This window comes from Streptomyces sp. NPDC001851 (assembly GCF_040297165.1).
Lineage (GTDB): Bacteria > Actinomycetota > Actinomycetes > Streptomycetales > Streptomycetaceae > Streptomyces.
Window position 1 is genome coordinate 170,807 of the sequence record NZ_JBEOYR010000008.1, and the last position, 54,580, is coordinate 225,386.

Here is a 54,580-nt window from a genome sequence, read left to right on the forward strand (position 1 = left end):
TCGAAGTGCTCCACGTCCCGCGCCCGCACATGCAGCAGCGCGTCGGCGCCGCCGGTGACCGTCATCGCCGCCGCGATCTCCGGATGGTTGCGCACGACCTCCGCCAGCCGCCGGGGCGGGGCCGCGCCCTCGCAGTAGACCTCGACGTACGCCTCGGTGCGCCAGCCGAGCGCCGAGGGCTTCACCGTGGCCGTGAACCCGGTGATCACCCCGGTCTCGCGCAGCCGGTCCACGCGCCGCTTGACCGCCGTCGCGGACAGCCCGATGTCCGCGCCGATCTCGGCGAAGCTGGTCCGGGCGTTCGCCATCAGCGCGGTGATGATCTTGCGGTCGAGGTCGTCGAACGAGGCCGTCCTGCTGTTCATGCGGGCACTGTAGGCCAGACCCGCGGGGCGGGAGACCTCACGACCGGGTGACGACCATGGCGAGCGTCAGCAGACCCAGCACCACCCAGCCGAACCACAGCCAGCCGTTGCTGCCGAGGGCGACCGTGTAGGCGGTCACGACGACGAGCCCGCCGACCGTGACAACCCCCATCACCTTGGTGGAACCGTTCGTGGAACCGGGCATCGCGGCACCCTCCTCATGGTCGGTCCCCGACCATGGTGCCCCCGATCCCGCCCGGAGGGGACGGCTCCGGCCAGGGCCCTAACCTTCGCGGGCGTTCAGCGAGGCCAGATAGGCGTTGTACGCCTCCAGCTCCTTGTCGCCGTCCCGGTCGGCGGCCCGGTCCTTGCGCTTGGCCTGCCGCTGCTCGGAGCGGTACCACTGGAACAGCAGCGCGATCAGCACCAGCACGGACGGGATCTCGCTGAACGCCCAGGCGATACCGCCGGCCGCGTTCTGGTCGGACAGCGCGTCGATGCCGAGCGAGGCCGGCGGATGCCGGAAGGTGTCCACCATCGGCGTCGACGCCATCATCAGCGCGATACCGAAGAAGGCGTGGAACGGCATGCCGGCGAACAGCTCCAGCATCCGCATCAGATGCCCCGGCCGGTGCGGGCCGGGGTCCACCCCGATGATCGGCCAGAAGAAGACGACCCCGACCGCGAGGAAGTGCACCATCATCGCGACGTGCCCGGTCTTGGAGCCCATCAGGAAGTCGAAGATCGGGGTGAAGTAGAGCGCGTAGAGGCTGGCGATGAACAGCGGGATCGTGAACGCCGGGTGGGTGATGACCCGCATGTAGCGGCTGTGCAGCAGCGCCAGCAGCAGCTCGCGCGGGCCCTTGCGGCCCCGGCCGGTGGCCGGCAGCGCACGCAGCGCCAGGGTGACCGGCGCGCCGAGCAGGATCAGGATCGGCGACAGCATGCTGATGATCATGTGCTGCACCATGTGCACGCTGAACATGACCATGCCGTAGTCGTTCAGCCTGGTGCACATCACCAGGCCGACGGTGAGCACACCGACGACGTACGCCACCGTACGGCCGACGGGCCACGCGTCGCCGCGCCGCCGCAGCCGCACGACACCCCAGCCGTACAGACCCAGCCCGAGCAGGCAGGCCACGAGGAAGAAGGGGTCCGCCGACCACTGGAGCCCCCGCCCCAGCGTGAACGGCGGCAGATCCATCATCATGCCGTGCCCGCTGTGATCCATCCGGCGGCTCCTGATTCGTGGGGGTTGTGCGGCTTCTGTCCGCACTCAGGGTACGGCTGACCCCGGTCACGTCTGTGACCGGGGTCAGCCGCAACACCCTCAGGGACGCGGGAACCGTGCGACAGGCCGCGCACGACCCGCACCCGGCGGATCAGCGGAACCTCAGAGAACGCACTCCGCCTCGTCGTAGCGCCCGGAGGGAACCGTCTTCAGGGTCTCCACGGCCTCCGCCAGCGGCACCATGACGATGTCGGTCCCGCGCAGAGCCGTCATCATCCCGAACTCACCGCGGTGCACCGCTTCGACCGCGTGCCAGCCGAAACGGGTCGCCAGCACCCGGTCATAGGCGGTCGGCGTACCACCCCGCTGCACATGCCCGAGGATCACCGGCCGCGCCTCCTTGCCGAGCCGGTGCTCCAGCTCGACGGACAGCTGCCGGGCGATCCCGGCGAAGCGCTCGTGGCCGTAGATGTCCTTGCCGCCCTCGTCGAAGTCCATCGTGCCGGCCTTCGGCTTGGCCCCCTCCGCCGCGACCACGATCGCGAACCGCTTGCCCGCGTCGAACCGCTCGCCGACCTTCGCCGCCAGCTCCTCGACGTCGAAGGGCCGTTCCGGGACGACGATGGCGTGGGCGCCGGCCGCCATGCCGGAGTGCAGCGCGATCCAGCCGGTGTGCCGGCCCATGACCTCCACGACCAGCACCCGCTGATGGGACTCGGCGGTGGTCTTCAGCCGGTCCAGCGCCTCCGTCGCCACCCCGACGGCCGTGTCGAAGCCGAAGGTGACGTCCGTGACGGCGATGTCGTTGTCGATGGTCTTCGGCACGCCGACGATCGGCAGTCCGCTGTCGTACATCAGCCGGGCCGCCTTCAGCGTGCCCTCGCCGCCGATCGGGATGATCGCGTCCAGGCCGAGCTCCTCGACATGGCCCTTCGCCCGCTCGACGCCGTCCCGCAGATGCGAGGGCTGCACCCGGGAGGAGCCGAGGATGGTGCCGCCGCGGGCCAGGATGCCGCCCACGGCGTCGAGGTCGAGCTTGAGGTAGTCGCACTCCAGGAGGCCCTTCCAGCCGTCCCGGAAACCGATGACCTCGTCGCCGTGGTCGGCGACGGCACGGTGCACGACGGACCGGATGACGGCGTTCAGGCCGGGGCAGTCGCCGCCGGACGTGAGGACACCAATGCGCATAGCCCGAATACCTTCTCAACGTGGGCCGGGTAACCGGACCACGTTGTCCGGCGGATTCCCGGCCACCCTACCGGCGTGAGGGGGTGGCTCCGTAGCGGGCGTCCGCCTGCTGGACGCGCCCGCACATGTGAGCGGACGGCCTGTCAGGCGGGCCCACCACGAGCCTGCCGGTGCACGCTGAAATACCGCTGGAGCGCCGCTTACGCAGGCTGCTGCGCGGCCGCGATGCGCTCGTTGCGGAGCGCCTCGTACCAGCGGTCGTCGACCGGCGGCAGCGCGTTGACGTCGAGCGCCAGCTTCAGCAGCAGGTCGGCGATCTGCGGGTTGCGGGCGAGGACGGGGCCGTGCATGTACGTACCGAAGACGGTGCCGTTGTACGCGCCCTCCGTGCCGTCCCCGGTGCCGTTGCCCTTGCCGACCTTCACACGGGCGAAGGGCCGGGCGGACGGGCCGACGTGGGTCACACCCTGGTGGTTCTCGAAGCCGGTCAGCTGCTCCAGCCCGAGCTGCGGGTCGATGTCGGCGAGCACGTCACCGACGCACCGCTCGCCCTCGCCGCGCACCGAGACCACGTCGAGCAGGCCGAGGCCCGGCTCGCGCTGGCCGAGGTCGTTGATGAACTCGTGGCCGAGGATCTGGTAGCCGGCGCAGACGGAGAAGACGATCGCGCCGTTCTGCACCGCCTGCTGCAGATGCCCGTCACGGCGCAGCCGCTCGGCCGCGAGCCGCTGCGGACGGTCCTCACCGCCGCCGATCAGATAGATGTCGCCGGAGGTCGGGATCGGCTGGTCGCTGCGCACGTCGAGCCGGGCCACGTCCAGGCCGCGCTGCCGGGCCCGGCGCTCCACGACGAGGGCGTTGCCCTGGTCGCCGTAGGTGCTCAGCAGGTCCGGGTAGATCCATACCAGCCGCAGTTGGTTGTCGCTCATGAGGTGATCGCCCTTCGAAGATCAGTTGCCGACGCGGCGGCGCAGGTCCTGGAACGCGGTGTAGTTCGCGATGACCTCGACACGGCCCGGCGGGCACATCTGCACGGCCTGGTCGAGGTCCTCGCAGACCTGGAAGTGCTGGTTCGCGACCTCCAGGCGGACGGCGAGGTCCAGCTTCCGGTCACCGATGACGAAGATCGGGTGGCCGGTCAGCCGGGTGTAGTCGACGTCCCACAGCCAGGAGGTGTCGGTGCCGTCGGCTCCGCGCGCGTTCACGGACAGGATCACCGGGGCGGGCGGCGGGTCGATCAGCGAGAACGTCTCCAGCCAGCCGGCCGGGTTCTTGGCCAGCAGCAGCCGCAGATCACGGTTCTGGAACTGCACGACGTCATAGCGTCCGGCCACGGCCTGCACCTGGTACATCCGTTCCAGGGCGACCTGCGGCGGCACCCCGAAGACGGCCGCGACGGCGGCGGAGCTGGCCGCGTTCGCCTTGTTGGCGCGGCCCGGCAGCTGCAGGTGGATCGGCCAGGCGGACCCGTGCGGATCCAGCACGTGATCACCGGACAGCGCCCAGGTCGGCGTGGGCCGCCGGAACCCGCACTCACCGCAGAACCAGTCGTCCCCGGGGCGCTGCATCACGCCACCGCAGGACGGGCAGGACCAGGCGTCGTCCTTCCACATCTGGCCCGCCGCGACCCAGACCACGTTCGGGGAGGAGGAAGCGGCCCAGACCACCAGCGGGTCGTCGCAGTTGGCGACGACGACGGCCTTGGAGCCGGCGAGGCCCTCGCGCCAGTTCTCGGCGAGCATCCGGGTCTCGGCGGCGCGGTCGAGCTGGTCGCGGGAGAGGTTGAGCAGGGCGATGCACTTGGGGCTGGTGTCCCTGGCCACACCGGCCAGGTACTTCTCGTCGACCTCGATGACACCGAACTTCGCGTCCGAGCCGCCCGCCAGCGCGGAGGTGATGCCGGCCGGCATGTTGGCGCCGAGGGCGTTCGACACGACCGGGCCCGCGGCGCGCAGCGCCTCGGCGATCAGCCGGGTCGTCGTCGTCTTGCCGTTGGTGGCGGACACCAGGACGACGTCCAGGTTCTGGGCGAGCCGTCCGAGCAGATCGGGGTCGAGTTTCAGCGCGACCCGGCCGCCGATCACCGACCCGCTGCCGCGCCCCGCGGCGCGTGATGCCGCAGCGACCGCCTTGCCCGCGGTCACGGCCAGCTTGGCCCGCGGCGAGAGCGGGTCCGAGTTGCCTGCCATCTGTTCTCGATCCTCCTTGCGTACGCGCCGCGCCTGGGGCCATCCGGCAACGTGGTGTGGACCTGAAGCCTATCGAGATCCATTCGCCCACCCGAATCCCGGCCCACGCCGGGCGGCGGGCGTGAGCTGAAGGAACCGTACCCTTGCCGCTATGCGACACGGCACGATCCCGGGCGCCCGCGGGCGAGTCCGGCCCCTTTCCCTGCTCGGAGACGCACCGCTGCGCGGGCAATGCCGGGAAGTCACCGACTTCGGCCCCGATCTGGCGGCGCTCGTGGAGGACTTGTTCGCCACGATGTACGCGGCGCAGGGGGTGGGCCTGGCGGCGAATCAGGTCGGGGTGCCTTTGCGGGTCTTCGTCTACGACTGCCCGGATGATGACGATGTGCGCCACCTCGGGCATGTGGTGAACCCGCGGCTGGTGGAGACGGACGGCGTGGTGATCCGGGGCCCGGAGGGCTGCCTGTCCCTGCCGGGTCTGGAGGCGGGGACCGAGCGCTACGACCATGCGGTGGTCGAGGGGTTCACGGTGACCGGGGAGCCGGTCACCGTGCACGGCACGGGCTTCTTCGCGCGGTGTCTGCAGCACGAGTGCGACCACTTGGAGGGCCGGGTGTACGCGGACCACCTGACGGGTTGGCGCAAGCGCAGACTGCTGAGGCAGATCTCCAGAGCTTCCTGGCACCGGTGAGGGGACCGACCTGAAGGGGGACGGGGGACTGTGCGCTCAGCCCCCACGCACCCGGGGACGAGACGCGACCCTCAGAACCCCGGACCGCCCATTCTGTCCCCCGCGGCCGCAAGGCGCCCCCACAGCAGATCAGCGAGAGACCGCACCAACGCGGCCCGGGAACAGGGGCGTTCACCCAGCCACCAGTCCCCGGCCGCATGCATCATCCCGACGATCCCATGCCCCCACACCCGGGCGAGCTGCTGACTCTCCGGGCCGAGATCCACCCGCTCCTCGATGACCTGGGCCAGCTCCTCGCCCATCCGCCGAAGCAGCGGAGCCGAATGCTTGCCGACGTCGAAGCCCTGGTCGCCCCCGGCGCTGCCCTCCGCCGGATGCATCAGGAACCGGTACACCTGAGGCCGTGCCTCGATCGCGGCGAGATACGTGTCCAGCGTGGACTCCACGCGCTCGCGCCTCTCGGCGGGAGCGTCCAGCGCCGCCCGCAGCGAATCGAGCAGCGCGTCCGTGTGCCGCTTGGCCAGAGCCGCGTAAAGGCCGCCCTTGTCGCCGAAGTGGCGATAGAGGATCGGCTTGGTGATCCCCGCTTCCGCCGCGATCGCGTTCATCGACGCCTGCGGGCCGTCGCGCAGCACCACCCGGTCGGCGGCCTCCAGCAGCTCGCGCCGACGGCGGTCGGCGGACCGCTGCTGGTCGGTCCGCTGTGTGGTGTCCATGTGCTCTCCCCACCCGTGCTGATTCGGTGACGCCTGCGCAAACTAACACTGACTGTGCCCCTGACATCGAACGGGATGCCGGGCCGTCATCGGCGGTTGACTTTTCCTACCCGCCGGTAACAGACTCGGGTTACCGCTAGTAACATCGCACCGCCGCCGCTGGAGGGGACATGGCCGAGTTCACCATGGAGCTGAACGACGAACAGAAGGAAGTCCGGGACTGGCTCCATGGCTTCGCCGCCGACGTGATCCGCCCCGCGGCCGCCGAGTGGGACGAGCGCGAGGAGACTCCCTGGCCGGTCATCCAGGAGGCGGCGAAGGTCGGCATCTACTCCCTCGACTTCTACGCCCAGCAGTACTTCGACCCCACCGGCCTCGGCATCCCGATGGCCATGGAGGAGCTGTTCTGGGGCGATGCGGGCATCGCCCTCTCCATTGTGGGCACCGGCCTCGCCGCCGTGGGCGTGCTCGCCAACGGAACCGAGGAACAGATCGGCACCTGGATCCCGCAGATGTACGGCGACCAGAACGACGTCAAGGTCGCCGCGTTCTGCTCCTCCGAGCCCGACGCCGGCTCCGACGTCGCCTCCCTGCGCACCCGTGCCGTCTACGACGAGGCCAGGGACGAGTGGGTGATCAACGGCACGAAGACCTGGGCGACCAACGGCGGCATCGCCAACGTCCACGTCGTCGTCGCCAGCGTCGACCCGGAGCTGGGCTCCAAGGGCCACGCCTCCTTCATCGTCCCGCCGGGCACGCCGGGCCTGGCCCAGGGCCAGAAGTTCAAGAAGCACGGCATCCGCGCCTCGCACACGGCCGAGGTCATCCTCGACAACGTCCGCGTCCCCGGCTCCTGCCTGCTCGGCGGCAAGGAGAAGCTGGACGAGCGGCTCGCGCGGGCCCGCGAGAAGGCGGCGAAGGGCGGCGAGCGCGTGAAGAACGCGGCGATGGCGACCTTCGAGGCCTCCCGCCCGGCCGTCGGCGCCATGGCGGTCGGCACCGCCCGTGCCGCGTACGAGGTCGCCCTCGACTACGCGAAGACCCGGGAGCAGTTCGGTCGGCCGATCATCGACAACCAGGGTGTCGCGTTCCAGCTCGCGGACATGCGGACGCAGATCGACGCCGCCCGGCTGCTGGTGTGGCGTGCGTCGTGGATGGCGGTCAACGGAAAGCCGTTCACCGCGGCCGAGGGCTCCATGTCCAAGCTCTTCGCCAGCGAGACGGCAAAGAAGGTCACGGCCCAGGCCATCCAGATCCTCGGCGGCAACGGCTACACCAGGGAGTACCCGGTCGAGCGGATGCACCGGGACTCGGCCATCTATACGATCTTCGAAGGCACGAGCGAGATCCAGCGGCTGGTGATCGCCCGCACCCTCGCGGGCATGCCCATCCGCTAACGGTGCCTGAGCGGCGTCAGCTGCTCGATGTCGTACTTCGCTCTCAGCGCCTCGATCGCCTCCTGGTCCGGCGGGCCCCCGTCGCCCAGGATCTCCAGCAGCTCCTCGAAATAGCGCTCGTGGTCCGGTGGGGGCGAGGCCTGGAAGAACATCTTCGCGGGGGTGTCCGTCGGGTTCGCGAACGCGTGCGGGCACCCCGGGGGCACGACGATGACCGTGCCCGGAGTCGCCCGGACCACCCGGCCGCCCGAACTGGACTCCCACCTCTGCCAGTTGTCCGGTGTGCGGATGCGCGGCTCGAAGGCGAGCACGTCCAGCTCGCCTTCGAGGACGTAGAACAGCTCCTCGCTGCGCGTGTGCACATGGGCGCCCACGTCGAAGCCCGGCGGCACCTCCACCTCGAAGGTGGACGCGATCCGCGAGTGGGTGCCGGTGACCTTGAAGGTCACCCGCTGTGCCGGTGTCGCCACGACCCGGCCGTGGCCCGGCGGCACGAGCAGTCCCTCGGTCTGCGTCATCGGTGGCTCACCAGGTCACCGGCAGGGCTTCGGGACCCCGGATCAGCGCGCCCTTCCTGAAGGGCACCTGCTCCGGCGGTACCGCGAGCTTCAGCCCCGGAACCCGGTCCAGCAGGGCGTTCACCAGCAGTTCCGACTCCAGCCGGGCGAGCTGGCCGCCGGGGCAGTAGTGCGGGCCGAAACCGAACGACACATGCGGGTTCGGGCTGCGGGAGAAGTCGATGGTCTCCGGGGCGGGGAAGACGTCCGGGTCGCGGTTGGCGGCCAGGTAGGAGACATAGACGGCGTCGCCCGCGCGGATGCGGTGGCCCTTGATCTCCACGTCCTCCAGGGCGATCCGGGACAGCCCGACCGCGTTGCGGTGCGGGATGTAGCGCAGGAGCTCGTCGATGGCCTGCGGCCGGATCCGCGGCTCGCCGCGCAGCCGTTCGAGCAGGTCGGGGCGGGTCAGCAGCAGGTAGAACATCTGCCCGCTGTTGTTGGTGACCGCCTCGCCGCCGATCTGCAGGAGGACGGCGAGACCGACGGCCTCCTCCAGGGCGACCTCGCCCCGGCCCAGCGCGGCGCCGAGCAGGGAGGTGACGTCCTCGGCCGTGCTGTTCTCGCGCAGCGCGATGAGGTCGGAGAAGTAGGCGCTCATCTCCCGCTTGGCCTTCTCGCTGACCTCCTTGCCGTGCGAGGAGGACAGGATGAGCTGGGTCCAGTTGTGCATGGTGTGCCGGTCGCCGGGCGGGACGCCCATCAGCTCGCAGATCACCCCGATCGGGAAGGGGCTGAGCACCGCGCTGGTGAGATCGGCGGGCGGCCCGTCCTGCAGGAGTTCGTCGACCAGCTCGTCCAGCATGGCCCGGGCCTTCTCCCGTACCCGCTCCACACCCTTCGCGGTGAACGCGGCGGCCACCGCGCGGCGCAGCCGGGTGTGGTCGGGCGGGTCGAGGAAGCCGACCGCGCCGCGGTCCGGGATGAAGTGCGGGGCGAGCCGTGTGACCGGCTGCGCCATGACCGCCTCGCGGCTGAAGCGCGGGTCGTTGGTGACCATGCGCACGTCGTCGTGCCGGGTCACCAGCCAGGCCCAGCCCTCGCCGTTGGGCAGCTGGACGCGGGTGACCGGACCCTCGCGCATCAGCTCGGCCAGCACCGGGTCGAAGTCCGTCCCGGTCAGGTCGAGTGCCGGCCACTGGCGGATCGGGGGCAGGGGCTCGGCGAGCATCGTCTCGGTGAGCGTCGTCTCCTCGGTCATCGCGGGTCACTGTCCACGTCGACCCAGCGGCCGACCGTCATCTCGGCCGTGATGCCGGGACCGAACCCGGCGAGCAGACCGCGCGCCCTGTCCTCGGCGCCGCCCTCGTCGAACATCCGGCGCAGCGCGTCCAGGACGACGGCGCTGGCTATGTTGCCGTACTCGGTGAGCGTCGCCCGGCTGAACCGGAACGCGTGCGGCTCGACCTCCAGGAACTTGCTGAGGTCGTCGAGTATGCGGGGGCCGCCCGCGTGGATGATGTAGAAGTCCAGGTCGGACGCGTCCCAGCCGTGCATGCCGGCCAGGTCCTTCAGCGCCGGGGCGAGCGGCTCCATGGTGGTGGGCACCCGCTTGTCCAGCAGGAAGTGGAAGCCGGTGGCCCGGACGTCGTACGCGATCCAGTCCTCCGTCTTCGGGATCAGGTAGGAGCCGTTGCGCTCCAGACGCACGCCCTTGCCGCCGTTTCCGCGGACCACGGCCGCGGCGATGCCGTCGCCGAACAGGCCGTTGGAGAGCAGCGAGCCGACGCCGAGGTCGGTGGGCTGGTAGCACAGCGAGCAGAACTCGCAGGCCACGATGAGCGCGTTGGCGTTCGGGTAGGCCGAGCAGAAGTCGTGCGCCCGGTTGATCGCCGCCCCGCCGGCCGCGCAGCCCAGCTGGGCTATGGGCAGCTGGCGGGTGGTGGAGTCGAAGTCCATCTCGTTGATCAGCCACGCCGTCAGCGAGGGCATCATGAAGCCCGTGCACGACACGTAGATGATCACGTCGATGTCGCTGGTGAGCAGCTCCGCGTCGTCCAGCGCCCGCTGGATCACCGCGGGGACCCGGGCCTTGGCCTCGGCCTCGTAGAGCTTGTTGCGCTCCTCGAAACCCGGGTGCTTCAACGTCTCCTCGATGGGCTGCACGATGTGCCGGGTCTTGACGCCCGTGTTCTCGATGAGGCGCAGTGCGAGTGCCAGTTGAGGGTGGTCCGCGTGGCGGGAGCGCGCCAGCTCCAGCGTCTCCTCCATCGTGATCACGTGCTCCGGGACCGACACCGAGGGTCTGCACAAAGTCGCCATGAACCGTCCCTGCTTTCCGCTTTCGGCGGGCCTTCGCCCACCGGCCAGAAGGTGGTTCACCTCTGTGGGTGCTACGCCCACCGTCACCCAGGAGGACGACAATCTCGCGTTGGGTTACTCCGAATCGGGGACCCGGGGAGAGGCTCGAAGGGCGAATTCCACCGCCGGACGAGGGGAAATTCGATGGCGACTGTTACGGCGGGGGAGCGGTGGGGCAGCCCGCGCAGCGGTCTACGGCGCCCCGCTGCTGTGCGCGATGCACGCGACGTCGATGCGATCCGCCAGCTTGGCCAGCTCGATGGTCAGAGCGGCCACCGTATCCTCGTCCAGCCCCGGCTCCCCGCCCTCGACCAGATGCAGCCACCGGGCGCCCACGGTCCGCAGCAGCTTGCTCACGTCGGCCGCAGCCACCTGCAGGGCCCCGCGGTCGTCCACGATCAGAGGCAGAGTCACTTCGCCGTTCACAAACCGGATGCTAGCCGCGCAGCGCTCACGCACCCTGCCAAACCGTGGTGATGTTGCAGAACTCGCGGATTCCGTGCCCGGACAGCTCACGCCCGAACCCGGACCGCTTGACCCCGCCGAACGGGAACGCCGGATGGGAGGCGGTCATCCCGTTGACGAACACGGACCCGGCCTCCAGGTCGCGGCTGAACCGCTCCACCTCGCTCTCGTCCCGCGTCCACACATTGGAACTCAGCCCGAAGGGCGAGTCGTTGGCGATGAGCAGCGCCTCGTCCACGTCGCCCGCCCGGTACAGCGTGGCCACCGGTCCGAACGCCTCCTCGCGGTGGATGCGCATCTCCCGGGTGATCCCGGCCAGCACGGTCGGCGGGTAGTACCAGCCCGGCCCGTCCGGCCGCTCGCCGCCGCACAGCACGGCGGCGCCGCTCCGCTTCGCGTCGTCGACCAGCTCCTCCAGATCGCCGCGCCCCCGCTCACTGGAGAGCGGCCCGACCTCGGTGTCCTCCTCCAGCGGGTCGCCGACCTTGAGCGCCTTCATACCGGCGACGAACTTCTCGGCGAAGGTGTCGTAGACGTCGGTGTGCACGATGAACCGCTTGGCGGCGATGCAGGACTGCCCGTTGTTCTGCACGCGCGCCGTCACCGCCACCTCGGCCGCCCGGTCCAGGTCGGCGGAGGGCATCACGACGTACGGATCGCTGCCGCCCAGCTCCAGCACCGTCTTCTTGATCATCTCGCCGGCGGTGGAGGCGACCGCCCGGCCCGCGGGCTCGCTGCCCGTCAGCGTCGCCGCCTTGACCCGTTCGTCGCGCAGGATGTCGTCCACCGCCCCGGACTCGACCAGCAGCGTCTGGAAACAGCCCTCCGTGAAGCCCGCCCGGTGGAACAGGTCCTCCAGGTACAGGGCCGTCTGCGGGACGTTCGAGGCGTGCTTGAGCAGGCCCACGTTGCCCGCCATCAGCGCCGGCGCGGCGAACCGGACCACCTGCCACAGCGGGAAGTTCCACGGCATCACCGCGAGGACCGGGCCCAACGGGCGGTAGCGCACCCGCACCCGGGAGGCGCCCGCGTCGCGCACGTCCGGCTCGGCGGGCTCCTCGTCGGCCAGCAGCCCCTCGGCGCGCTCGGCGTACCAGCGCATCGCCTTGGCGCACTTCGCGGCCTCCGCCCGTGCCTGTTTGATCGGCTTGCCCATCTCGGTGGTCATGACCCGGGCGATCTCCTGCTGATCCTCCTCCAGCAGGCCGGCGGCCCCGTTCATCAGCCGGGCGCGGTCGGCGAACGTGGTCGTCCGGTACGTGCGGAACGTGGCCTCGGCGAGCTGGAGCCGGCGTTCCAGCTCCTCCTCGCCCATGGGCTCGTACGTCTTGAGCGTCTCGCCGTTCGCCGGGTTCACCGTCGCGATGGGCATGGCTGACCTCCCTGGGAGCGGGCTTGCTTCGACCTTCGCGCGCGGCCGGGCAGGCCGCAACGCGAAAGACCCCTGTTCAGCCCGAGTGCTCCGCCAGCCGGTCGAGAAACGCGGTCTGCGCCGCGATGATCAGCTCACGGGCCCGGTCCAGGCCGAGCCACTCCACCCGGTCCAGCTCCGGGAACTCCCGCACCCGGCCGGACCTCGGCGGCCACTCCATGCTGAAGGTGCCGGGGCTGAAGCCCGTCAGATCCGGGTCCGCCGCTACGGCCCACGCGGTGACGATCTTGCCGTTCTGCTGCACGACCTCGCCCAGCGGTACGGCCGTCCCGTCGGGCGGCGCCAGCCCCAGCTCCTCCCGGAACTCCCGCCGGGCCGCCTCCCAGGCGGGCTCTTCCGGTTCGTACTCGCCCTTGGGCACGGTCCAGGCGCCCGCGTCCTTCTTCGCCCAGAACGGGCCTCCCATATGGCCCAGCAACACCTCAAGTCCCTCACCGGTGTGCCGGAACAACAGCAGCCCCGCGCTGCGCCTCGTCGCACGCACCGTCACGGCTCGACCTCCGGGTGGGCCGCCAGCAGGGCCTCCACGGTATCGGCCTCCTCGGGGCGTTTGTCCTCGCGGTAGCGGACCACGCGGGCGAAGCGGAGGGTGACGCCGGCCGGGTAGCGGGAGGAGCGCTGCAGGCCGTCGTAGGCGATCTCCACGACGAGTCCGGGACGGACGCGTACCACCCAGCCGTTGTCCTCGACCGCCAGCTCCTGCAGCCGCTCGGTCTGCCAGGCGAGCATCGCGTCGGTCATGCCCTTGAAGGTCTTGCCGAGCATGGCGAAGCCGCCGTCCGGGGTGCGGGCGCCGAGGTGGAGGTTGGACAGCTTGCCGGTGCGGCGGCCGTGCCCCCACTCGGCGGCCAGCACCACCAGGTCGAGGGTGTGGACGGGCTTGACCTTCAGCCAGGCGGCGCCGCGCCGGCCCGCGCTGTACGGCGCGTCCAGCGCCTTGACCACCACGCCCTCGTGACCGCGGGCCAGCGTCTCGGCGAGGAACCGTTCCGCCTCCGCGATGTCCTGCGGCCCCGAGGCGACCGTCCGGCGCACCCGCATCGGCTCCGGCACCAGCCGGGCCAGCTCCGCGTGCCGCTCGGCGAAGGGCAGGTCCAGCAGATCGGTGCCGTCGACCGACAGGGCGTCGAAGAAGACAGGGGAGACCGGGACCTGGCCGGCCGCCTTCGCCACGTCCGTGCGGGAGCCGACCCGGCCCGCCGTCTCCTGGAAGGACCGGGGCCGCCCGGCGGCGTCGAAGGAGATCACCTCGCCGTCCAGGATGAACCGGCCGCCCCGCAACTCCCGCGCCGCGGCCGTCACTTCGGGCAGCCGGTCGGTGATGTCGTCCAGGGTGCGGGTGTGCACGCGGACCGTGTCGCCGTCCCGGTGGATCTGCACCCGGATGCCGTCCAGCTTCTCCTCCACCGCGCAGGCGCCCAGCTTCTCCACCGCCTCGGCGACCGAGGAGGCGCTGTGTGCCAGCATCGGCAGGACGGGCCGGCCGACCGTGAGCCGGAACCGGTCCAGCGCCCCGGGCCCCTCGGCGAGCAGGGCCTGGGCGACCGTCTGCAGCGACCCGGCGAGCATCACCGCCCGCCGTACGGCGGCCGGGTCGGCGTCGGTCGCCCGGGCGAGGCCCTCCACCGCGACGGCGTCCAGCGCGCCCTGCCGTACCTCGCCGGTGAGCAGACCGAGCAGGAAACGCTGCTCCTCCTCGGTGGCGGCGCCCATCAGCTGGCCGACGAGCCGGGTCCGCTCCGCCAGCGCGCCCGGACCGGACACCTTGCCCAGCTCGCCGAGCAGCGCGTCGACCTCGCGGACCGTGAGGGTGGGCTCGGCGGCCGGCGGCACCGGGCGGCCGAGCACCTTCCAGCCGACGCCGATCCGCCCCTGTGGCAGCCGTCCGGCGAGGTACGGGATGACGATCGGCACGTCGTCCGCCTCCGCCTCCCGGAACAGCTCGGCGAGCAGGGCCGTCTTGCGGGACCGGGCCGCCGTCGCGGCGATGTCCCGGGAGACCTGGGCGAGCCGGATCAGCAGCATGTCCTCAGGGTGCACCGATGAAGCGGGGTCTACACCCGGACGGCGGCGGCCAGGTCGGCGAAGAGCAACGCGGCGTTGATCGCCGCGCCCGCCCGGTGCCCCCGGCTCGCCGCGTCGATCACCTGCTCGGTGGAGCCGCAGGCGCGGAACGGGGTCTCGCGCGGCTCGGCGCCCAGCCGCACGAGCAGGTCGTTGTCCGGGACGGCGCGCGGGGCGGCGCAGAGCACTTCGCGGTCGTGCACCGCGCCTCCCCCCAGCGGGTGTCCCGGGCCGGCCGGACCCCGGTGACCCGGCGGCGGCCGGCCGGCGCAGGTCGTCGTCCGTCAGCTGCGACTCGCTCACCTCGCGCAGCAAAGAACCCGCGTCCTTCGGCCACCGGGTCACCATCGGCGCCTGGTGCACGCTCAGCGGCGAGGCCACGAGTACGCCGGTCGGCGGATCGCGGACCTTCCAGCCGCACGCCGTACCGGGCGATCCCCTCGCGCCCGACCGCCAGGAACCCGGCCGGCGGCATGCCGTCGCGGGACAGATACCCGTGCAGGTGCGCGGACGGCACGTCGCGCGGTTCGCCCGCGTCGACCACCGGCGTGCGGCGCCGTCCCCGGCCTCCGGCCGGCCGCTGCGTTATTGACAAACGTGTTTGCCGAACCTGCAATACCGGCATGACTACCGACGACGTCCTCTCCGCGGTGGGACCGCGACTGCGGCGTATCCGCAAGGACCGGGAGGTGACGCTGACCGCGCTGTCCGAGGCCACCGGCATCTCCGTGAGCACCCTCTCCCGGCTGGAGTCCGGCCTGCGCAAGCCCAGCCTCGAACTGCTGCTGCCGATCGCCCGGGCCCACAAGGTGCCCCTGGACGAACTGATCGGCGCGCCGCCGGTGGGGGATCCGCGGGTGCGGGCCAGGCCGATCGTGCGGGGCGGGCGCACCCACTGGCCGCTCACCCGCCAGCCCGGCGGCCTCCAGGCCTTCAAGGTGCTGGAACCGCAACGCGATCAGGAGCCCGAGCCGCGCACCCATGAGGGCTACGAGTGGCTGTATGTGCTGTCGGGGCGGTTGCGGCTGGTCCTCGGCGAGCACGATGTGGTGCTCTCGGCGGGGGAGGCCGCCGAGTTCGACACGCGCGTGCCGCACTGGTTCGGATCGACGGGCGAGGGGCCGGTGGAGTTCCTCAGCCTGTTCGGGCCGCAGGGTGAGCGGATGCACGTACGGGCGCGGCCGGCGGCCCGGAAGTGACCCACGCGACGCGCGCCGGGATCCGGCCAACGGTTCCCCGATGGGCAAGCGACCGCTTAGTATGCGGTCCGACCCGGTCAGACGAAGCAGTCCCGTGGAGGCCCCGCATGCAGGCATGGCAAGTGCACGAGAACGGTGAGCCGAGCGAGGTGATGCGCCTGGCCGAGGTGGAGCCCCCCACGCCCGGCGACGGCCAGGTGCTGCTGCGCGTACGCGCCGCCAACATCAACTTCCCGGACGCGCTGCTGTGCCGCGGCCAGTACCAGGTGCGCCCGCCGCTGCCCTTCACGCCCGGCGTGGAGATCTGCGGCGAGACCGAGGACGGCCGCCGCGTGATCGCCAACCCCGCGCTGCCGTACGGCGGTTTCGCCGAGTACGCCCTCGCCGACGCCCGTGCCCTGCTGCCCGCGCCCGAGTCGCTGGACGACGCCGAGGCCGCCGCGCTGCACATCGGCTACCAGACGGGCTGGTTCGGCCTGCACCGCCGGGCGCGTCTGGAGGCGGGCGAGACCCTGCTCGTACACGCCGCCGCCGGCGGTGTCGGCAGCGCCGCCGTCCAGCTCGGCAAGGCGGCCGGAGCCACCGTGATCGGTGTCGTGGGCGGCGCGGACAAGGCAGCCGTGGCCCGTGAGCTGGGCTGTGACGTGGTCGTCGACCGCCGTACCGAGGACGTGATCGCGGCCGTGAAGGAGGCCACCGGCGGCCGGGGCGCCGACGTGATCTACGACCCCGTCGGCGGCGAGGCCTACGCCCAGTCCGCCAAGCTCGTCGCCTTCGAGGGCCGGATCGTCGTCGTCGGCTTCGCCAGCGGCACGATCCCGAGCCCGGCGCTCAACCACGCCCTCGTGAAGAACTACTCGATCCTGGGCCTCCACTGGGGCCTGTACAACACCAAGAACCCGAAGCTGGTCCTGCAGTGCCACGAGCAGCTCACCGGCCTGGCCGCCCGGGGCGCGATCAAGCCCCTGGTGAGCGAGCGGGTGCCGCTGAGCGAGGCCGCCGTGGCCGTGCAGAAGGTGGCGGACGGCCGTTCCACCGGCCGGATCGCCGTGGTGACGGAGGAGGCAGCATGACCGACGCCGAAGAACTGCGCCGCCGCACACGGGAGTTGCTGGCCGCGCATCCCCCTGCGAGCACCGCCCCCCTGGACTTCCTGCGCGCCCGCTTCGACGCCGGCCTCGCCTGGGTCCACTACCCGGAGGGCCTCGGCGGCCTGGGCGCCCCGCGCGCCCTGCAGGCCGTCGTGGACGCCGAACTGGAGGCCGCGGGCGCCCCCGACAACGACCCCCGGCGCATCGGCATCGGCCTCGGCATGGCCGCACCGACGATCCTCAAGTACGGGACGGACGAGCAGAAGCAGCGCTTCCTGCGGCCCCTGTGGACCGGGGAGGAGGTCTGGTGCCAGCTGTTCAGCGAGCCCGGCGCCGGCTCCGACCTCGCCGCGCTCGGCACCCGGGCCGTACGGGAGGGCGACGACTGGGTCGTCAACGGGCAGAAGGTGTGGACGTCCAGCGCCCACATCGCCCGCTGGGCCATCCTCATCGCCCGCACCGACCCGGACGTGCCCAAGCACGCCGGCATCACCTACTTCGTGTGCGACATGACCGACCCGGGCGTCGAGGTCCGGCCGCTGCGCCAGATCACCGGCGAGGCCGAGTTCAACGAGGTCTTCCTCACCGACGTCCGCATCCCCGACGCCCGCCGCCTCGGCGCGGTCGGCGACGGCTGGCGGGTCGCCCAGACCACGCTGATGAACGAGCGCGTCTCCATCGGCGGCATGGCCCTGCCCCGCGAGGGCGGCATGATCGGCCCGGTGGCCACGACCTGGCGCGAACGCCCCGAACTGCGCACCCACGAGCTGCACCAGCGGCTGCTGAAGCTGTGGGTCGAGGCCGAGGTCTCCCGGCTCACCGCCGAACGCCTGCGCCAGCAGCTCGTCGCCGGCCAGCCCGGCTACGAGGGCTCCGGCATGAAGCTCGCCTTCGCCCGCCTCAACCAGGAGATCAGCGGCCTGGAGGTCGAACTGCGCGGCGAGGAGGGCCTGTTGTACGACGACTGGACCATGCGCCGACCCGAGCTGGTCGACTTCACCGGCCGTGACGCCGGCTACCGCTATCTGCGCTCCAAGGGCAACAGCATCGAGGGCGGGACCAGCGAGGTCCTGCTGAACATCGTCGCCGAACGGGTCCTCGGCCTGCCCGCCGAGCCGCGCACCGACAAGGACGTCGCATGGAAGGACCTGGCCCGATGACGGATCTTCTCTACTCCGAGGAGGAAGAGGCGCTGCGCGCCGCCGTCCGCGACCTGCTCACGGACCACTGCGCACCGGCGGACGTCATCGCCCGCGCCGAGTCGGACACCCCGCACGACCTCGCCCTGTGGAAGTCCCTCACCGAGGGCATGGGCCTGGCCGGGCTGCTGGTGCCCGAGGAGCAGGGCGGCCAGGGCGCCTCGTCCCGTGAAGTCGCCGTCGTACTGGAGGAGCTGGGCCGCGCGGTCGCCCCGGTGCCCTATCTCACCAGCGCGGTCGTCGCCACCGAGGCCCTGCTGGCCTGCGGCGACGAGGTGCTGCTGGGGCAGCTGGCCTCCGGCCGGACCATCGGCGCCCTCGCGGTCGGGCTGCACACGCCGCCGGGTGCCGTGTTCAAGACCGTACGACGGGAGAACGCCGCCCTGCACGGCGAGTTGACCGGCGTCGCCGACGCGGCCGTGGCCGACGTCCTGCTCGTCCCGGCCGACGACGGCGGCCTGTACGCCGTCCCGGCCGACGCCGTGACGATCACCCCGCAGATCTCCCTGGACCTGACCCGGCCGCTGGCGACGGTATGCCTGGAGGGCGTCCCCGGCCGCCGCATCGGCGACGCGGAACCCGCCGTACGACGGGCTCTGCGCGCCGCCGCCGGACTGCTCGCCTCCGAGCAACTCGGCGTCGCCGACTGGGCGTTGACCGAGACGGTCCGCTATCTCAAGGAGCGCAAGCAGTTCAACCGGCCGGTCGGCGGGTTCCAGGCGCTCAAGCACCGGCTCGCCCAGCTGTGGCTGGAGGTCGTCAACCTGCGGGCCGCCGCGCGGGCCTCGGCCGCTGCGTTGGCCTCCGGCGAGGAGGTGGAGGTGTCGGTCGCCGTCGCCCAGGCGTACGCCGCGCCCGTGGCCGTGCATGCCGTGGAGGAGGCGCTGCAGTTGCACGGCGGGATCGGTATGACCTGGGAGCACCCGATCCACCTGTACCTCAAGCGGGCCAAGGCCGACTCGATCGCCTACGGCACGGCGGGAGCCCACCGGGAGGCGCTGGCCGGGCTGGTGGATCTCCAGGGACCCTGACCGTCCCACGCCGGGTGCAGGGCGACATCACACGTTTGGGGGACACGTCAGCCGCCCGGGCAAACCCTCCGCTACGCCACACTTGCGGCCGAACGCCGCTCAAGGGGCGTGGCGGAGGAGGTTCCCGATGGCCGTTTCCATCTCTGTGGTGCTGTTGCTCCTGATCCTGGCCGTGATCTTCATTCGCAACTGCGCGTTGAAGATGTCCCACGCCGTGGTGTGCATACTGCTCGGCTTCTTCCTGGCCGGCACGAGCATGGCGCCCACCATCCACAGCGGACTCATGACGACCGCCGAGCTGGTCAGCAGCCTGCGGCCCTGAACAGGCCCGGTCAGGGGGCCGAGAAGACGCCGATCCCGTTGGCGACGGGGCGTTCGGTGCCCGTGCTCGGATGGTTGCGCACCGTCACGGCGCCCGCTCCGGCGTCGCGGGTGACCAGCTCCGTCGAACCGCCGCCGTCGAGGTTGAACGCGTCGGACGCGCCCAGCAGACGCATGGTGTCGGCCTCCTCCGCGATCGTCAGGCCGGTCCGGTAGGCGGCGGCCCCGTCCAGCGCCAGGATCAGCAGCTGCCGCCCGCCGCCCCTGAAGCCCACGACCGTTCGCACCGTCGAGGTGACGTCGTCCAGACCGGACAGCGCCTCGCCGTGCCGCAGGACGGGGAACCCGCCGATCGCGAACGCGTACGGCACCCCCGACGAGGCCGCCACCAGGGTGTGCCGCACGGTCACCGCGTCACCGGGCGACAGCTTGCGCAGCTGCCGTGCCCCCTCCTCGCGGCCCACGAGGACCGTGGTGTCCGCCGGGATCGCCCCGCTGCCCGGTGTGTCGGAGGCGGAGACCACCCGGCCGCCCCGGACCCTCACCTCGTAGGTGTCGGTGCTGCACGGCGCAGACCGCTCGACGTCGCTGCCGCACACGGCGCGCATCCGGGAGGCGCTGCCCCAGCGGGAGGTGAAGGCGCCGACGGAGTTCTCCGCGAGCGCGTACTGGTTGAGGCCCTTCAGCCGGAACGTGCCCTCCGGCGTGGCGACGCGGCCGACGAGGGTGAGGCGGTCCAGCCGGGCCCGCCGGTCGGTGCCGACGCCGAAGACGTCCCGGGTGCTCGTCCCCGGTGGCAGCGTGGGCCCGAACCGCTGCCCGTCCGGCACCGCAGCCTTCAGCACCCGCCCGTCCGCGACCGCCGGTCCGACGCTCGCGCCGGTGGCCTGCACGCCCGGATGCTGGGTCTCGGTGATGTGGAAGAAGTCACCGTTGACCCCCGCGACCGCCCCGGCCGAGTCCGCCATCCCGGAGACGGTGGCCCGGGCCGCCACCGCACCCGGGTGCAGCAGGTCCACGCGGACGTGCGGATCGGCCAGGTCGACCGTGAGCAGATGGGCGTGTGCCGTGCCCGCGGCCGCGTCGATGTCGAACTGCCGGTAGGTGACGCCCGGAGCGATCCGCTCGCCGGCCGCAACGGCACCGGCCGGTGCCGCCCCCGCCAGGGCCGCACCGGCCAGCACACCGAACGCCATGACCACCGTGAGAACCGCTCTGTTCGCTGCCGAACACCTGCGACGTCTGATCACCGTGCCCCCTGATCCCTCGTCAACCGCCCGTGCCGTACGGGCCTTGGCATACGGGTCGCGTGACGCGTTCCGTACGGGCCCTACGGGGCAGTGGACCAGAGCACGGCGTCCGCCGGGCCGACTAGGCGTCGACTACGCGAGAACGGGTGAGAAAACGCACCCCCTCGGGTGCTTCCAGAGAGAAGCCGCTGCCCCGTCCGGGGACGACGTCCACGATCAGCCGGGTGTGGCTCCAGGCCTCGTACTGACTCCGGGACATCCAGAAGGTGACGGGCTCGGTGATCCCGTCCACCGCCAGTTCCGCGAGCAGCACGTCCGAGTCGCCGGTACGGAACTCGCCGTCCGGGTAGCACATGGGCGCGCTGCCGTCGCAGCAGCCGCCGGACTGGTGGAACATCAGCGGGCCGTGCTGAGCGTGCAGCAGCCGCACCAGGTCCGCGGCCCTCGGGGTGAGTTCGACGCGGGGGACTGCCTCATCCATGGGTCACCGTCCTGGAGAGCGGGGGCGCGGGGCGTCGGACCCCGTCCAGTCTCACGGTTCGTCACCGGCCCGTCCAGCACGCGTCGTAGGTCTCCTTCGCTCGCGAGCACGGCCTCTGGGCGGCCGGCGCGGAGCGCCGTGCGTGTGTGATGATGTGCTGATGTTCGCCTTCCCCGGTCTGCCCGAGCCGCGCCTCGTGCTCGCCGGCGAGTATCCGCTGTGGGACGAGGCGCTGGCGGCCGTCAACCGCGATCTGGCGGTGACCGTCCCCGAACAGCGTCCGCTGCGCCTGATCGCCTACCCCGAGTCCGAGGACCTGGACGAGCACGTTCATGTGGCTCTCTCCACCGGCGAGGCGCATGACAGCTGCTTGATCCCGGCGGAGTCCGTCGCCGAGGCCTTGGTGGCCGTCGCCGACGCGGCCCAGGGGACCCTGACGGAGCATCTGTGGCGGGCGTGGCCCCTGTGCACCCTCCATGACCTCGGCCTGCACCCGCGCGAGGTCGACGGACGGCCGTCCTGGTGGTGTGCGGGCGGCTCCCGCCGGGGCGACCCGGCCCACGTCCGCGCGGCGATCGGCGAACTCGGCACGCTCCAGCGCCCCGTGAGGCCCCACCGCAAACGCCCCGAGAACCGCGGACTCCGCTGAGCCGCTCCGGCGGCCTGGAGGGCGAGGGGCGCGCTGCGGACGGCCAGGACGTTCGGCGCGGTTCGGCCCACGGCCGCCGGCGGGCGCTCTCAGCGGCGCTCGCGGCGCGCGCGGCGGGCCCGGCGTGCCTCGAACAGGAGGGGCAGCATCGACAGGACGACGACCACGGCCACCAGCGGCAGCAGATAGTCGTCGACGTGCGGGACCGAGGCCCCCAGGGTGTAACCGGCGAGGACGAGCAGCTGCGACCACAGCACCCCGCCCACGGTCTGCCAGAGCGTGAAGCGCCGCACGGGCACGCCGAGCACCCCGGCCACCGGATGCAGCACCGTCCGCAGCAACGGCACGAACCGGCCGATGACCAGCGCCTTCCCATAGCCGTACCGCGCCAGCAGCCGTTCGGCCCGCACCGCCGCCGCCTTCACCCGCCGGCTGGAGGTACGGGCCAGCAGAGCCCGTCCGCCGTGCCGTCCGATCAGATACCCGACCTGCCCGCCGGCCACCGCACCGACGGCCGCGCACAGCAGCACCTGCCACAGCGCCAGCCGAGGCGCCTGCTGCGCGGTGCCGGCGCACAGCACTCCGGCCGGGAACAGCAGGGTGTCACCGGGCAGGAAGAAGCCGACGACCAGCAGACCGGACTCCGCGAAGATCACCACCAGGACGCCGAGCGCGCCGAAGGCGGCCAGCACCGAGGCGCTGTTCATCGGGTTGACGGCTGTCACCTGGCCGAGCCTCCCGCCCTTCTCGCAGGGCTGTCCGCTCACCAGCATCACCCGGCCACCGGGAAAACGCCCGCTCCGCCCCGAGGCGGCGTACTCGGAGGACCGGCGGCCGCCGATGCCGGGGGAGCCGGACGCAGCCACGGGCCCCCGGGGTAGCGTCCACGGGGACACCCGAGCGAAGGGATCACGGGCATGTCGTACGCCAAGGCCGCGGACGGGACACGCATCGCCTACCAGCTCCGGGGGACCGGCGCCCCGCTGGTTCTGCTCGCCGGCCAGGCCAACAACCACCACTGGTGGGACGGCGTCCGCGACGACTTCCACGGCACCCGGAGCACCCTCACCGTCGACTACCGCGGCACCGGCGACAGCGACAAGCCGGACGTGCCGTACAGCACCAGGCTGCTCGCCGACGACGTGCGCGCGGTCCTCGACGCGCTCGGGATCGAGCGGGCCGACGTGTACGGCACGTCGATGGGGGGCCGCGTCGCGCAGTGGCTGGCCCTCGACCAGCCGCACCGGGTGCGGTCCCTCGTCCTCGGGTGCACCTCGCCCGGAGGCACGAACGCGGTCGAGCGCGACGACGCCGTGCGCAGGGCGCTGGCCACCCCGGATCCGGACGCCCGGCGCGAGGCGCTGCTCGACCTGATGTACACCCCCGCCTGGCGTGCCGCCCACCCCGGCCCCTACCGCACCCTCGGCGACCCCGCGATGCCGGCCTTCGCCCGCAGGCGGCACCTGGTGGCCAGCGACGGTCACGACACCTGGGACGCCCTGCCGCGGATCTCCTGCCCCACCCTCGTCGTGCACGGCGGCGAAGACCTGCTCAACCCCACCGCGAACGCCGCGCTGCTGGCGCGGCGCATCCCCGGGGCGCGGCTCGAACTGCTGGCGGGGGCACGGCACGGGTACTTCGAGGAGTTCCGGGCGGTCGCCGGACCCCTCGTGTCGGACTTCATCGGCTGAAGTGCCCCTCGGCCCGGGTCGGGATCCCGGGAATGTCACGCATGGCGCGCAGCGGCGAGCACGCGACGAACAGCGCCGCGCTCCACAGGCCGAAGGCGCAGACCCACAGGGTCGGCCGGAGCCCGGCGCCGACGCCGGGCAACTTGCCGAAGAGGGAGCCGAGCGGCACGGTCCCGTAGGCGATCCACAGGTAGACCGGGCTCACCCGGCTCAGCAGTCCGGCGGGCAGACCCGCTGCCGATAGGCGAGCGAGGCGCTGTTGCAGAGCGTGGAGTTGGCGAACGCCCCCGCCAGCAGTCCGCCGACCGCCGACCGCCGCGCAGGAGAACACCAGGCCGAGCGCCCGCCCCGGCGGTGCCCCGAGTTTTGGGACATGTTTTACACGGCGCATGCAACTGTTGCCCGTGCTCTCGCGGTCTGACAGGTGAGTCGGGCCCGTCAGGGCGGAAGCAGCGAGAGAGCGGGGCAGGTCGTGGGACGGCGCAAGGGCGGCATAGGGATCGCACTCGTCACCGGTGCGATGCTGGTGGGCGCGAGTGCCTGTGGTGGGGGTGGCAGCGGCAAGGCGGGCGGGGACGACGCGAAGGCGTCGGGCAAGCCGAGTGCGAGCGCCTCCCCGTCACCGACGAAGCCCGCGGGTCCGCCGATGCTGCTGGAGACGATCACCCCGCAGACCGGTGCCACGGTCGGCGTGGCCATGCCGATCTCGGTGGTCTTCACCAACCCGGTGTCGGCGAAGGCACGCGCCACGGTGGAGAAGCACCTGAAGGTGAGCGCCTCGCAGCCGGTGGCCGGCGCCTGGCACTGGTTCGGCGACCGGCGCGCCGACTGGCGGCCGAAGAAGTACTGGCCCTCCGGTACCAAGGTGAAGATCGACGCCGACATGAACGGCGTCAGCAACGGCAACGGACGCTACGGCGTGCGCAACTACACGCACACCTTCACCATCGGCGACGACGTGCGCGCGGATGTCTCGGTGACCGGCCACACCATGAAGGTGAGCAAGAACGGCAAGCTGCTGCGCACCCTGTCGATCAACGCGGGCAGCGCCCAGTATCCGACCTGGAACGGCACGATGGCCGTCATCGACAAGCAGGAGAAGGTCCACATGACCTCCTGCAGCGTCGGCATCAGCTGCGACAAGGGCAGCCCCAACTACTACGACCTGACGCTGCCCTGGGACGTCCACCTGACCCAGTCCGGCACGTATGTGCACTACTCGACCGGCGACCCCAACCCGGGCAGTGGCAGCGCCCGCGGCTCGCACGGCTGCGTTCACCTGTCCATGTCGGACGCCAAGTGGTTCTACGGCCAGATCAAGCAGGGCGACCCCGTCACCATCACCGGCTCGCCCCGCGCCAAGGCCTCGGCCGACAACGGCTACGCCGCCTTCAACCTGGAATGGGACCAGTGGCTCGCGGGCAGCGCGTCCGGGGAGGGCACGACCGCGACGCTGTGAGGCAGGCCCGGGAGCCCGTCGGGCAGGCGCGGCCGGTTCGGCCGCGCCCACCTCACGCACCCTAGAAGAAGCCGAGTTTCCTGGGAGAGTAGCTGCAGAGAATGTTCTTCGTCTGCTGGTAGTGCTCCAGCATCATCTTGTGCGTCTCGCGGCCGATCCCGGACTGCTTGTAGCCTCCGAACGCCGCGTGCGCCGGGTAGGCGTGGTAGCAGTTGGTCCATACGCGGCCCGCCTGGATCGCACGGCCGGCACGGTAGGCGGTGGTGGCGTCCCGGGTCCAGACGCCCGCGCCGAGGCCGTACAGTGTGTCGTTGGCGATCTCTATGGCGTCGTCGAAGTCGTCGAAGGAGGTCACCGAGACGACCGGGCCGAAGATCTCCTCCTGGAAGATCCGCATGCGGTTGTCGCCCTCGAAGATGGTCGGCTGGACGTAGTAGCCGCCCTTCAGTTCGCCGTCGTACTCGACGCGTTCGCCGCCGGTGAGCACCTTCGCGCCCTCCTGCCGGCCGATGTCCAGGTAGGAGAGGATCTTCTCCAGCTGGTCGTTGGAGGCCTGGGCACCGATCATCGTGTCGGTGTCGAGCGGGTGCCCCGGCCTGATCTGCCGCGTCCGTTCGACCGCGGCCTGCACGAACTCCGCGTAGTGGCCGCGCTGGACCAGTGCCCGGGAAGGGCAGGTGCAGACCTCGCCCTGGTTGAGCGCGAACATGGTGAAGCCTTCGAGGGCCTTGTCGCGGAAGTCGTCGTCGCGCGCCCACACGTCGTCGAAGAAGATGTTCGGCGACTTGCCCCCGAGTTCCAGGGTGACCGGCTTGATGTTCTCGGAGGCGTACTGCATGATCAGCCGCCCGGTCGTGGTCTCCCCGGTGAACGCGACCTTCGCCACGCGCGGGCTGGACGCCAGCGGCTTGCCCGCCTCCACCCCGAAGCCGTTGACGATGTTCAGCACACCGGGCGGCAGCAGATCCGCGATCAGGCCGACCCAGTAGTGGATGGAGGCCGGGGTCTGCTCGGCGGGCTTGAGGACGACCGCGTTGCCCGCGGCGAGCGCCGGCGCGAGCTTCCACGCCGCCATCAGGATCGGGAAGTTCCACGGGATGATCTGCGCGACGACCCCGAGCGGCTCGTGGAAGTGGTACGCCACCGTGTCGTCGTCGATCTCGCTGAGCGAACCCTCCTGCGCCCGGATCGCCCCCGCGAAGTAGCGGAAGTGGTCGATCGCCAGCGGGATGTCGGCCGCCAGCGTCTCCCGCACCGGCTTGCCGTTCTCCCAGCTCTCGGCGACCGCGAGGGATTCGAGGTTGGCCTGCATGCGGTCGGCGATCTTCAGCAGGATGTCGCTGCGGTCCGCGACCGACGTACGGCCCCACCCCGGCGCGGCCTCGTGTGCCGCGTCCAGCGCCCGCTCGACGTCCTCCGCCGTGCCGCGCGCGATCTCGGTGAACGGCTGTCCGTTGACCGGCGAGGGGTTCTCGAAGTACTGCCCGCGCGCCGGCGGCACGTACGCGCCTCCGATGAAGTGGTCGTAGCGCGCCTGGTAGGAGACGATCGCGCCTTCGGCGCCCGGCGCCGCGTAACGGGTCATGCTGGTCTGCCTCCTGGTGCAGCGCTGCCCGCCGTCGGGCAGCTGTCGGCGTGAGGCTAGGCGGGCGGACGTTGCAAGTACGTTGCGCCGCTGGTCCCTCCCGGTGCCCGCCCGGCGGGTGCCGCCAGCTCGGCCTCCAGCGCGGCGAGCCGGGCCCGCACCGGCGGCGTGGGCCGCACCGCGGCGAGCGCCCGCCACACCTCCAGGTCGTCCTCGCCCCAGCAGGCGTGCGCCCAGTCCGCCAGCAGGTCAGGGTCGCCGAGCGCGATCAGTGCCGTCCGCAGCCCTCCGGCGAGACGGTCCCGCAGCCGTACGATCGCCGGTGCTTGTGAAGCGGGCAGCAGCGGACCGCTGTACGCCTCCGCCGCCGCCGTGACCGCGCCCGCCTCCAGCCACCGCTCCACCGCGGTGACGTCCGAGTCGACCGCGGCGGCGAGCCGGTACGGCCGCGAGGCGAGCAGGCCGGGACCCAACAGCCGGCGCAGCCGGGCGAGTTCGGCACGCAGGGTCACCGGGGTCACCGACTCGTCCGCGTACAGCGCGCACAGCAGCTCCTCACCGGTCAGCCCCTCGGGGTGCCGGGCGAGCAGCACCAGGATCTCGCTGTGCCGGCGGCTGAGCCGGATCCGCCGGCCGTCCAGGACGAGTTCGGCCTCGTCCCGGCCCAGTGCGCCGAGCAGCGGCGTGTCCGCGGTGCTCGGCGGCGGTGCGAGCAGCGCGAGCTGCGCCTCCGCGGCCCGCGCCACCGCCTGCACGAAGCCCAGGCTGTGCGGGTGCGCCAGCCCGTCCCCGCCGGTGATGTCCACGGCGCCCAGGACCCGGCCGGTGCGCGGATCGTGCACCGGGGCCGCCGCGCAGGTCCACGGCTGGACCCGCCGTATGAAGTGCTCCGCGGCGAACACCTGCACCGGCCGGCCCACGGCGACCGCGGTCCCCGGCGCGTTGGTGCCGACCGCGCTCTCCGACCAGCGTGCGCCCGGCACGAAGTTCATCCCGTCCGCCCGGCGCCGGGTCGCCCGGTGCCCCTCGACCCACAGCAGCCTGACCTGCGCGTCGCACACCGCCAGCAGGTGCTCCCCGTCGGCGGCGAACGTACCCATCAGCTCCCGGACCAGCGGCATCACCCTGGCCAGCGGGTGCTCCGCCCGGTACGCGCCGAGGTCGGCGCCGGTCAGTTCCACGCCGGCGGTGCCGTCCGGTGCGACACCGGCCCGCGCGCTGCGCCGCCACGACTCCGCCACGACCGATCGCACCGGGCGCGGCACCCTCCCCACCGCGGTGAACGTCTCGTGCGCCCTGCGCAGCACACGGACCCGCTCAGCGGGGTCGGCCCCCGGCTCCAGGGCCACCCACGGATCGGTCAACTCCGCCTCCCGGCACGCTGAATCGGTGATGTCGGTCCTGACGCCGCTCCTTTCGTCCATCGTCTTGCGGCTAGGCGAAGTTGACCAGTCTCAGGTAGCGGACCCAGTCCCAGCCGGGGCCCGGGTCGGTGTGGTCGGTGCCGGGCACCTGGTAGTGGCCGATGATGTGCTCCCGGTCCTTCGGAATGCCGTACTTGGTGCAGATCGCCGCCGTGAGCTTCGCCGACTGCTCGTACAGGGCGTTGGTGAAGTAGGCCGGCTGGTCCACCCACCCCTCGTGTTCGATGCCGATGCTGCGGGTGTTGTAGTCCCAGTCTCCCGCGTGCCAGGCGATGTCGGCCTCGTGCACGCACTGGGCGATGTGGCCGTCCGCCGAGCGGACCAGATAGTGCGCGGACACCTTCTTCTGCGGGTTGCCGAAGATGGTCAGGGTGTTGGCGTACGTCTCCTGTGTGACGTGGATGATCACACGGTCGATGGCGTAGTCACCGGGGCGGTGGGAGGCGGTGTAGTTGGAGGTGCTCGCCGGCCGCCACTCGGCGGGCGGGTAGTCGACGGCCGCGGGCTCCGCACCGGCGCGGAGGTCGGGGAGCAGTGCGCAGGGGACGGCGGCGAGCGCCGCGCCCTTCAACAGCCGGCGTCTGCTCAGGCGTCGCTGTGCCTGTCTCACTGGTGGTTCCGGAACTCTCGGCGGTGTGGGGCCGGCCGGGTCCATGTCCATCGGCGGTGCCTTTCAAGGGTGTGGGGGCTTCGGAGAGGGGTGGAGGGCGGCGTGGGGCCATCCGAGGACGTCGTCGGTGTCAGCCGCGCAGTGCTCGGGCGGTCTCCCGCAGCCGGGTGTGCATGCCGCGGTACGTCTCGCGTGCCGGCAGCCATTCCTTGCGGAGCTTGGCCACGCACGTGTAGTTCGTGTCGCACACGTTGGCCAACGGCGATTCGACGGCCTGGGTCGCGAATTGGTACGCGTCCGGCTCACTGAATCCGTAGTCGCGCACCAGCCAGTGCACCAGGTCCAGCTGCGATATCCGGAAGGCGTCCTCCAGCGGTCGCGCCGAGCCGGTCGAGATGATGTGAGTGTCCGACTCCAGCCGGGGCCACGGGGTGGCGACGTCCTTGAGGAGCTCCACGACCACCACGGTGTTCATCGCGCACTCCACGGCCACGCCGCAGGTCTCCCCCTCGCCCTGCCGGGCGTGCCCGTCGCCGAGGCTGAGCAGGGCACCCTCGACGTTGACGCCCAGGTAGCAGGTGACGCCGGCCCGCATCTCGGGGGTGTCCATGTTCCCGCCGTGGGCGTCCCGGACCAGGGCGGAGCGCACCTCCAGATTGGCCGGCGCCACGCCCACCGTGCCATGCATGGGGTCCAGGGGCAGCTCGGCCTCGATGTCGCTGTCCTGCGCCTGGAAGAGGGCGGTGCGCCTCGTGCGGTCCAGCTGCCAGATCCAGACACGCTCCGGCAGCGGGGGCTGCAGCGTGGCCGTGGTGTGGGTCGAGGTGAGCGCGCCGAAGAGCGGGACCGTCGTCGACGCCGCCCAGTCGCGGGCCGGTTCGATCGAAACGAAGTGCACGGCCACGGTGTCGCCGGGCTCGGCGCCCTCGATGTGGAAGGGGCCGGTCTGCGGATTGAGGAACGGGAACTCGCAGACCTCGGAGACGAGGTCCTTCTCCGAACGTACCCGTCCGGCGAAGCAGTCCTCCGTGTACAGGTCGAGAACGGTGCCGGGCGCGATCCGCGCCAGGGGCGGCGCACCACCGAACGTCCAGGCGTAGGCGTCCGGTTCCGGACGCACGGTGAGGATCCGGGGGTCGGTCATCGTGGCGGTGGTCCCTTCTGACGAGAGTGGCCGTGGGACGGGGTGTGCGCCGGTGTGGCGCGGGCGCCGTGCGGGAGGTGACGGCAGGTCAGCGGAGCGCGGACCCGTTCTGCCGGTGGCCGGCCGGGTCGTACGCGTCGAGGTGCACCCGCGCGGTCTCGGCTATGCGTTCGGGGTGACGCCGCATCAGCAGCAGCAGCACCACCACGCCCGCCGCCATCCAGGCCCCGACGACCGGGCCCGCGTAGGACACGGGGGCGGTCAGTTCGGTGACGAAGTCGAAGACCGGCAGGCCGGCGGCCGTCAGCAGGGCGGGTATGAAGGCCGCGATGCCGAGCACCGGGAACAGCAGGTGCCGTACCGGCTTCCGGACCGCCCGACCGGCGCGCAGGAAGAAGCCGGCGCAGGCGAGGTTCACGACGATGTAGACGCCGACGACGACCGTGACGATCACCGTGGCGAGCAGCAGGAACCCGGTCACGGGGTCGTAGCCGAAACCGAGCCCCAGCACCGCCCCGACCGCCACGAGCGTCTGCAGCGCTGTACCGGCCACGGGGGAGCGGCGCCGGGGGTGGAGCGTGGCGAGCAGGCGGGGCAGGACCCGGATCCGGGCCAGGGCGAAGGCCGTACGGGTCGAGACGTTGGCGCACGCGTTGGCGTTGGCGATCGTGGAGTTGATCACCGCCAGGAACACCAGGACCCAGAAGAACCCGAAGGAGGCCCGGGCGACGCCGTCCCAGGAGGCCGCGCCCGAGGCGCCGAACCCCGCGAAGCGGTCCGGGCCGAAGTAGACGGTCATCGCGTAGGTCGTGATCACGTAGAACAGACCGATCCCGAGGGCCGCCCCGAGGACCGCGCGGTGCATCGTCCGCCGGGGGTCGCGTGTCTCCTCGGCGAGCGGCGCCGCCGCCTCGAACCCCGCGAACGCCAGCACCGTGTACACGGAACCGGCGAACACGCCGCCGAGCCCGGCGTGACCGTCGGCGGTGTGCGAAGTGCCGAACACCGACAGGGTGTTGGCGTTGCCCGCCTTGCCGAGGAGCAGCACCGCGAACACCAGGAAGACCAGGATCTCGAAGACACCGAGGACGGTGCCGAAGCGGGCCGAGGCGCGGACGCCGAGGTAACCGGCGACGGCGATCACGCCGGCCCCCGCCAGAGACCACGGCCACCACAGATCCGCCGGATACGAGGACCACTCCTCGTGCAGCGTGCCCGCCGCTGTGAAGCCCAGCTGCAGCAGGAGCAGCGGGGGGACCAGCATCTCCACGAAGACGTACCCCCAGCCGACGAGAAACCCGATGGCCGGGTGCAGTCCCCGCGCCGCATACGTGGCCACCGACCCGGCCGCGGGCAGCTCCCGGGCCAGCTCGGCAACGCAGGACGCGGTGAACAGACAGGCCACCAGGGCGATCAGCACCGCCAGCGGCAGGCTGCCGCCCGCGAAGGCGGCGCCAGCCGGAATCGACGCGGCCACCGCGGCGGCCGGCGCCATCGCCGTGACGCTCTGGAACAGCACCTCGCGCAACCCGATGGCGTCGCGCCGCAGCGCCCCGGCCGTGTCCTCGTGCATGCGTGTCCCCCGATACGTGTCAGCCCAGTGCCACCCGATGTGTGTGAAGTACCGTCAATCGCTCGGCACCGCCCCAGGACCTTGACGAGCCGTCGGCTGGGCGCTGCTGCCTCGCGTGAATCACGGTACGGCGCAGGCCGGTTGGGCAGAAGAGTGCGCGCCGGTTCCGTGGAGAAGCCCCCACTTGTGGAAAACCGGGCCACCCGATCGGGTGAACGGCGGCGGTCGCCGGGCCGGTCTGTCCCCAGCCGGATGCACAACCGCGGGATTCCCGCAGGACCCGGCGAGGGACCTCAGGACCGTTCCGCCACCATCGCGGGATCGTCCAGAACGGCCCGGACGACCGAGTGCGCCGCACCCAGCAGGGGGCCCTCCGGGCCCAGCCGCGACACCGTCACCGGACAGGGCGGGCCCGCCGCGCGGCCCGTCAGCTCCGTCTCCAGGGACGGCAGCAGCCAGGGGGCGAGGCCGGCCAGAGCGCCGCCGAGGACCACCGTCTCGGGGTCGAGCAGATTCACCGCCCCGGTCAGCGCGATGCCGAGCGCCGTGCCGGCGTCCCGCAGGGCTGCTCGTACGGTCTCGTCGCCCTGCTCGGCGCGCCCGGCGAGCAGGCCCACGAGGTCCTCGCCCGGCACCAGCCCCGCCGCACGCAGCACGGCCTCCTCGCCCGCGTACTGCTCCAGGCAGCCACGACCGCCGCACGGACACGGCGGCCCGTCCGGCCATACGGGAACGTGGCCCAGCTCACCCGCGAAGCCACGGGTGCCGCGCAGCAGTCCACTGTCCACGACGACCGCGGCACCGATGCCGATCTCGGCCGACACGTGCAGGAAGTCATGCGGCGTGCCGTCACCGAGCCACAACTCCGCGAGCGCACCGAAGTTCGCCTCGTTGTCCACGGCCAGCGGCCACTCGCCGGGCAGCAGGGCGCCGAGGTCGGTGTCGTGCCAGTCGAGGTTCGGGGCGCGCACGACCGTACGGCCGTCCCGCGCCACCAGTCCGGGAACGGCGACCGCAAGTCCCGCGGGCCACAGCGACTCCCGCTCCGCCTCCGCGACGACCCGGTGCACCAGCCCGGTCAGCTCCTCGACCACCGGTGCGGCCGCGCGGCCCCGGTTCGCTCCGTGCCGCACGGCCCGGGCACGCACCGTGCCACGCAGGTCGACCGCGCACACCGCGAGGTGGTCGACGCCGATCTCGGCCCCGATCCCGGCGGGCCCGCGGCCGCTCACCGCGAGCGCCGACCCGGGCCGGCCCACCCGGCCCGGCCGCTCCGGGCCCAGTTCCTCCAGCAGCCCCCAGCGGATCAGCTCGTCCACCAGTGTCGACACGGCCGCCCGCGTCAGCCCGATGCGCGAGGCGACCGCGGCCCGCGACAGTGAACCCTCGGCGCTGACCGCGTGCATCACACGGGCCAGGTTGCGCCGGCGCATGCCTTGCTGGGTGTCCGGCAGGGCGCGGCCGGCGCCCGGCGGGCGGGCCTCGTGCAGCGGTGCGGTCATGCCTGAAGCCAATCCCCGGTGTCTGCCGCCCGGCTCATCCGCGCGGCGTGGTGTCCGTCCCCCGCTCCAGCAGCGGGGCCGCGTCGGAGAGTACCCCGGTGATCCGCTCCAGGGTCTCCTGGTCCCGTTCCACGGCGTCCAGTACGGGGCCCGCGGCCGTGTTCCAGCGGCGGGCCACCGCGGCCGGGTCCTCGCCGGTGAGCAGGCCGGCGGCCTGTGCCGCGGCGCCGAGGGCGACCAGTTCCCTGGCCTCCGGGACCTGGACCGGCCGGCCCGACAGCCGCCGTACCGTCTGCTGCCACGCCGTCCCCCGTGCCCCGCCGCCGATCAGCAGCAGCGGGGAGCTGCGGTCCGCGTCCTCGTCCAGGACCAGGTCGAGCGCGCCGAGCAGCGCGTGCACGGCCCCGTCGTACGCGGCCTGCAGCAGCTGGCCTGCGGTCGTGTCATGACGCAGGCCGTGCAGCAGACCGGAGGCGTTCGGGAGGTTCGGGGTGCGCTCGCCGTCCAGGTACGGCAGCAGGGTCACCGAGCCGCCGGGCTCCACCGCCTCACGGTCCAGGCCCAGCAGCGCCGCGACGCGGTCCACCGCGAGCGTGCAGTTCAGGGTGCAGGCCAGGGGCAGCCAGTCCCCGTGGGCGTCGGCGAACCCCGCCACCGTGCCGGTCGGATCGGCCGGGCGGCGTCTGGAGACGGCGTACACCGTGCCGGACGTGCCCAGGCTGAGCACCGGGGTGCCGGGTCGCAGCCCGAGGCCGAGTGCCGCCGCCGCGTTGTCGCCGGTGCCGGGGGCGACCAGTGTGCCCTTGGAGAACGGCAGGTCGTGGCTGTCGCGCACGGTGCCGGCCACTTCGCCCGGCCGTACCACGCGGGGCAGCAGCGCCGGGTCCAGGCCGACGTGCGCGAGCGTCTCCGCGTCGTACGCCTCCGTCCCGGACGCCCACCAGCCGGTCCCGGACGCGTCGCCGCGGTCGGTCGTGCCCTGCCCGGTCAGGCGCTCGGTGAGGTAGTCGTGGGGGAGCCGTACCGCCCTGGTCGCGCGGACCGACTCCGGCTCATGCTCGGCCAGCCAGGCCCACTTGGTGACCGTGAACGACGCGCCGGGCACGCTGCCGGTGCGCTCCGCCCAGTCCTTCGGCCCGCCGAGTTCCGCCACGAGCCGGCGGGCCTGCGGTGCCGAGCGGACGTCGTTCCACAGCAGCGCGGGACGCACCGGCTCGCCGTGCTCGTCCAGGGTGACCAGGCCGTGCTGCTGGCCACCGATCGACACCGCGGCCGCCTCGTGCGCCGCGTCCCCGCACTGGCGCAATGCCTCGCACAGCGCGTCCCACCACTGCCGCGGATCGCTCTCGCGGCCCGCGCCGGAGGAAACGGTGTGCGGCGCCTGGCCGCTCGCCACCACCTGGCCGGTGGCCACATCCACGACCAGGGCTTTCGTGGACTGCGTTGATGTGTCCACGCCGATGACGAGCGGACCCTCGGCTGCTGACATCGGGCTCTCCCTTTCCCGTGACGTTCCGCGACGTGCGCGACGTTCCGCGACCCCGCGGGACATAGACATCTTGTCTCTTCCCAGGGACGCGAGCGCATACTAATTTGTAAACGGCCATGACGAAATAGACGCAACGCAGCAAAGGAGCCGCGGCATGAGCTACCAGCCCACCCCCGAGGACAGGTTCACCTTCGGCCTGTGGACCGTCGGCTGGCAGGGAAGGGACCCGTTCGGCGACGCCACCCGCCGCGCCCTGGACCCGGTCGACACCGTGCAGCGCCTGGCCGAGCTGGGCGCCTACGGGGTGACCTTCCACGATGACGACCTGATCCCCTTCGGGTCCTCCGACACCGAGCGCGAGTCACACATCAAGCGGTTCCGCCAGGCCCTGGACACGACCGGCATGACCGTCCCGATGGCCACCACGAACCTGTTCACCCACCCCGTCTTCAAGGACGGCGCGTTCACCGCCAACGACCGCGACGTACGCCGGTACGCGCTGCGCAAGACGATCCGCAACATCGATCTCGCGGTCGAGCTGGGAGCGCGGACATACGTCGCCTGGGGCGGCCGCGAGGGCGCCGAATCCGGTGCCGCCAAGGACGTACGCGCCGCACTGGACCGCATGAAGGAGGCCTTCGACCTCCTCGGCGAGTACGTCACCGCCCAGGGCTACGACCTGAAGTTCGCGATCGAACCCAAGCCGAACGAGCCGCGCGGCGACATCCTGCTGCCCACCGTCGGTCACGCGCTGGCCTTCATCGAACGCCTGGAGCGCCCCGAGCTGTACGGCGTCAACCCCGAGGTCGGGCACGAGCAGATGGCCGGCCTGAACTTCCCGCACGGCATCGCCCAGGCCCTGTGGGCGGGCAAGCTGTTCCACATCGACCTCAACGGCCAGTCCGGCATCAAGTACGACCAGGACCTGCGGTTCGGCGCCGGCGACCTGCGGGCGGCGTTCTGGCTGGTCGACCTGCTGGAGAGCGCCGGCTACGAAGGTCCGCGGCACTTCGACTTCAAGCCGCCGCGGACCGAGGACCTCGACGGAGTGTGGGCGTCGGCCGCGGGCTGCATGCGCAACTACCTCATCCTCAAGGAGCGTTCCGCCGCCTTCCGCGCCGACCCCGAGGTGCAGGAGGCGCTGCATGCCTCGCGCCTGGACCAGCTGGCCCAGCCGACCGCGGCAGACGGGCTGCAGGCCCTGCTCGGCGACCGTGCCGCCTTCGAGGACTTCGACGTCGACGCGGCCGCCGCGCGCGGCATGGCCTTCGAACGCCTCGACCAGCTCGCCATGGACCACCTGCTGGGCGCGCGGGGCTGAACGCGAGGACGGCCGGGCTGCGGCACGCGCCGCCTCCCGGCCCTCCGTCAGTCCGGTTTCCGGACCGACCGGTTCAGGACGTCACAGTCCTTCGGGAAGCCGGACGTACGTCACGGTCGTCCTGATGCCGCTGTCGACGAGCCGGCCCTGCGCGTCGAACGCGCCCGCGCCGTCGGTCATGCCGAAGTCGTTGTCGTTGATGAGGGCGAGCGTGTCGTGGTCCACGCGCGCGATGCCCTCGATCTTCCGCGGCACCCCTTCGACCTTGTTGAGATCCACCACGAGCCGCTTGGCCAGGACGGGCACGCCGGCGGATGCCGGGTCGTCCAGCTGTTCCAGGGACGGAGACGTCGTGTCGTCGTCCCAGGACCCGCCCAGGATGCTCGACCGCCGCTTCAGCTCGACCAGCTGCAGCCGGGCCGCCCTGTCCGTGCGCTCCTCGACGAGCAGCCGGTCACCGCCCACGGCGACCACCGAGGAGATCTTCAGCTCGGAGGTGTCGTCCTCACTCGGATCGACGGCGTCCACCGGGTCGAACCGGTAGGCGTACTCGGCGGTGACGGCCTCCTCGCCCGGCGAGAAGCGCAGCAGCCGCGTGGTGCGCGAGGCGTCCCCGGCGTCCCCGTCGGGCAGTGACAGCGGGCTCTGCAGGGCCAGCACCAGATCACCGCCCGGCAACTGCGCCAGCCCCTCGAACCCCCGGTTGGTCTTGCGGTGCAGGAAGATGGACGGGAGCGCCTCCACCACCGGGTAGTCCGCGCCCGCGAGGCCGAGCCCCTTCGGCACGTACCGGGTGAGCACCCTCCCGCGCGCGGAGACGTGGACGAGCGACGGGCCGTACTCGTCGACAAGCCAGAACGTCCCGTCTCCGGCCCGCACGATGCCTTCGGTGTCCAGGCCGTTCGGGTCGTAGGACAGCGGCGTCTGCGCGTCGTAGGTGTACGGCGCCTCGTCGCGGCTCCTCTGGTCGGGCAGCCCGGTGACGGCCTTCCCCGAGGAGGTGGTCAGCGGGATGGCATCGATGACCTGGACCTTGTCGCCGCAGACCCGGATCTTCACGATCGCCGGGTCGAACCGCGGCACCGGGAAGGTACGGCGCTTCGTGCCGTTCACCTTGATCTGCCCGTTGGGGCCGCGGTCGGTCACCGTCCAGTACTCGCCCTCGCGGCCCGCCGGATACATGTCACTGCCGATGCCGCCGAGCTTCACCCCGTGGTCGTCGTCGACACTGCCGGGCAGCAGCGCGTTGCTGAACGCGCCGAGCGGGATCTCGCCGAGCGTTGCCGTGCGGATGACGCGCGCGTCCGGGAACGGCGCCGCCGTGGCCGTTCCCGTGGCCGGCAGCGCGGCGGCCAGGGCCAGGGGCAGGCCCATGGCGACGGAACGGTGGACGCGGCGCCGGCCGGCGCTGTGCGAGGACATCGGGCCTCCTGGGGAAGTTCGTTGACAGCGGCCAGATTTGGGCCCCAGGAGGAACGTCGTAGGACCGCGGGATGAACAGCCGGCGTCGGCCGTTCATCGGTTCGCGGCGATTGCAGGTGACGGCTTGTCAGTGGTCCTGGTCGGCCTCCAGGCCGGCGCCGAGCCGCGCCGCGGCCAGTGCCGTCGCCGGATCGGGGTCCGGGCCGCCCGCAGGGGTCCAGCGCCCGCCCTCCTCACGATACGGCCACCAGTGGCCGTCCCGGCCGAGGCGCAGCTGAACCCCTCCGCCCGGGACGGTCCACCGATTGCCGCTGCTGTGGAACGCCGGCCGCTCGTCCGCCTCCCAGGCCGCTTCGAGCGCCGCACGCGCGCGTGCCAGTGCCACGCCCTCCACCCGCCACTCCTCGTCGAGCACGGCCAGGGCCGCCACACCCCCGGCACGCCAGGCACGGACAGCCGTCGCCAGCCCCTCGCGGCCGCGGCCCGACCCCTCGGCAAGCCGTGCGACGACGTCGTCCGAGGGCGCTCCGCACGCGAGTCGTACGGCGTCCTGGGCGGCCGTGCGGGCAGTGCCGTCCCACACACCCGAGCGCAGGACCTCCGCGAGGAGCCGGTACGCCTCCACAGCGGTGCGACCCGCCAAGTGCTCCAGCGCCACGGGATCGATACCGGGCGCCGGTGCCGCTCCGCCGGTGAGGGACGGCGGCGTGCCCGGAACCCGCGGGAGCCCGGGCAACTCGGGCAGCCCGGGCAGGATGTCCCCGGACGCCCACGCCTCCGCCGCGTCCACGCCCCCGGTCACGGACGTGGAGGCCTCCGTGCGGAGCGCCGTACCGCGCACATGCAGCTCCGCCAGGAACGTGTCCTTCCCGCGCCCGCGCAGCAGCAGAAGCAGAAACGGATCCTCATCCAGGAGCCGCGCCACCTGGTGACACAACGCGGCGGTGTGCCCGCAGTGGTCCCACGCGCCGCAGTCGCACTCGGGCTCCAGATCGCCCAGGCCCGGCAGGAGCTCGATGCCGCCGACCGCGGCGTCCTCGACCAGAAGCGGCGGCAGCTCCCCGTCGAGGAGTGCGGCCATGTGCCCGGCCTGCTCCACGGTCACGTCCAGGAACCGCCGCCACTCCTCCTCGGACAGCTCCGGCACGAGGACATCGGCCCGGTGCGCCGCGCCTCCCGGGTCGTGTACGACGGCGGTGACCCGCCCCGGTCGCACGGTCACCGCGCCCACTCCGCCCGCTCGCGCGAGCCTGCGGCCCGCCTTGACCGCCGCACCGTCCAGGGCCGTGTCCTCGAAGGCCTGCAGCCATGCGCGACCCCACCAGCTCTGCGCGAATCCACGCCCGCGCACGGGCGGCAGCGCGGCGAGCGTGTGCCCCGCCGCACGTCCCTGCTCGTCGTCGTAGCGGCTCATCGTGCCTCCTTGCGCAGTTCGACCAGCGCGGCCAGTTCCGCGTCCGTCAGTTCCGTCAGCTTGGCGTCGCCGGTTCCGAGCACCGCGTGCGCCAGCTCCCGCTTGCGGTCCAGCAGTTCCGCGATGCGGTCCTCCAGGGTTCCCTCGGCGATCAGCCGGTGCACCTGCACCGGCCGCGTCTGCCCGATGCGGTACGCGCGGTCGGTGGCCTGCGCCTCGACCGCCGGATTCCACCAGCGGTCGTAGTGCACGACATGCTCGGCGCGGGTGAGGTTCAGGCCCGTGCCCGCCGCCTTCAGGGACAGCAGGAACACCGGTGCCTCACCGTCCTGGAAACGCCGGACCAGTTCCTCGCGCGCGCTCACCGGGGTCCCGCCGTGCAGGAGCAGCGAGGGCACCCCACGGGCCGTCAGGTGCCGCTCGATCAGGCGGGCCATGCGCACGTACTGAGTGAAGACGAGCGTCCCCGAGCCCTCCGCGAGGATGGTGCCGAGGAGTTCGTCGAGCAGTTCGAGCTTGCCCGAGCGGCCGGCGAGCCGCGGCTCGTCCTCCTTGAGGAACTGAGCCGGGTGATTGCAGATCTGCTTCAGGCCGGTCAGCAACTGCACGATCAGGCCCCGGCGGGCCATGGCGTCCGATGCCGCGATCCGGTCCAGCGTCTCGCGCACCAACGCCTCGTACAGTCCTGCCTGTTCCGGCGTGAGAGCCACCGGGTGATCGCTCTCGGTCTTCGGCGGCAGCTCGGGGGCGATGCCGGGGTCCGACTTGCGTCGCCGCAGCAGGAACGGCCGGACGAGCCCCGCGAGACGCTGTGCGGCGGCCGGATCGAGGCCGCCCTCGACCGGTTGTGCGTAGCGGGCGCGGAAGGTGCTGAGGCGGCCGAGCAGACCGGGAGTCGTCCAGTCGAGGATGGCCCACAGTTCGGTGAGGTTGTTCTCCACCGGGGTGCCGGTGAGCGCCACGCGCGCGTGTGCCCCGATGGAACGCAACGCCCGCGCGGTCGCCGCATAGGGGTTCTTCACGTGCTGCGCCTCATCGGCCACGACCATGCCCCAGGGCAGTGCGGCCAGCCGCTCGGCGTCCAGGCGCATCGTGCCGTACGTCGTCAGGACGAACTCCCCGCCCGCGACCGATCCGAGAGTGCGTCCGGGACCGTGGAACCTGCGCACCGGCACACCGGGAGCGAACCGTTCGATCTCGCGCTGCCAGTTGCCGAGCAGCGAGGCAGGGCAGACGACCAGCGTGGGACCGGCGGCCGAGGCGTCCGTCTGCCGGTGCAGATGCAGTGCGATCAGCGTGACCGTCTTGCCGAGGCCCATGTCGTCGGCCAGGCAGCCGCCCAGGCCGAGGGCCGTCATGCGGGCCAGCCAGTCGAGCCCGCGGAGCTGATAGTCGCGCAGGGTGGCGGCCAGCCCCGGAGGCTGCTCGACAGCGGGTGCCGCCCCGGTGTCCGCCAGCCGCTCCCTCAGCCCTTCCAGCCACCCCGACGAGCGCACGTCGACCTGCCGGCCGTCGACCTCCGCCACGCCGGTCAGCGCGGCGGCCAGCGCCTCCACGGGGGAGAGGGAGCCGCTCCGGCGGGTCCGGGCACGGTGCGCCTGCCGCGGGTCCACCAGCACCCATCCGTCGTGCAGCCGCACCAGGGGACGCTTGGCCTCCGCGAGCCGGTCCAGGTCCTGCCGTGACAACGTCCGCCCGTCCAGCGCGAACTCCCACCGGAACGCGACCGTGGCGTCCGACGAGAGCAGCGACGAGGGCACGGCGGCATCCCGCTGAGCGGCCGTGGCGCAGTCCGGCGGCCCGACGGTCGCGTGCGTCGTGAGTTCACGCGACAGCTCCTTCGGCCAGTGCACGTCGACCCCTGCGGCGGCCAGGGCCCGCATGCCCTCACCGAGCAGGTCGGCGACGTCGTCGTCGGCGAGGGCGACGGCGTCGGGTACGGCGGCGGAGAGCAGCGGTGTCAACGGCGGCCAGGCGTGGGCGGCGCGGCGCAGGGCCAGCAACGCCTCGGCACGCGCGCGTGGACCGACCGCTTCGTGCACGGCCCCGGCGCCGGCCCACAGGGCGGCGGCATCGATGACGTCCGTGGCCCCGCTCACGCCGTGCACCTGCGGCACCGCGCGGAACGCGACCGGAACGTGGTCCCGCTCTGCGGCGTCGTCGAGCCCGGAGACCTCCACACGCAGCGACAGCCGCACACCCGCGTCCTGGCCGGCCGCGACGTCGTCGGCCCACGCCCGCAGGGCGGGCAACCGCTGCGGCTCAGCAGCCGCGTACGCCGGGCCGCCGGTCACCGACGGGGCTGCGGGGGAGCGGGGGAGCCCGTCGGCGACCGCGTCCAGGAAGGCGCGCAGCAGCCGTTCCGGGTCGGGCAGCCGGGGCGGCCCCTCGGCGGACAGCGGTACCGCATGGGCCTCCGGGGGCATCGCGGCGGCGACGCCGCGGACCAGCTCCGCGTCCGCGGCGGACAGCGGGCCCACCCGCCAGGCGTCGTGGTCACCGGAGGACAGACCCGGCAGAAGGAGACCCCGCGCCAGGAACGACAGGGCCAGTTGGCAGGCGGCACCCCAGAACCCGGCCGAGCGATGTCCCTGCCGCAGTGCACGCGCGCGCGTGAGCAACGGCAGGGCGTCGCGCACGGGCAGCATCACCGAGGGCGTACGGACCGGCTCCACGCTGCCGTCCGCCGTGGGTATCACGATGTCCAGCTCCGCACGGGAGCCGCCGGCAACGAGGGGGAGCGCCTCGCCGCCGTCCTGTCGCCAGAAGGCGATCCGGCCCGCGCGAGGCGGGTCGGACGGCAGGAACACCGTGCAGCAGCGGGCGAGTTCGGAGAGTTCGGAGGGTGGTGCCGTGGGGATGGTCTGCACAGCTCTGCCGCACTCCTCAAATTTGACTACTTGGTCGGAGTCGCCGACGGTACAGCACGTCAAGGGCGGCCCCGGCATACTGGCGTCGTGATCCGGGCCACTTCACAATCTGTTCGAACGAGGAAGAGGGCGGCCTCAGCCAGTAGGGGGAGGGCCTCAGGGCAGTCTCAGGGTCGAGGTCCGGAACCGCACGGAGCGGGCGGCCGTTTTCAGAGCAGAGAGCGGCAGTGGCCGCGAAGGAGGCGACGCTCATGTCCAAGAACGCGAAGATCGCCGTCGGGGGTGTGGCGGTCGGGCTGCTCCTGCTGATCTGGCTGCCCTGGTGGGTGGCGTTCCTGATCGTGGTCGGAGTCCCGGTGGCCGCGTATCTGGCACTGGACCCCTCACAGCGGCGCAGGCTCCGCAGGGTCACCCGCAAGGAACTCGGCCGCTGAGGCGACGGGCACATGCCCAGGGGACGCGCGCCGGGCGCCCGCGGGGTCCGGACAGACCCCGGCGCCCGCGCCGAGGGGCGGGGCCTCCAGATCTCGCGGGCTTTGCGCCTCGCTTCCGGGGACGGCCTGCCCCCGCAGGGGCTATGCGCTCGGCCCGGTGTGCCGAACCGCCCGGTCCCGCGTGCGGAACGGCCCGGCCCTCGGGGATGCGTCCGGCTTCGAGAGGCGGCATCCGCCTCGGCGGACCCGCCACCTCGGAGCAACCGCTACACGCGCGGTTCCCAGGACTCGCCCGTCCCGGCGTCGCGTCTCGGATCGCGGCCCTACGGTCACCGGCCTCGCGCAGAAGGCCGTGCGATGACCGGCGCCGGCTGCCGGTGTGCGGGCATGGGGCGTCGGTGCGCCGACCGTGCCGTCGTCCCGCCTCGGACGGCGAGTCGTAGCGGCGCGAGGCCTTGGCGTGTGCCGGGCCATGGTGTCTTGTGGCTCAGAGGGGGCGTACGGCCATCTTGTCGAGTGCGTCGAGCAGGCCCGGCAGTTCGGGGCCCCGGCCCACCGGCAGGACCTCTCCGGGCTTCTCGTCGAGCAGGATGAAGGCGATGTCGTCGGTGCGGGCCACGATCGACCAGCCGGGGCCGTCGGCGCGCAGCGTACGCGCGTCACCTGAAGCGAACGACGAGCGTACCCGGCCGAGCGGCGGCGAGGCGTCGATATAGGCGTGGGCCTCCGCCAGCACCCGCCTGACTTCCCGGCGGCCGTCCTGGGACACGCCCTTCTCGTCCTCCGACGACGACTCCTCGGCCGTCTTCTGTTCCTCCGGCTTCTGCTCCCCCTCGGGCACGGAGAATTCCGCGTCGTTGACCTGCTCCCGCCACGTCGCCCACTGCAGCGCTATCTCGTCGGCGCCCAGGCGACGCTGGGCCGGCCCCCAGGAGCTGGTGTCCGGCGGGCTGAGCGCAGGCCGCTCCGCCACCTCCGGCGCGGGGTCGTGCGGCGCGGGGAGGCCTGGAGCCGCGACCGCGACGGCCAGAGGCCAGCCCGGCAGGGCGGTCACCACGGCGCGCTCGTCCGGAGACAGCTCGTACTCCATGCCGCAGTCCCAGGAGGCGATCGCCACGGCCACCAGCGAGACGTCGTCGATGACGACCGTCCAGCGGGCACCCTCGCCGTCCTGGCCGAGTACCAGGCCGTACCCGTCGGCGAGGGGTGCGAGTCCCAGCGCTGCGCACGCCTCCGGATAGTCGTCGCCCAGAACGCTCGGGAACTGCGCCGGCGTCAGCAGCACCGCCGTCAGCACGTACAGCGCATCCTCCGCGGCGGCGACGGCCTCATCGTCGGTCCCGGCCATCCCTGCCTCCAGTGGTTCGTCCATCGGCGCGCACCCTAGTGCGAGCGGAAGCCGCTTGTCACGACTCCCCACACCACGCGGACCTGCAGGTTTCCGCCTGGACGGGGGCGAAACGACCACCTGGACGGGGGTGCTTCCTCAGTCCGCGGGCAGGCCGAGGAGATCACGGGCCACCGTCGCCGGGGACTCGTCGCGCTCCCGGGCCAGCGCGACGACCGCGCGGCAGGCGAGTTCGCTCACCCCGAACGACAGCGCCTCCGGCGACACCCAGGCCGCCGCCTCCTCGACCCGGTCCTGATCGTCCTCCGCGCGGGCGACGACATAGGTGGCCGCCGCTTCGAACAAGTTGTGCGCACGCCTCTCCTGGGTGCCCGCCGGCTGCGTCTGCGTGGAGTCGCGGAGGCTGGCGGCGATTTTGCGGATCCGGCCGAACATACGGACCCCCCTCTCCCCCGGAACGGGGTGGTTGTCGATCACTCATCTGCTGCCATTCAACGTAAGGTTGAACCCTCTGCGGCAGAAGGGGGACGACGCGGTGCGCACGCCGGAGCCCGGAGTTCACGAGTTGCCCGGCCGGCTACCGGTCGCGGTCCCGGGTACCCGCCCGGCTCCGGGGCTGCGTGGCTGTCCGGTGCGGCCCGGGGACATCTCAGCGGCCGATGGCGTCGAGTGACGCCAGGGTGTCGCGCAGCCAGGTGAGCTCCGCCCGGCTCGTGGCGCGCGCGATGCTGAGCACGCCGCGCCGGAACGGGTCGTCAAGCTCCTCGGCGGCCAGCGGCCGGTCGCCGTCGTAGAAGAAACTCGCCGGCTCCTCCAGGAAGGCCAGCCGGCGGCGCAGTACGGCCGCCTGCGCGGCGGGGTCCTCCAGGTGCCGGAGGAACGCGAGCAGCGTGAACCAGTGGTTCTCATCGGTGATCTCGCGCTGCGCGGGCTCGGCCAGCCGGCGCTTCAGCTCGCGGCCGCCCTGCTCGGTGAGCCGTAGTACGTGGCGGGGCGCCGCCACCGCACCGGGTTCGGTGGCGCGGACCAGCAGGCCCGCTTTCTCCAGCCGCTTGATCGCGGGGTAGAGCGTGCTCTCGGCGACGGGCCGCACATGGCCGGTGAGGGCCGCGATGTGCCGGCGCAGGACGTATCCGTGCAGCGGGGCGTCGTAGAGGAAACCGAGGATGGCGAGTTCGAGCACGGCCGCCATTCTTGCGCACGGTGCTGTACCTCGTCATCCCGGTACTCTCTTGAAGATATACATCGACGCCGATGTATAGTCGGAGGTGTCGGAGGACGTCAGGAGGGGGCACCGTGAAGCAGGCCGTGTTCGACCAGGAGGGAAGCCGGATCCGCTGGACGGAGGCGCCGGGGGCGGAGCCCGCGCGCGTCTATCTGCACGGGCTCGGCTCGATGTCCGCCGTCTATCACGCGCACATCGCGGGCCGGCCCGAACTCGCAGGCCGGCGCAGTCTGTTCCTGGATCTGCCGGGACACGGCCTCAGCGACCGGCCGAGCGCGTTCGGATACACGCTGGAGGAGCACGCCGACGCGGTGGCGGTCGCGCTGGACGAAGCCGGAGTCCGCGGCGCCGAGCTGATCGCGCACAGCATGGGCGGCGCCGTGGCCATCGTGCTCGCCCACCGACGGCCCGACCTCGCCTCCCGGCTCGTCCTCACGGAGGCCAATCTGGACGCCTTCCCACGGCCCACGGCCGGAAGCAGCAGAATCGCCACCTACGAAGAGGACGATTTCGTAGAACGCCAGCACGCGCGTGTGCTGGAGGCCGTCGGTCCGCTGTGGGCAGCCACCATGCGGTTGGCCGACCCGCGCGCCCTGCACCGCAGTGCCGTCGGCCTGCGCCGCGGTTCGGATCCTGTGATGCGCACGATCCTGGAGAAGTTGCCCGTCGAGCGTGTGTACCTGCAGGGTGAGCACAGCGGCGAACTGCGGGGCCGGGAGGACCTGGAAGCCGCGGGGGTGCGCGTCGTGACCGTGCCGGGCGCCGGGCACAACGTCATGTTCGACAACCCCGACGCCTTCGCGGCTGCCGTCGCCGGAACGGACTGATCCGCCCAGGCCCTCCGCGATACGGCGCTCAGCCCTCGCGCACCGCGAGCGCGAGGAAACGGGCGTCCTCGTCGGCGTACGACGTCATGTTCCATCCCGAACGCGACAGCAGAGGACCCAGGTTCGCCTCGGCGCGCAGATCGCCGGGTGTGATCTGCCGCCCCTGCCGCGCCGCCAGGGCTGCGCGCCCGAGGGGATGGAACAGCGCGAGCTTTCCGCCGGGCCGCACCACACGGGCCAGCTCCCGCAGGTTCTCCTCCGGTTGCGGCAGATGCGCGATCAGACCGGCCGCGAACACGGTGTCCAAGGACCCGGACCGCAGCGGCAGTGCGGCGACGTCCGCGAGCAGCAGCCTGCCATGCCGGTCCCGGCCCGCCCGAACGGCCGCAGTGAGCATCGCCGGGGTCAGATCGGCGCCCAGCACCACCCCGGACGGGCCCACGGCGGCCCGCAGCGGCGGCAGGGCGCGCCCGGTGCCGCAGCCCGCGTCCAGCACGCGGTCTCCCGGCCGCAACCCGAGATCGCCGACGGCCGCCGCGTACGCGGGGCCGTCGTCGGGGAACCTGCTGTCCCAGTCGGCCGCGCGGGTGGTGAAGAACTCCTGGACATGCGTGTGGTCGTCGCTCATGTTCCGCATGATTCCTCATCAACCCGGGGGACGCGTAGGTGCACACGTTCGGGCCGGACGCGATCGTTCCGTCGCATCTGTGTGTCATATTCCAACAGCTTTCGAAATGCGCCCCCTTCGTGCGCCCGTGCCCCCTAGCGTCCCGTGGCCATGGGACACCTGGACCACGCCGCCTTCGGCTGGCTGACCCCCGTACTGTCGTACGTCATGGCGTGCACCGGCGCCGCGCTCGGACTGCGCTGCACCGTCCGCGCGCTCGCCACCACCGGCCGCTCGCGCCGCAACTGGCTCGTCACCGCGGCCTCCGCCATCGGGACGGGCATCTGGACCATGCACTTCGTGGCCATGCTCGGCTTCCGCGTCAGCGGCACCGACATCCGCTACGACGTTCCGCTGACCATCCTCAGCCTCCTCGTCGCCATGGTCGTCGTCTGCGCCGGAGTCTTCGCAGTCGGCTACAGCCGCGACCGCAACCGGGCGCTCCTCCTCGGCGGTCTCACCACCGGGCTGGGCGTCGCCAGCATGCACTACCTGGGCATGGCGGCGGTCCAGCTGCACGGCGACATCAGGTACGACCCCGTTCTCGTCGGAGCGTCGGTGCTGATCGCCGTCGTGGCCGCGACCGCCGCACTGTGGGCGGCCCTCAACATCAAGTCCCCCCGCGCTGTCACGCTCGCCTCCCTCGTCATGGGAGCGGCCGTCAGCAGCATGCACTACACCGGGATGTTCGCGGTGAGCGTGCGGGTGGACCCCTCCGGCACCACACTGCCCGGGGCCACGGCGATGCAGTTCATCTTCCCCCTCGCCGTCGGCCTCGGGTCCTACCTGTTCATCACCTCGGCCTTCGTCGCCCTCTCACCCACGGCCGGCGAGCGAGAGGCATCCGCCTCCGCCCAGCGGCCCGTCGAGAGCATCGCCCGCTAGCGGGAGCCCGCCCCGAGCGCCCCGACCCACGTCCCGAGCGAGGAGGCCATGCGCCCACCCCGTACCGCCCAGAAAGCCGGTGCCTCGGCGCACCCGCCACGAGGCCGCCGCGCCCATGCCGGACGGCCCGCCGACGAGGGCCCCGACCGCCCGCTCGGCACCACACCGACCACGGCACGCGCGCGTGGAAACCGCCGGCACCTGCGCCCCCGCACCGTACGCGCCAAGGTCGTCAGCCTGCTGATGGTGCCCGTGGTCTCCCTGCTCGCCCTCTGGGCGTACGCCACCGTCACCACCGCCCAGGACGTCGCCCGGCTGCGGCAGTCCCAGCGGGTCGACGCCGAACTGCGCACCCCGGTGGCCGCGGCCGTCACCGCCCTCCAGGCCGAGCGCACCGCCGCCGTGCGCTACGCCGGCGCGCCGGGCGCGGCCGACGGGAGCGACCTGAGCAACCTCGCCGCCCGCACCGACCGTGCCGTCGCCGCTCTGCGGCTCGGCCGCGACCACACCATCGCCGACAGCGAGGAGTTGCCCGCCGCTGTCTCCGGGCGCCTCGGCGCGTTCGTCACCGGCGCCGAGCACCTGCGCGCACTGCGTACCGCCGTACTCGACCACAAGGCCGGCTGGGAGGCGGTGTACACGCAGTACACGAAGACCATAGGCGCGGCCTTCGCCGTGGACGGCGCCCTCACCGGCATCCAGCAGGCCGACGTCGGCTCCGACGCGCGCGTGCTGCTCGAATTCAGCCGGGCCGCCGAGGCGCTGGCCCAGGAGGACACCGTCCTCGGCAGCGCCCGGACCGCCGGGCAACTGCAGCGTCAGCGGCTACGGCTGTTCGGCGCCGCCGTCGCCGCGCGCCGCACCTTCACCGAGACGGCCGTAGCCGATCTGCCCGCCGCCCAGCGGTCCGCCTGGCAGGAACTGGCCGCCAGCGACTCCTACACCGCTCTCGGCGCCGCCGAGGACAAGATCCTCGCCGCAGGACCGGGGCCCAAACCGGCCGACGCGGCATCGCAGGCTGCCTGGAACGCCGCCCACGCGCGCGTGCGGCACGGCATGCAGGACATCGCTACGGACACGGGCCGGGCCGTCGCGGGCCGAGCCGACCCGGTCACGCACGGCCTGCTCAGCCCCGCGGGCGGCGCCGTGCTCCTGGGCCTCGCAGCCGTCGGCGCCTCGCTCGTCATCTCCGTCCGCATCGGACGCGCTCTCGTCGTCGAACTCGTGAGCCTGCGCAACGACGCCCTGGAGATCGCCCGCCGCAAACTCCCCGAGGCGATGCGCAGACTGCGCGCGGGCGAGGACATCGACATCCAGGCGGAGGCGCCTGCCGGACCACCCGCCGAGGACGAGACGGGGCAGGTCTCGGAAGCCCTGACCACCGTCCACCGCGCCGCCCTGCGCGCCGCCGTGGAACGTGCCGAACTCGCCAGCGGCATCTCCGGCGTCTTCGTCAACCTGGCCCGCCGCAGCCAGGTACTGGTCCACCGCCAGCTCAGCCTCCTGGACAGCATGGAGCGCCGCTCGGACGACCCCGACGAACTGAGCGACCTGTTCCGGCTGGACCACCTCACCACGCGTATGCGGCGGCACGCCGAGAGTCTGATCATCCTCTCCGGAGCCGCCCCCGGCCGGGCCTGGCGCATGCCGGTGTCCCTGACCAACGTCGTACGGGCCGCCGTGTCTGAAGTCGAGGACTACGCGCGCGTGGAGGTACGGCAGCTCCCCGAGGCCCGTGTCATCGGAGCCGCCGTCGCCGACCTCACCCACCTGCTCGCCGAACTCGTCGAGAATGCCGCCCAGTTCTCGCCACCCCACACACGCGTGCGCGTCACCGGCGAACCCGTCGGCAACGGCTACGCCCTGGAGATCGAGGACCGGGGTCTCGGCATGGGCGCCGAGACCCTCGCGGAGGCCAATCGGCGCATCGAACAGTCCGAGGCCCTCGACCTGTTCGACAGCGACCGGCTCGGCCTCTTCGTGGTGAGCCGGCTCGCCTCCCGGCACGACGTCAAGGTGCACCTGCGGACCTCCCCCTACGGAGGCACGACAGCCGTCGTCCTGGTGCCCACCGCCCTGCTCCACAGCGGCGCGCCGGAACGCGCCTCGCACCAGGACGAGCGGGTCGGTCCCCGGCAGGAACGCGAGTACGCGCGCGTACCCGGCGCCCCCTCGCCCCAGGAGGCCGTTGTCGCACGGCCGGACCGGCCCGCCCTCGCGGCCACCGCCCCCGAACCCCGCGGCGCCGCCGACGAGCCGGACGCGGCCGACGAAGCCCCGCCCCCAGGAGTCACCGCCTTGAGGCTGCACCGACCACCCGACCACACCGAGACCGACGACGACCTCCCACGCCGTGTGCGCCAGGCGAGCCTCGCCCCCCAGCTCCGGCAACGCACCGAAGCACAGGTACCGGAGACCGCACGGCACGGCGACGAACGGCGCACCCCCGAGCTGGTACGGGACCGCATGGCGGCCTACCGCGACGGCTGGGCTCGCGGCGGCGGCAGACAGCCCGGCCGCGGTGTCGCCCCGCCACCCCCGACGGGCAGTGACAGCAGCGAAGGAGACCCGGCATGATCCAGGACCCGAACACGAGGGCCGGCCAGCGCTCCGGCGAACTGGACTGGTTGCTCGACGACCTGGTGATGCGCGTGGGCGAGGTACGGCACGCCGTCGTGCTCTCCAACGACGGGCTCGCCGTCGGCGCCTCCACCGGCCTCGCACGGGAGGACGCCGAGCACCTCGCCGCCGTCGCCTCCGGCTTCAACAGCCTCGCCAAGGGCACGGGTCGGCACTTCGGAGCGGGCGGTGTGCGGCAGACCATGGTCGAGATGGACGACGCGTTCCTCTTCGTGGCCGCCGCCGGCGACGGTTCCTGCCTTGCCGTCCTCACCGCCGCCACCGCCGACATCGGACTGGTCGCCTACGAGATGGCGCGCCTGGTCAAACGGGTCGGCGAGCACCTGTACACCCCACCGCGTGTCGCCGCGCAGCCGCCCGCGACCGGATGACCCCGCAAAGGCGGCACCGATGACCGAGAACCAGACCGGCGGCCCGTGCGAGCCGGGCAGCCAGTGGTACGACGGCGAGGCCGGACCGCTGGTCCGCCCGTACGCGATGACGGGCGGGCGCACCCAGCCGGGGCCCACCGGGGTGCGCTTCGACCTGATCGCGCTCGTCACCCTCGACCCCGCGGCACCGGCACTCGACGACGACACCGCGCTCGGCCCCGAACACCGGACCTTGACAGCGCTGTGCCGTACCGAGACACAGTCCGTCGCCGAACTCGCGGCGGACGCGGACCTCCCCGTCGGCGTGGTCCGGGTGCTCCTCGGTGACCTCCTGGAACTCGGCTGTGTGGTCATCAGCCGGCCCGTGCCCCCGGCACACCTGCCCGACGAACGGATACTGCGCGAGGTCATCGCGGGACTGCGAGCGCTGTAGATGAACGTTCCGCACCCTCCGCACGCCGCTCCGCACGCCGGTCCGTACCGGTCCTCCCGAGAGAAGTGATCATGGTCACCGAGCACTCCGACGCCGTCGGCGACACCTCCGCCCTGGCCCTGAAGATACTGGTCGCCGGCGGGTTCGGCGTCGGCAAGACGACCCTGGTCGGGGCCGTCAGCGAGATCCGGCCGCTGCGCACCGAGGAACTGCTCAGTGAGGCAGGGCAGCTGGTGGACGACACCGACGGCGTGGACCAGAAGACGACCACCACCGTCGCCATGGACTTCGGGCGCATCACCATCCGCTCCGGCCTGTCGCTCTACCTCTTCGGCACACCGGGACAGGACCGCTTCTGGTTCCTCTGGGACGAGCTGTCCCAGGGCGCCCTCGGTGCGGTGGTCCTCGCGGACACCCGGCGCCTGGAGGACTGCTTTCCCGCGGTCGACTACTTCGAGCACCGGCGCATCCCGTTCGTGGTGGCCGTCAACTGCTTCCCTGGAGCCCGCACCCACGGCACCCACGACGTCTCCCGGGCCCTCGACCTCGACCGCGGCACACCCGTGGTGCTGTGCGACGCGCGAGAGCGGGACTCCGGCAAGGAAGTCCTGATCCGGCTCGTCGAGTACGCCGGGCGGATGCACACCGCCCGGCTGCTGGACTCGGTGGGCTGAGGCCGCCCTTGCCGCTCAGGCTGCCAGGTCCCGCACGGCCACCACCTGGTCGATGCCGACCCGGACCAGCAGTTCACCCGGAACGCCGTTGCGGGCGCCGTACTCCTCGGCGCGGTCCTCGCCCATGTACCGGGCGGCGATCCGGGTGGCCCAGTGGCGCACCTCGTCCAGCTCCTCCGACAGGCGTGCGCGGCCGCGCAGCACCACGAAGTGGAACGGCGGCCGATCGTCGTCCACACAGAGGGCAACCCGGCCGTCACGGGCCAGATTGCGCCCTTTCACCGTGTTCTTACCAGTGTTGAAGACAAGTTCGTCGCCGTCCAACAGGAACCAGACCGGGGCCACATGGGGGCTCCCATCGGCGCGAACGGTGGAGAGCTTGCCGGTCCGGGTGCCGTTCGAGATGAACGCCCGCCATTCCTCGTCGGTCATCTTCTGTGCCATGCCCCCAGCCTGCTTGCCCGGACGCCGGTGGTGGGGAAGGCTGGCGGGAGTTCCTCCAGCCAGGGGGAGACATCACACGGGGAGACGGAGATGGCGCAGAACCAGGGACTCGGCTGGCTCCTGGACGATCTGACCGAGCGGGTGGACCACGTGCGGCACGCGCTGGTCCTGTCCAACGACGGGCTGGTCACGGGCGCGAGTACGGGCCTACGCCGTGAGGACGCCGAGCATCTGGCCGCCGTGGCGTCCGGGCTGCACAGCCTGGCCAAGGGATCGGGACGCCACTTCGGCGCGGGCCGGGTACGCCAGACCATGATCGAGTACGACGACGCCGTGCTGTTCGTGACCGCGGCAGGCACCGGCAGCTGCCTGTGCGTGATCAGCGGCGCGGAGGCCGACATCGGCCAGATCGCCTACGAGATGACCCTGCTCGTCAATCGCGTCGGCGAACACCTCGGCGTCGACGCCAGGGAGCCGGAGCGAACCCCCACCGCGGACGCCTGACCTGCGGTTTCTTCCTCGTCGGTGGAGTTATCCACAGGCTCGGCGCGAAAGGCGCCGGATTGGCTACGGTGTGTGCACGGCGAACGCACAGGGCGTGAGTCAACGACTCCACGGGGGAGTACGACCATGTCGGCAAACACCTTCAACCCGGCCCGGCCCGCCACCTGCGCGCCGAGCCATGCTGCTCGGGAACTGGGTCTCAAGCGAGGCGAGTTCGACCTCGCCGTGCACCTCGGCCACATCCGGACCGTGCCCGACGAGGGTGAGGGAGGAGGCCGGAGGGTGGAGCGCGCGGAGATCGACCGCATCCGCTCGCAGGAGGGCTATCCGGACAGTCTGCTCGAACGCGTGCGGGTGGTGGGCACGACCGAGGGCGCCGCGCTCATGAAGACCCCGGTCGCGCGGTTCACCCGGCTCGCCCGGCTGGGCCTGCTCGTGCCGGTGAAGTGGTACCTGAACCGCTACAGGGCCGTCGTCTGGCTGTATCTCGCGGACGACCTGCGGAGCTTCACGTCGGACACCAACAACGCCACCCTGCTCAAGGGGCGTACACCCGAGACTTTGCGCGGCCAGCTGGCCGCCGGGGTGGACCTGCGCGCCCGTAACTGGCGGGGACGCCATCTCGGGTTCCTGCTGCGTCAGGCCGAGCAGCCGTGGGCCCGGGCCGGAGCCGTGGCGGCGTTGCTCTCACCCGTCGAGATCGCCGACGTCGTCAAGGATCCGTACGCGCGGTCCTACCTGCACCGGTTCCGGCCGGCGCCACCTGGTCAGGGCACACCGGGATCGCCTGCCGCGCACCTGGCCGAGCGGATCGCGATCGCGCAGGACGCGGACGAGATCGAGTGGCTGCGCAGCGAGCTGTCCCACATGGTGGAGGAGGCCTGCGCCCTCATCCCGGCCCCGCGCCCGGCCGCCCGCCGCACCGCACCGCTCCGGCGAGTGGCCGCACACCCCATTCCGCCGATGGCCCCCACGGTCACGCGACTTACGGAACCGGCAGGGTCCGAGCCGCACAGCGGATCGCATCTGAGGCCGGTCGAGCCGATGGACGAGCCGGTGGCACGAGCGTGCGAGGGGCGAGGTGCGTCGGCGGTGCGGTCGGTCGCGTCGTCCTCGGCTCCCCGCCGCCACCGCCGGACCGAGCAGGCCCCGACGCACCCCGATCGCGGCCTGCGTGCCTGGCTGCGACGGAGAAACCACCGGTCGGCGCGACCTTGAACCACCCGGCTGCGAACCCCGGCCACCCGTTGACCACCCGGGCAAGGGGCCAGGCGGCGTCGTAGGACAGGCGGCCACGTTCTCGTACACGCAGCCGCAGGGCCAACGCGCTGGTGATGGGGTCCAAGACCCGACGCAGCGCAGCGCTCCTCACGAGGTCTCGCCCGGCGGGAAGGCGAGGTGTTGGGCTGTGCCATCGTCGCCGAACGCGCGGACGGCGTCGGCGAGGCCGGTGAGGAGCTCTTTGCGGCCTTCCTCCGTCAGGCCGGTAAGGGAGGCGTGGAGCAGCCGCGCGACGGTCACCCCTTGCTGTCCTGGCTGCCATTGCCGCACCTGGCGCACCAGGTCGTCGAGGTGCCCATCGCCGGGAGCGCCCGGCGGCAGGAGCGGCGGTGGGATCGGCTGATGTCGCCGGGTGGTGAGGTCCTGGTCGAGCAGGGCGGACAGCTCGCGCTTGAGGTCTTCCCGCTCTTTGGAGTAGGGGCGGTCCAGCTCCTGCACCCACCACTGGGCCGAGGCACGCAGAGCACCTTCGGGCGGGACACCCGTCGACGAAGGAGATTCACGCCCTGGTCACCGAAGTCCGCAGGGTGCTACGACCGGGCGGATGAAAGCCGCCGGACGGGGTAATAGGGCTGCTGCCCTGTAGAGATCGTTCGAGGAGAGCTTGTGACCGAACCAGCAGGTCTGGGTGTAGAGGTGTCCGTGATCAGCTCCGACGCCGCGATCATCACCGTCTGCGGAGAGCTGGACATCGACACCGGTCTCGTCCTGCAGCATCAGCTCGCCGGCCAGGTAGTGCACGGACGACGTCACCTGGTACTGGACCTGAGGGAAGTGCCCTTCATGGACTCCTCCGGGCTGAGCATCATCGTCCGGGCGGTCAATGAGGTGCGGAACGTCGACGGATCCGTGTCACTGGCCGCCCCCAGTGAACTGGTGCGACGTCTGCTCGATCTGACCGGGGTCAGCATGAGCTGCCGGATATTCGGCAGTACGGACGCGGCCTGTGAAGCCCTTCTCGGCCAAGACCGTGAGACGGTGAACACCGCGGCGGGTGATGCGGCGGCTCAATAGCGGATCCACGGGAGTCGACGGTGCACAGCGGGCGTAGTCCCGGTCATCCCGTACGGCCGGTCGGCTTTCTGGTACTTGGGCGTGCTCGCGATCGCTGTGCTCGTTCGCAGCCGAGCGCTCCAGAGTCAGGAGCTCGTTCTACCGGGTGATGGACTTGTTGCGGGACAGCTTCGGTGGGCCGAGTTGCCAGCCCCGGAGCCTCCCACGATCCGCCGGCCGACAGATCCCGCGGTCCCTTCGCATCCGCCGGTGACGGGGGGACCGTCGGGCAGGCTGGCGCCTGCTGGATTCCTCACGCGAGAGTGGCAAAAGCGACACGATTGCCGTGCGATTGCCGTCAAGGCCCGGCCTGCTGCACCGGCTTGCCGCCGGCCAAGCGCGCGCTGCCGTCGTCGATCCCTGGTGCCCCCGAGCGGAAACCTCGTCAGACGGGCTCGGCGCGTACCACCACAGCGTAGGAGCCGAGGCCGAGGAGGCGGTCTCCGGAGATGTCGCCGAGAGCTGTGTAC

Annotated in this window: 57 protein-coding genes and 1 pseudogene (2 of these 58 cut by a window edge); 21 read left to right on the plus strand and 37 right to left on the minus strand. The window is 72.1% G+C overall.

Features of this window, described 5'->3' with window-relative positions; all coding sequences use genetic code 11:
- From ABT171_RS14060 to ABT171_RS14085, 6 genes are all read right to left on the minus strand, one after another.
- Window positions 1-365: the 5' portion of an Lrp/AsnC family transcriptional regulator gene (locus ABT171_RS14060; protein WP_351243255.1), read on the minus strand. It extends 121 nt beyond the left edge of the window; only the first 365 of its 486 coding nucleotides appear in the window; it begins with the start codon at window positions 363-365; its stop codon lies off the left edge, out of view.
- 37 nt (window positions 366-402) lie between these two features.
- Complete coding sequence (locus ABT171_RS14065) at window positions 403-570, minus strand: hypothetical protein (protein WP_351243257.1); 168 nt, start codon at window positions 568-570, stop codon at window positions 403-405.
- A 78-nt stretch (window positions 571-648) separates the two neighbouring features.
- On the minus strand, window positions 649-1,599 hold the full coding sequence (locus tag ABT171_RS14070) for a cytochrome c oxidase assembly protein (RefSeq protein ID WP_351243259.1): 951 nt from the start codon (window positions 1,597-1,599) through the stop codon (window positions 649-651).
- Between the two features lie 162 nt (window positions 1,600-1,761).
- Window positions 1,762-2,787, minus strand: a complete 1,026-nt coding sequence (locus tag ABT171_RS14075; RefSeq protein WP_351243261.1) for a 6-phosphofructokinase — start codon at window positions 2,785-2,787, stop codon at window positions 1,762-1,764.
- A gap of 200 nt (window positions 2,788-2,987) precedes the next feature.
- Entirely contained in the window at window positions 2,988-3,716 is a 729-nt protein-coding gene (locus tag ABT171_RS14080; protein ID WP_351243263.1) for a type 1 glutamine amidotransferase, read from the minus strand.
- Window positions 3,717-3,737: 21 nt separating this feature from the next.
- Window positions 3,738-4,976 (minus strand): MurT ligase domain-containing protein, encoded by a 1,239-nt coding sequence (locus ABT171_RS14085; RefSeq protein WP_351243265.1) that lies wholly within the window; start codon window positions 4,974-4,976, stop codon window positions 3,738-3,740.
- A 151-nt stretch (window positions 4,977-5,127) separates the two neighbouring features.
- Between ABT171_RS14085 and def the strand changes: the two genes are divergently transcribed.
- Entirely contained in the window at window positions 5,128-5,667 is a 540-nt protein-coding gene (gene def / locus ABT171_RS14090; RefSeq protein WP_351243267.1) for a peptide deformylase, read from the plus strand.
- Between the two features lie 71 nt (window positions 5,668-5,738).
- Here def and ABT171_RS14095 read toward each other — a convergent pair whose 3' ends face one another.
- Entirely contained in the window at window positions 5,739-6,383 is a 645-nt protein-coding gene (locus tag ABT171_RS14095) for a TetR/AcrR family transcriptional regulator (RefSeq protein ID WP_351243269.1), read from the minus strand.
- A gap of 170 nt (window positions 6,384-6,553) precedes the next feature.
- On the opposite strand from ABT171_RS14095, the gene ABT171_RS14100 reads away from it, so the two are divergent.
- Complete coding sequence (locus tag ABT171_RS14100; protein ID WP_351243271.1) at window positions 6,554-7,780, plus strand: acyl-CoA dehydrogenase family protein; 1,227 nt, start codon at window positions 6,554-6,556, stop codon at window positions 7,778-7,780.
- Here the strand turns inward: ABT171_RS14100 and ABT171_RS14105 are convergent.
- The 8 genes and pseudogenes from ABT171_RS14105 to ABT171_RS14140 form a co-directional block, all read right to left on the minus strand.
- Entirely contained in the window at window positions 7,777-8,298 is a 522-nt protein-coding gene (locus ABT171_RS14105) for a cupin domain-containing protein (protein WP_351243273.1), read from the minus strand. The two genes, ABT171_RS14100 and ABT171_RS14105, sit on opposite strands and share 4 nt — an antisense overlap.
- A 7-nt stretch (window positions 8,299-8,305) precedes the next feature.
- Window positions 8,306-9,538 carry a cytochrome P450 gene (locus tag ABT171_RS14110; protein ID WP_351243275.1) on the minus strand — a complete coding sequence of 411 codons (1,233 nt, stop codon included), beginning with the start codon at window positions 9,536-9,538 and terminating at the stop codon, window positions 8,306-8,308.
- A complete protein-coding gene (locus tag ABT171_RS14115) occupies window positions 9,535-10,599 on the minus strand; it encodes a type III polyketide synthase (protein ID WP_351243277.1) in 1,065 nt (354 codons plus the stop codon). The genes ABT171_RS14110 and ABT171_RS14115 overlap by 4 nt, the downstream gene beginning before the upstream one ends.
- Before the next feature lie 231 nt (window positions 10,600-10,830).
- On the minus strand, window positions 10,831-11,064 hold the full coding sequence (locus tag ABT171_RS14120) for a DUF6213 family protein (RefSeq protein WP_351243279.1): 234 nt from the start codon (window positions 11,062-11,064) through the stop codon (window positions 10,831-10,833).
- 25 nt (window positions 11,065-11,089) lie between these two features.
- Window positions 11,090-12,475 (minus strand): NADP-dependent succinic semialdehyde dehydrogenase, encoded by a 1,386-nt coding sequence (locus ABT171_RS14125; RefSeq protein ID WP_351243281.1) that lies wholly within the window; start codon window positions 12,473-12,475, stop codon window positions 11,090-11,092.
- Window positions 12,476-12,551: 76 nt separating this feature from the next.
- On the minus strand, window positions 12,552-13,025 hold the full coding sequence (locus ABT171_RS14130) for an NUDIX hydrolase (protein WP_351243283.1): 474 nt from the start codon (window positions 13,023-13,025) through the stop codon (window positions 12,552-12,554).
- Window positions 13,022-14,560 carry an ATP-dependent DNA ligase gene (locus ABT171_RS14135; RefSeq protein ID WP_351243285.1) on the minus strand — a complete coding sequence of 513 codons (1,539 nt, stop codon included), beginning with the start codon at window positions 14,558-14,560 and terminating at the stop codon, window positions 13,022-13,024. The genes ABT171_RS14130 and ABT171_RS14135 overlap by 4 nt, the downstream gene beginning before the upstream one ends.
- 29 nt (window positions 14,561-14,589) lie before the next feature.
- A pseudogene (locus tag ABT171_RS14140) lies at window positions 14,590-15,224 on the minus strand (hypothetical protein).
- Here ABT171_RS14140 and ABT171_RS14145 point away from each other — a divergent pair.
- The 5 genes from ABT171_RS14145 (at window position 15,223) to ABT171_RS14165 (ending at window position 19,441) form a co-directional block, all read left to right on the plus strand.
- Window positions 15,223-15,798 (plus strand): helix-turn-helix domain-containing protein, encoded by a 576-nt coding sequence (locus tag ABT171_RS14145; RefSeq protein WP_351243287.1) that lies wholly within the window; start codon window positions 15,223-15,225, stop codon window positions 15,796-15,798. The pseudogene ABT171_RS14140 and the gene ABT171_RS14145 overlap by 2 nt on opposite strands.
- A gap of 107 nt (window positions 15,799-15,905) precedes the next feature.
- Window positions 15,906-16,871, plus strand: a complete 966-nt coding sequence (locus ABT171_RS14150) for an NADPH:quinone oxidoreductase family protein (RefSeq protein ID WP_351243289.1) — start codon at window positions 15,906-15,908, stop codon at window positions 16,869-16,871.
- Window positions 16,868-18,049 (plus strand): acyl-CoA dehydrogenase family protein, encoded by a 1,182-nt coding sequence (locus ABT171_RS14155; RefSeq protein WP_351243291.1) that lies wholly within the window; start codon window positions 16,868-16,870, stop codon window positions 18,047-18,049. Before ABT171_RS14150 ends, ABT171_RS14155 begins: the two co-directional genes overlap by 4 nt.
- Window positions 18,046-19,119, plus strand: coding sequence for an acyl-CoA dehydrogenase family protein (locus ABT171_RS14160; RefSeq protein ID WP_351243293.1), 1,074 nt, complete (start codon window positions 18,046-18,048; stop codon window positions 19,117-19,119). Before ABT171_RS14155 ends, ABT171_RS14160 begins: the two co-directional genes overlap by 4 nt.
- A gap of 127 nt (window positions 19,120-19,246) precedes the next feature.
- On the plus strand, window positions 19,247-19,441 hold the full coding sequence (locus tag ABT171_RS14165; RefSeq protein ID WP_351243295.1) for a hypothetical protein: 195 nt from the start codon (window positions 19,247-19,249) through the stop codon (window positions 19,439-19,441).
- A 10-nt stretch (window positions 19,442-19,451) separates the two neighbouring features.
- Here ABT171_RS14165 and ABT171_RS14170 read toward each other — a convergent pair whose 3' ends face one another.
- On the minus strand, window positions 19,452-20,636 hold the full coding sequence (locus tag ABT171_RS14170; protein ID WP_351243297.1) for a phosphodiester glycosidase family protein: 1,185 nt from the start codon (window positions 20,634-20,636) through the stop codon (window positions 19,452-19,454).
- A 175-nt stretch (window positions 20,637-20,811) separates the two neighbouring features.
- Window positions 20,812-21,171 (minus strand): DUF779 domain-containing protein, encoded by a 360-nt coding sequence (locus ABT171_RS14175; protein ID WP_351243299.1) that lies wholly within the window; start codon window positions 21,169-21,171, stop codon window positions 20,812-20,814.
- Between the two features lie 142 nt (window positions 21,172-21,313).
- On the opposite strand from ABT171_RS14175, the gene ABT171_RS14180 reads away from it, so the two are divergent.
- Complete coding sequence (locus ABT171_RS14180) at window positions 21,314-21,820, plus strand: hypothetical protein (RefSeq protein ID WP_351243301.1); 507 nt, start codon at window positions 21,314-21,316, stop codon at window positions 21,818-21,820.
- Between the two features lie 89 nt (window positions 21,821-21,909).
- Here ABT171_RS14180 and ABT171_RS14185 read toward each other — a convergent pair whose 3' ends face one another.
- A complete protein-coding gene (locus ABT171_RS14185; protein WP_351243570.1) occupies window positions 21,910-22,545 on the minus strand; it encodes a DedA family protein in 636 nt (211 codons plus the stop codon).
- Window positions 22,546-22,737: 192 nt separating this feature from the next.
- On the opposite strand from ABT171_RS14185, the gene ABT171_RS14190 reads away from it, so the two are divergent.
- Entirely contained in the window at window positions 22,738-23,511 is a 774-nt protein-coding gene (locus tag ABT171_RS14190) for an alpha/beta fold hydrolase (protein WP_351243303.1), read from the plus strand.
- Here the strand turns inward: ABT171_RS14190 and ABT171_RS14195 are convergent.
- The gene (locus tag ABT171_RS14195) at window positions 23,501-23,716 is read right to left on the minus strand and encodes a hypothetical protein (RefSeq protein ID WP_351243305.1); all 216 of its coding nucleotides are present in this window, start codon (window positions 23,714-23,716) and stop codon (window positions 23,501-23,503) included. The two genes, ABT171_RS14190 and ABT171_RS14195, sit on opposite strands and share 11 nt — an antisense overlap.
- A gap of 5 nt (window positions 23,717-23,721) precedes the next feature.
- On the minus strand, window positions 23,722-23,886 hold the full coding sequence (locus tag ABT171_RS14200) for a hypothetical protein (RefSeq protein ID WP_351243307.1): 165 nt from the start codon (window positions 23,884-23,886) through the stop codon (window positions 23,722-23,724).
- Between the two features lie 97 nt (window positions 23,887-23,983).
- On the opposite strand from ABT171_RS14200, the gene ABT171_RS14205 reads away from it, so the two are divergent.
- Window positions 23,984-24,970 (plus strand): L,D-transpeptidase, encoded by a 987-nt coding sequence (locus ABT171_RS14205; protein ID WP_503075149.1) that lies wholly within the window; start codon window positions 23,984-23,986, stop codon window positions 24,968-24,970.
- Window positions 24,971-25,031: 61 nt separating this feature from the next.
- On the opposite strand, the gene exaC is transcribed toward ABT171_RS14205, so the two are convergent.
- The 7 genes from exaC to xylB form a co-directional block, all read right to left on the minus strand.
- Window positions 25,032-26,555, minus strand: a complete 1,524-nt coding sequence (gene exaC / locus ABT171_RS14210; protein WP_351243308.1) for an acetaldehyde dehydrogenase ExaC — start codon at window positions 26,553-26,555, stop codon at window positions 25,032-25,034.
- Window positions 26,556-26,611: 56 nt separating this feature from the next.
- Window positions 26,612-27,919 (minus strand): GAF domain-containing protein, encoded by a 1,308-nt coding sequence (locus tag ABT171_RS14215; RefSeq protein ID WP_351243574.1) that lies wholly within the window; start codon window positions 27,917-27,919, stop codon window positions 26,612-26,614.
- A 70-nt stretch (window positions 27,920-27,989) separates the two neighbouring features.
- Window positions 27,990-28,634, minus strand: coding sequence for an N-acetylmuramoyl-L-alanine amidase (locus ABT171_RS14220; RefSeq protein ID WP_503075233.1), 645 nt, complete (start codon window positions 28,632-28,634; stop codon window positions 27,990-27,992).
- Between the two features lie 85 nt (window positions 28,635-28,719).
- On the minus strand, window positions 28,720-29,733 hold the full coding sequence (locus ABT171_RS14225) for an acetamidase/formamidase family protein (RefSeq protein WP_351243311.1): 1,014 nt from the start codon (window positions 29,731-29,733) through the stop codon (window positions 28,720-28,722).
- An 88-nt stretch (window positions 29,734-29,821) separates the two neighbouring features.
- Window positions 29,822-31,306: an APC family permease gene (locus ABT171_RS14230; protein WP_351243313.1), complete on the minus strand. Its 1,485-nt coding sequence runs from the start codon at window positions 31,304-31,306 to the stop codon at window positions 29,822-29,824.
- 293 nt (window positions 31,307-31,599) lie between these two features.
- On the minus strand, window positions 31,600-32,808 hold the full coding sequence (locus ABT171_RS14235) for an ROK family protein (protein WP_351243315.1): 1,209 nt from the start codon (window positions 32,806-32,808) through the stop codon (window positions 31,600-31,602).
- Between the two features lie 34 nt (window positions 32,809-32,842).
- Window positions 32,843-34,297 (minus strand): xylulokinase, encoded by a 1,455-nt coding sequence (gene xylB / locus ABT171_RS14240; protein ID WP_351243317.1) that lies wholly within the window; start codon window positions 34,295-34,297, stop codon window positions 32,843-32,845.
- A gap of 154 nt (window positions 34,298-34,451) precedes the next feature.
- Between xylB and xylA the strand changes: the two genes are divergently transcribed.
- Window positions 34,452-35,618 carry a xylose isomerase gene (xylA, locus tag ABT171_RS14245; protein ID WP_351243319.1) on the plus strand — a complete coding sequence of 389 codons (1,167 nt, stop codon included), beginning with the start codon at window positions 34,452-34,454 and terminating at the stop codon, window positions 35,616-35,618.
- Between the two features lie 81 nt (window positions 35,619-35,699).
- Here xylA and ABT171_RS14250 read toward each other — a convergent pair whose 3' ends face one another.
- From ABT171_RS14250 to ABT171_RS14260, 3 genes are all read right to left on the minus strand, one after another.
- Complete coding sequence (locus ABT171_RS14250; protein ID WP_351243321.1) at window positions 35,700-37,040, minus strand: esterase-like activity of phytase family protein; 1,341 nt, start codon at window positions 37,038-37,040, stop codon at window positions 35,700-35,702.
- 127 nt (window positions 37,041-37,167) lie between these two features.
- On the minus strand, window positions 37,168-38,454 hold the full coding sequence (locus ABT171_RS14255) for an SWIM zinc finger family protein (RefSeq protein WP_351243323.1): 1,287 nt from the start codon (window positions 38,452-38,454) through the stop codon (window positions 37,168-37,170).
- Window positions 38,451-41,324, minus strand: a complete 2,874-nt coding sequence (locus ABT171_RS14260; protein ID WP_351243325.1) for an SCO1167/SCO6262 family helicase — start codon at window positions 41,322-41,324, stop codon at window positions 38,451-38,453. The genes ABT171_RS14255 and ABT171_RS14260 overlap by 4 nt, the downstream gene beginning before the upstream one ends.
- A 251-nt stretch (window positions 41,325-41,575) precedes the next feature.
- Between ABT171_RS14260 and ABT171_RS14265 the strand changes: the two genes are divergently transcribed.
- Window positions 41,576-41,758 carry a tail-anchor membrane protein gene (locus ABT171_RS14265; RefSeq protein ID WP_351243327.1) on the plus strand — a complete coding sequence of 61 codons (183 nt, stop codon included), beginning with the start codon at window positions 41,576-41,578 and terminating at the stop codon, window positions 41,756-41,758.
- A gap of 487 nt (window positions 41,759-42,245) precedes the next feature.
- Here the strand turns inward: ABT171_RS14265 and ABT171_RS14270 are convergent, their stop codons facing one another.
- From ABT171_RS14270 to ABT171_RS14280, 3 genes are all read right to left on the minus strand, one after another.
- A complete protein-coding gene (locus ABT171_RS14270) occupies window positions 42,246-43,106 on the minus strand; it encodes a hypothetical protein (RefSeq protein WP_351243576.1) in 861 nt (286 codons plus the stop codon).
- A gap of 138 nt (window positions 43,107-43,244) precedes the next feature.
- Complete coding sequence (locus ABT171_RS14275; protein ID WP_351243329.1) at window positions 43,245-43,541, minus strand: hypothetical protein; 297 nt, start codon at window positions 43,539-43,541, stop codon at window positions 43,245-43,247.
- Between the two features lie 214 nt (window positions 43,542-43,755).
- Window positions 43,756-44,289 carry a PadR family transcriptional regulator gene (locus ABT171_RS14280; RefSeq protein WP_351243578.1) on the minus strand — a complete coding sequence of 178 codons (534 nt, stop codon included), beginning with the start codon at window positions 44,287-44,289 and terminating at the stop codon, window positions 43,756-43,758.
- A 113-nt stretch (window positions 44,290-44,402) separates the two neighbouring features.
- Between ABT171_RS14280 and ABT171_RS14285 the strand changes: the two genes are divergently transcribed.
- Window positions 44,403-45,158 carry an alpha/beta fold hydrolase gene (locus ABT171_RS14285; protein WP_351243331.1) on the plus strand — a complete coding sequence of 252 codons (756 nt, stop codon included), beginning with the start codon at window positions 44,403-44,405 and terminating at the stop codon, window positions 45,156-45,158.
- 28 nt (window positions 45,159-45,186) lie between these two features.
- On the opposite strand, the gene ABT171_RS14290 is transcribed toward ABT171_RS14285, so the two are convergent.
- Window positions 45,187-45,786, minus strand: a complete 600-nt coding sequence (locus ABT171_RS14290) for a class I SAM-dependent methyltransferase (protein WP_351243333.1) — start codon at window positions 45,784-45,786, stop codon at window positions 45,187-45,189.
- Window positions 45,787-45,936: 150 nt separating this feature from the next.
- On the opposite strand from ABT171_RS14290, the gene ABT171_RS14295 reads away from it, so the two are divergent.
- The 5 genes from ABT171_RS14295 (at window position 45,937) to ABT171_RS14315 (ending at window position 50,828) form a co-directional block, all read left to right on the plus strand.
- Window positions 45,937-46,710, plus strand: coding sequence for an MHYT domain-containing protein (locus ABT171_RS14295; RefSeq protein WP_351243335.1), 774 nt, complete (start codon window positions 45,937-45,939; stop codon window positions 46,708-46,710).
- 48 nt (window positions 46,711-46,758) lie between these two features.
- On the plus strand, window positions 46,759-49,287 hold the full coding sequence (locus ABT171_RS14300) for a sensor histidine kinase (RefSeq protein WP_351243337.1): 2,529 nt from the start codon (window positions 46,759-46,761) through the stop codon (window positions 49,285-49,287).
- Entirely contained in the window at window positions 49,284-49,721 is a 438-nt protein-coding gene (locus tag ABT171_RS14305) for a roadblock/LC7 domain-containing protein (RefSeq protein ID WP_351243339.1), read from the plus strand. The genes ABT171_RS14300 and ABT171_RS14305 overlap by 4 nt, the downstream gene beginning before the upstream one ends.
- Window positions 49,722-49,740: 19 nt before the next feature.
- Window positions 49,741-50,154, plus strand: a complete 414-nt coding sequence (locus ABT171_RS14310) for a DUF742 domain-containing protein (RefSeq protein ID WP_351243341.1) — start codon at window positions 49,741-49,743, stop codon at window positions 50,152-50,154.
- Window positions 50,155-50,225: 71 nt separating this feature from the next.
- Window positions 50,226-50,828, plus strand: a complete 603-nt coding sequence (locus ABT171_RS14315) for a GTP-binding protein (protein ID WP_351243343.1) — start codon at window positions 50,226-50,228, stop codon at window positions 50,826-50,828.
- A 15-nt stretch (window positions 50,829-50,843) separates the two neighbouring features.
- Here ABT171_RS14315 and ABT171_RS14320 read toward each other — a convergent pair whose 3' ends face one another.
- Window positions 50,844-51,272, minus strand: a complete 429-nt coding sequence (locus ABT171_RS14320; RefSeq protein WP_351243345.1) for a PPOX class F420-dependent oxidoreductase — start codon at window positions 51,270-51,272, stop codon at window positions 50,844-50,846.
- Window positions 51,273-51,362: 90 nt separating this feature from the next.
- Between ABT171_RS14320 and ABT171_RS14325 the strand changes: the two genes are divergently transcribed.
- Both ABT171_RS14325 and ABT171_RS14330 read left to right on the plus strand, forming a co-directional pair.
- Window positions 51,363-51,776, plus strand: coding sequence for a roadblock/LC7 domain-containing protein (locus tag ABT171_RS14325; protein WP_351243347.1), 414 nt, complete (start codon window positions 51,363-51,365; stop codon window positions 51,774-51,776).
- Window positions 51,777-51,902: 126 nt separating this feature from the next.
- Window positions 51,903-52,994, plus strand: coding sequence for a DUF6397 family protein (locus ABT171_RS14330; RefSeq protein WP_351243349.1), 1,092 nt, complete (start codon window positions 51,903-51,905; stop codon window positions 52,992-52,994).
- Between the two features lie 150 nt (window positions 52,995-53,144).
- Here ABT171_RS14330 and ABT171_RS14335 read toward each other — a convergent pair whose 3' ends face one another.
- Window positions 53,145-53,495 (minus strand): hypothetical protein, encoded by a 351-nt coding sequence (locus ABT171_RS14335; protein ID WP_351243351.1) that lies wholly within the window; start codon window positions 53,493-53,495, stop codon window positions 53,145-53,147.
- Window positions 53,496-53,699: 204 nt separating this feature from the next.
- Here ABT171_RS14335 and ABT171_RS14340 point away from each other — a divergent pair, with 204 nt between their 5' ends.
- Window positions 53,700-54,071: an STAS domain-containing protein gene (locus ABT171_RS14340; protein ID WP_351243353.1), complete on the plus strand. Its 372-nt coding sequence runs from the start codon at window positions 53,700-53,702 to the stop codon at window positions 54,069-54,071.
- 424 nt (window positions 54,072-54,495) lie between these two features.
- Here the strand turns inward: ABT171_RS14340 and ABT171_RS14345 are convergent, their stop codons facing one another.
- Window positions 54,496-54,580 carry the 3' end of a PRC-barrel domain-containing protein gene (locus ABT171_RS14345; protein ID WP_351243355.1) on the minus strand. 347 nt of this gene lie beyond the right edge of the window, so the window shows 85 of its 432 coding nt (coding positions 348-432); its start codon lies off the right edge, out of view — the gene reads right to left on this strand; the stop codon is at window positions 54,496-54,498.

Excerpts from the sequence above, each read along its gene's own strand:
- ABT171_RS14125 (WP_351243281.1), bottom strand. The coding sequence starts at position 12,475 with ATGCCCATCGCGACGGTGAACCCGGCGAACGGCGAGACGCTCAAGACG.
- ABT171_RS14095 (WP_351243269.1), bottom strand. The coding sequence starts at position 6,383 with ATGGACACCACACAGCGGACCGACCAGCAGCGGTCCGCCGACCGCCGT.
- ABT171_RS14135 (WP_351243285.1), bottom strand. The coding sequence starts at position 14,560 with ATGCTGCTGATCCGGCTCGCCCAGGTCTCCCGGGACATCGCCGCGACG.
- ABT171_RS14170 (WP_351243297.1), bottom strand. The coding sequence starts at position 20,636 with ATGGCGTTCGGTGTGCTGGCCGGTGCGGCCCTGGCGGGGGCGGCACCG.
- ABT171_RS14075 (WP_351243261.1), bottom strand. The coding sequence starts at position 2,787 with ATGCGCATTGGTGTCCTCACGTCCGGCGGCGACTGCCCCGGCCTGAAC.
- ABT171_RS14165 (WP_351243295.1), top strand. The coding sequence starts at position 19,247 with ATGGCCGTTTCCATCTCTGTGGTGCTGTTGCTCCTGATCCTGGCCGTG.
- ABT171_RS14200 (WP_351243307.1), bottom strand. The coding sequence starts at position 23,886 with ATGTCCCAAAACTCGGGGCACCGCCGGGGCGGGCGCTCGGCCTGGTGT.
- ABT171_RS14175 (WP_351243299.1), bottom strand. The coding sequence starts at position 21,171 with ATGGATGAGGCAGTCCCCCGCGTCGAACTCACCCCGAGGGCCGCGGAC.
- ABT171_RS14100 (WP_351243271.1), top strand. The coding sequence starts at position 6,554 with ATGGCCGAGTTCACCATGGAGCTGAACGACGAACAGAAGGAAGTCCGG.
- xylB (WP_351243317.1), bottom strand. The coding sequence starts at position 34,297 with ATGTCAGCAGCCGAGGGTCCGCTCGTCATCGGCGTGGACACATCAACG.
- ABT171_RS14160 (WP_351243293.1), top strand. The coding sequence starts at position 18,046 with ATGACGGATCTTCTCTACTCCGAGGAGGAAGAGGCGCTGCGCGCCGCC.
- ABT171_RS14230 (WP_351243313.1), bottom strand. The coding sequence starts at position 31,306 with ATGCACGAGGACACGGCCGGGGCGCTGCGGCGCGACGCCATCGGGTTG.
- ABT171_RS14155 (WP_351243291.1), top strand. The coding sequence starts at position 16,868 with ATGACCGACGCCGAAGAACTGCGCCGCCGCACACGGGAGTTGCTGGCC.
- ABT171_RS14145 (WP_351243287.1), top strand. The coding sequence starts at position 15,223 with ATGACTACCGACGACGTCCTCTCCGCGGTGGGACCGCGACTGCGGCGT.
- ABT171_RS14220 (WP_503075233.1), bottom strand. The coding sequence starts at position 28,634 with ATGGACCCGGCCGGCCCCACACCGCCGAGAGTTCCGGAACCACCAGTG.
- def (WP_351243267.1), top strand. The coding sequence starts at position 5,128 with ATGCGACACGGCACGATCCCGGGCGCCCGCGGGCGAGTCCGGCCCCTT.
- ABT171_RS14290 (WP_351243333.1), bottom strand. The coding sequence starts at position 45,786 with ATGAGCGACGACCACACGCATGTCCAGGAGTTCTTCACCACCCGCGCG.
- ABT171_RS14310 (WP_351243341.1), top strand. The coding sequence starts at position 49,741 with ATGACCGAGAACCAGACCGGCGGCCCGTGCGAGCCGGGCAGCCAGTGG.
- ABT171_RS14235 (WP_351243315.1), bottom strand. The coding sequence starts at position 32,808 with ATGACCGCACCGCTGCACGAGGCCCGCCCGCCGGGCGCCGGCCGCGCC.
- ABT171_RS14325 (WP_351243347.1), top strand. The coding sequence starts at position 51,363 with ATGGCGCAGAACCAGGGACTCGGCTGGCTCCTGGACGATCTGACCGAG.
- ABT171_RS14150 (WP_351243289.1), top strand. The coding sequence starts at position 15,906 with ATGCAGGCATGGCAAGTGCACGAGAACGGTGAGCCGAGCGAGGTGATG.
- ABT171_RS14330 (WP_351243349.1), top strand. The coding sequence starts at position 51,903 with ATGTCGGCAAACACCTTCAACCCGGCCCGGCCCGCCACCTGCGCGCCG.
- ABT171_RS14115 (WP_351243277.1), bottom strand. The coding sequence starts at position 10,599 with ATGGCGACTTTGTGCAGACCCTCGGTGTCGGTCCCGGAGCACGTGATC.
- ABT171_RS14225 (WP_351243311.1), bottom strand. The coding sequence starts at position 29,733 with ATGACCGACCCCCGGATCCTCACCGTGCGTCCGGAACCGGACGCCTAC.
- ABT171_RS14270 (WP_351243576.1), bottom strand. The coding sequence starts at position 43,106 with ATGGCCGGGACCGACGATGAGGCCGTCGCCGCCGCGGAGGATGCGCTG.
- ABT171_RS14085 (WP_351243265.1), bottom strand. The coding sequence starts at position 4,976 with ATGGCAGGCAACTCGGACCCGCTCTCGCCGCGGGCCAAGCTGGCCGTG.
- ABT171_RS14300 (WP_351243337.1), top strand. The coding sequence starts at position 46,759 with ATGCGCCCACCCCGTACCGCCCAGAAAGCCGGTGCCTCGGCGCACCCG.
- exaC (WP_351243308.1), bottom strand. The coding sequence starts at position 26,555 with ATGACCCGTTACGCGGCGCCGGGCGCCGAAGGCGCGATCGTCTCCTAC.
- ABT171_RS14275 (WP_351243329.1), bottom strand. The coding sequence starts at position 43,541 with ATGTTCGGCCGGATCCGCAAAATCGCCGCCAGCCTCCGCGACTCCACG.
- ABT171_RS14315 (WP_351243343.1), top strand. The coding sequence starts at position 50,226 with ATGGTCACCGAGCACTCCGACGCCGTCGGCGACACCTCCGCCCTGGCC.
- ABT171_RS14190 (WP_351243303.1), top strand. The coding sequence starts at position 22,738 with ATGTCGTACGCCAAGGCCGCGGACGGGACACGCATCGCCTACCAGCTC.
- xylA (WP_351243319.1), top strand. The coding sequence starts at position 34,452 with ATGAGCTACCAGCCCACCCCCGAGGACAGGTTCACCTTCGGCCTGTGG.
- ABT171_RS14305 (WP_351243339.1), top strand. The coding sequence starts at position 49,284 with ATGATCCAGGACCCGAACACGAGGGCCGGCCAGCGCTCCGGCGAACTG.
- ABT171_RS14320 (WP_351243345.1), bottom strand. The coding sequence starts at position 51,272 with ATGGCACAGAAGATGACCGACGAGGAATGGCGGGCGTTCATCTCGAAC.
- ABT171_RS14080 (WP_351243263.1), bottom strand. The coding sequence starts at position 3,716 with ATGAGCGACAACCAACTGCGGCTGGTATGGATCTACCCGGACCTGCTG.
- ABT171_RS14110 (WP_351243275.1), bottom strand. The coding sequence starts at position 9,538 with ATGACCGAGGAGACGACGCTCACCGAGACGATGCTCGCCGAGCCCCTG.
- ABT171_RS14265 (WP_351243327.1), top strand. The coding sequence starts at position 41,576 with ATGTCCAAGAACGCGAAGATCGCCGTCGGGGGTGTGGCGGTCGGGCTG.
- ABT171_RS14250 (WP_351243321.1), bottom strand. The coding sequence starts at position 37,040 with ATGTCCTCGCACAGCGCCGGCCGGCGCCGCGTCCACCGTTCCGTCGCC.
- ABT171_RS14105 (WP_351243273.1), bottom strand. The coding sequence starts at position 8,298 with ATGACGCAGACCGAGGGACTGCTCGTGCCGCCGGGCCACGGCCGGGTC.
- ABT171_RS14065 (WP_351243257.1), bottom strand. The coding sequence starts at position 570 with ATGCCCGGTTCCACGAACGGTTCCACCAAGGTGATGGGGGTTGTCACG.
- ABT171_RS14070 (WP_351243259.1), bottom strand. The coding sequence starts at position 1,599 with ATGGATCACAGCGGGCACGGCATGATGATGGATCTGCCGCCGTTCACG.
- ABT171_RS14295 (WP_351243335.1), top strand. The coding sequence starts at position 45,937 with ATGGGACACCTGGACCACGCCGCCTTCGGCTGGCTGACCCCCGTACTG.
- ABT171_RS14255 (WP_351243323.1), bottom strand. The coding sequence starts at position 38,454 with ATGAGCCGCTACGACGACGAGCAGGGACGTGCGGCGGGGCACACGCTC.